This window comes from Saccharospirillum sp. (assembly GCF_040881935.1).
Taxonomy (GTDB): domain Bacteria; phylum Pseudomonadota; class Gammaproteobacteria; order Pseudomonadales; family Natronospirillaceae; genus Saccharospirillum.
On the sequence record NZ_JBBECH010000017.1, the window covers coordinates 1 to 57671 of the forward strand.

At 57.5% G+C, this 57671-nt stretch carries 47 protein-coding genes; 21 read left to right on the plus strand and 26 right to left on the minus strand.

Annotation, left to right across the window (positions count from 1 at the left end; all coding sequences use genetic code 11):
* Positions 1-254 precede the first annotated feature (254 nt).
* The 3 genes from mutM to WEB54_RS01440 all read left to right on the plus strand — a co-directional run bounded on the left by mutM (position 255) and on the right by WEB54_RS01440 (position 2871).
* Positions 255-1073, plus strand: a complete 819-nt coding sequence (gene mutM, locus WEB54_RS01430) for a bifunctional DNA-formamidopyrimidine glycosylase/DNA-(apurinic or apyrimidinic site) lyase (RefSeq protein ID WP_368052868.1) — start codon at positions 255-257, stop codon at positions 1071-1073.
* A 49-nt stretch (positions 1074-1122) separates the two neighbouring features.
* On the plus strand, positions 1123-1761 hold the full coding sequence (pdxH, locus tag WEB54_RS01435) for a pyridoxamine 5'-phosphate oxidase (protein WP_368052869.1): 639 nt from the start codon (positions 1123-1125) through the stop codon (positions 1759-1761).
* A gap of 318 nt (positions 1762-2079) precedes the next feature.
* Entirely contained in the window at positions 2080-2871 is a 792-nt protein-coding gene (locus WEB54_RS01440) for a tryptophan 2,3-dioxygenase (RefSeq protein ID WP_368052870.1), read from the plus strand.
* Positions 2872-2880: 9 nt separating this feature from the next.
* Here WEB54_RS01440 and WEB54_RS01445 read toward each other — a convergent pair whose 3' ends face one another.
* The 5 genes from WEB54_RS01445 to WEB54_RS01465 all read right to left on the minus strand — a co-directional run bounded on the left by WEB54_RS01445 (position 2881) and on the right by WEB54_RS01465 (position 6457).
* On the minus strand, positions 2881-3306 hold the full coding sequence (locus tag WEB54_RS01445; RefSeq protein ID WP_368052871.1) for a DUF1294 domain-containing protein: 426 nt from the start codon (positions 3304-3306) through the stop codon (positions 2881-2883).
* Positions 3307-3384: 78 nt separating this feature from the next.
* Positions 3385-3738, minus strand: coding sequence for a DUF1428 domain-containing protein (locus WEB54_RS01450; RefSeq protein ID WP_368052872.1), 354 nt, complete (start codon positions 3736-3738; stop codon positions 3385-3387).
* Positions 3739-3751: 13 nt separating this feature from the next.
* Positions 3752-4111 (minus strand): YciI family protein, encoded by a 360-nt coding sequence (locus WEB54_RS01455; protein ID WP_213678969.1) that lies wholly within the window; start codon positions 4109-4111, stop codon positions 3752-3754.
* A gap of 23 nt (positions 4112-4134) precedes the next feature.
* Complete coding sequence (locus tag WEB54_RS01460; RefSeq protein ID WP_368052873.1) at positions 4135-4965, minus strand: YciI family protein; 831 nt, start codon at positions 4963-4965, stop codon at positions 4135-4137.
* 262 nt (positions 4966-5227) lie between these two features.
* Positions 5228-6457, minus strand: a complete 1230-nt coding sequence (locus WEB54_RS01465; RefSeq protein ID WP_368052874.1) for an RNA polymerase sigma factor — start codon at positions 6455-6457, stop codon at positions 5228-5230.
* Between the two features lie 118 nt (positions 6458-6575).
* Here WEB54_RS01465 and WEB54_RS01470 point away from each other — a divergent pair, with 118 nt between their 5' ends.
* Both WEB54_RS01470 and pbpC read left to right on the plus strand, forming a co-directional pair.
* Positions 6576-11447 carry an alpha-2-macroglobulin gene (locus tag WEB54_RS01470; protein ID WP_368052875.1) on the plus strand — a complete coding sequence of 1624 codons (4872 nt, stop codon included), beginning with the start codon at positions 6576-6578 and terminating at the stop codon, positions 11445-11447.
* Positions 11447-13774 (plus strand): penicillin-binding protein 1C, encoded by a 2328-nt coding sequence (gene pbpC / locus WEB54_RS01475; protein ID WP_368052876.1) that lies wholly within the window; start codon positions 11447-11449, stop codon positions 13772-13774. The genes WEB54_RS01470 and pbpC overlap by 1 nt, the downstream gene beginning before the upstream one ends.
* Before the next feature lie 115 nt (positions 13775-13889).
* On the opposite strand, the gene selD is transcribed toward pbpC, so the two are convergent.
* Together selD and mnmH are read right to left on the minus strand one after the other, a co-directional pair.
* A complete protein-coding gene (selD, locus tag WEB54_RS01480) occupies positions 13890-16052 on the minus strand; it encodes a selenide, water dikinase SelD (protein ID WP_368052877.1) in 2163 nt (720 codons plus the stop codon).
* Positions 16045-17154, minus strand: coding sequence for a tRNA 2-selenouridine(34) synthase MnmH (mnmH, locus tag WEB54_RS01485; protein ID WP_368052878.1), 1110 nt, complete (start codon positions 17152-17154; stop codon positions 16045-16047). The genes selD and mnmH overlap by 8 nt, the downstream gene beginning before the upstream one ends.
* 281 nt (positions 17155-17435) lie before the next feature.
* Here mnmH and WEB54_RS01490 point away from each other — a divergent pair, with 281 nt between their 5' ends.
* The 6 genes from WEB54_RS01490 to WEB54_RS01515 all read left to right on the plus strand — a co-directional run bounded on the left by WEB54_RS01490 (position 17436) and on the right by WEB54_RS01515 (position 25449).
* Complete coding sequence (locus WEB54_RS01490) at positions 17436-19760, plus strand: Tex family protein (RefSeq protein WP_368052879.1); 2325 nt, start codon at positions 17436-17438, stop codon at positions 19758-19760.
* A 214-nt stretch (positions 19761-19974) separates the two neighbouring features.
* Entirely contained in the window at positions 19975-21525 is a 1551-nt protein-coding gene (gene gshA / locus WEB54_RS01495) for a glutamate--cysteine ligase (RefSeq protein ID WP_368052880.1), read from the plus strand.
* A gap of 154 nt (positions 21526-21679) precedes the next feature.
* On the plus strand, positions 21680-21886 hold the full coding sequence (locus WEB54_RS01500) for a hypothetical protein (protein WP_368052991.1): 207 nt from the start codon (positions 21680-21682) through the stop codon (positions 21884-21886).
* A 419-nt stretch (positions 21887-22305) separates the two neighbouring features.
* Positions 22306-22770, plus strand: coding sequence for a sigma D regulator (rsd, locus tag WEB54_RS01505; RefSeq protein WP_368052881.1), 465 nt, complete (start codon positions 22306-22308; stop codon positions 22768-22770).
* Between the two features lie 446 nt (positions 22771-23216).
* Entirely contained in the window at positions 23217-23924 is a 708-nt protein-coding gene (locus WEB54_RS01510) for an AAA family ATPase (protein WP_368052882.1), read from the plus strand.
* Between the two features lie 343 nt (positions 23925-24267).
* Positions 24268-25449 carry a histone H1-like repetitive region-containing protein gene (locus WEB54_RS01515; protein ID WP_368052883.1) on the plus strand — a complete coding sequence of 394 codons (1182 nt, stop codon included), beginning with the start codon at positions 24268-24270 and terminating at the stop codon, positions 25447-25449.
* A gap of 105 nt (positions 25450-25554) precedes the next feature.
* On the opposite strand, the gene WEB54_RS01520 is transcribed toward WEB54_RS01515, so the two are convergent.
* Positions 25555-26037 carry a DUF2390 domain-containing protein gene (locus tag WEB54_RS01520; RefSeq protein WP_368052884.1) on the minus strand — a complete coding sequence of 161 codons (483 nt, stop codon included), beginning with the start codon at positions 26035-26037 and terminating at the stop codon, positions 25555-25557.
* A gap of 69 nt (positions 26038-26106) precedes the next feature.
* On the opposite strand from WEB54_RS01520, the gene WEB54_RS01525 reads away from it, so the two are divergent.
* Together WEB54_RS01525 and WEB54_RS01530 are read left to right on the plus strand one after the other, a co-directional pair.
* Positions 26107-28005: an ABC-F family ATP-binding cassette domain-containing protein gene (locus tag WEB54_RS01525; protein WP_368052885.1), complete on the plus strand. Its 1899-nt coding sequence runs from the start codon at positions 26107-26109 to the stop codon at positions 28003-28005.
* 64 nt (positions 28006-28069) lie between these two features.
* A complete protein-coding gene (locus tag WEB54_RS01530; RefSeq protein ID WP_368052886.1) occupies positions 28070-28639 on the plus strand; it encodes an ATP-dependent Clp protease proteolytic subunit in 570 nt (189 codons plus the stop codon).
* 67 nt (positions 28640-28706) lie between these two features.
* Here the strand turns inward: WEB54_RS01530 and rpmG are convergent, their stop codons facing one another.
* The 3 genes from rpmG to radC form a co-directional block, all read right to left on the minus strand.
* The gene (gene rpmG, locus WEB54_RS01535; RefSeq protein ID WP_368052887.1) at positions 28707-28862 is read right to left on the minus strand and encodes a 50S ribosomal protein L33; all 156 of its coding nucleotides are present in this window, start codon (positions 28860-28862) and stop codon (positions 28707-28709) included.
* A gap of 11 nt (positions 28863-28873) precedes the next feature.
* Positions 28874-29110: a 50S ribosomal protein L28 gene (rpmB, locus tag WEB54_RS01540; RefSeq protein WP_028670254.1), complete on the minus strand. Its 237-nt coding sequence runs from the start codon at positions 29108-29110 to the stop codon at positions 28874-28876.
* 465 nt (positions 29111-29575) lie between these two features.
* The gene (radC, locus tag WEB54_RS01545) at positions 29576-30250 is read right to left on the minus strand and encodes a DNA repair protein RadC (protein WP_368052888.1); all 675 of its coding nucleotides are present in this window, start codon (positions 30248-30250) and stop codon (positions 29576-29578) included.
* A gap of 142 nt (positions 30251-30392) precedes the next feature.
* On the opposite strand from radC, the gene coaBC reads away from it, so the two are divergent.
* From coaBC to slmA, 5 genes are all read left to right on the plus strand, one after another.
* Positions 30393-31607 carry a bifunctional phosphopantothenoylcysteine decarboxylase/phosphopantothenate--cysteine ligase CoaBC gene (coaBC, locus tag WEB54_RS01550; protein WP_368052889.1) on the plus strand — a complete coding sequence of 405 codons (1215 nt, stop codon included), beginning with the start codon at positions 30393-30395 and terminating at the stop codon, positions 31605-31607.
* A gap of 41 nt (positions 31608-31648) precedes the next feature.
* Positions 31649-32107, plus strand: a complete 459-nt coding sequence (gene dut / locus WEB54_RS01555; RefSeq protein ID WP_368052890.1) for a dUTP diphosphatase — start codon at positions 31649-31651, stop codon at positions 32105-32107.
* A gap of 202 nt (positions 32108-32309) precedes the next feature.
* Positions 32310-34886 carry a phosphomannomutase/phosphoglucomutase gene (locus WEB54_RS01560; RefSeq protein ID WP_368052891.1) on the plus strand — a complete coding sequence of 859 codons (2577 nt, stop codon included), beginning with the start codon at positions 32310-32312 and terminating at the stop codon, positions 34884-34886.
* A 159-nt stretch (positions 34887-35045) separates the two neighbouring features.
* The gene (gene argB, locus WEB54_RS01565) at positions 35046-35978 is read left to right on the plus strand and encodes an acetylglutamate kinase (protein ID WP_368052892.1); all 933 of its coding nucleotides are present in this window, start codon (positions 35046-35048) and stop codon (positions 35976-35978) included.
* Positions 35975-36574: a nucleoid occlusion factor SlmA gene (slmA, locus tag WEB54_RS01570; RefSeq protein ID WP_368052893.1), complete on the plus strand. Its 600-nt coding sequence runs from the start codon at positions 35975-35977 to the stop codon at positions 36572-36574. The genes argB and slmA overlap by 4 nt, the downstream gene beginning before the upstream one ends.
* Before the next feature lie 95 nt (positions 36575-36669).
* Here slmA and WEB54_RS01575 read toward each other — a convergent pair whose 3' ends face one another.
* Positions 36670-37680 carry a hypothetical protein gene (locus WEB54_RS01575; RefSeq protein WP_368052894.1) on the minus strand — a complete coding sequence of 337 codons (1011 nt, stop codon included), beginning with the start codon at positions 37678-37680 and terminating at the stop codon, positions 36670-36672.
* Positions 37681-37937: 257 nt separating this feature from the next.
* On the opposite strand from WEB54_RS01575, the gene WEB54_RS01580 reads away from it, so the two are divergent.
* Positions 37938-38894, plus strand: a complete 957-nt coding sequence (locus WEB54_RS01580; RefSeq protein ID WP_368052895.1) for a GGDEF domain-containing protein — start codon at positions 37938-37940, stop codon at positions 38892-38894.
* Here WEB54_RS01580 and WEB54_RS01585 read toward each other — a convergent pair.
* From WEB54_RS01585 to ectA, 5 genes are all read right to left on the minus strand, one after another.
* Positions 38891-39799 (minus strand): tetratricopeptide repeat protein, encoded by a 909-nt coding sequence (locus tag WEB54_RS01585; protein ID WP_368052896.1) that lies wholly within the window; start codon positions 39797-39799, stop codon positions 38891-38893. The genes WEB54_RS01580 and WEB54_RS01585 overlap by 4 nt on opposite strands.
* On the minus strand, positions 39787-41223 hold the full coding sequence (locus tag WEB54_RS01590; protein ID WP_368052897.1) for an aspartate kinase: 1437 nt from the start codon (positions 41221-41223) through the stop codon (positions 39787-39789). The genes WEB54_RS01585 and WEB54_RS01590 overlap by 13 nt, the downstream gene beginning before the upstream one ends.
* 240 nt (positions 41224-41463) lie before the next feature.
* Positions 41464-41862, minus strand: a complete 399-nt coding sequence (locus WEB54_RS01595) for an ectoine synthase (protein ID WP_368052898.1) — start codon at positions 41860-41862, stop codon at positions 41464-41466.
* Positions 41863-41961: 99 nt separating this feature from the next.
* Positions 41962-43239 (minus strand): diaminobutyrate--2-oxoglutarate transaminase, encoded by a 1278-nt coding sequence (gene ectB / locus WEB54_RS01600; protein WP_368052899.1) that lies wholly within the window; start codon positions 43237-43239, stop codon positions 41962-41964.
* An 86-nt stretch (positions 43240-43325) separates the two neighbouring features.
* Positions 43326-43811, minus strand: coding sequence for a diaminobutyrate acetyltransferase (gene ectA / locus WEB54_RS01605; protein WP_368052900.1), 486 nt, complete (start codon positions 43809-43811; stop codon positions 43326-43328).
* 239 nt (positions 43812-44050) lie between these two features.
* On the opposite strand from ectA, the gene WEB54_RS01610 reads away from it, so the two are divergent.
* Positions 44051-44602: a MarR family winged helix-turn-helix transcriptional regulator gene (locus tag WEB54_RS01610; RefSeq protein ID WP_368052901.1), complete on the plus strand. Its 552-nt coding sequence runs from the start codon at positions 44051-44053 to the stop codon at positions 44600-44602.
* 409 nt (positions 44603-45011) lie between these two features.
* On the opposite strand, the gene WEB54_RS01615 is transcribed toward WEB54_RS01610, so the two are convergent.
* From WEB54_RS01615 to gmk, 9 genes are all read right to left on the minus strand, one after another.
* Positions 45012-46253: a hypothetical protein gene (locus WEB54_RS01615; protein ID WP_368052902.1), complete on the minus strand. Its 1242-nt coding sequence runs from the start codon at positions 46251-46253 to the stop codon at positions 45012-45014.
* A gap of 152 nt (positions 46254-46405) precedes the next feature.
* Positions 46406-47281 (minus strand): pirin family protein, encoded by an 876-nt coding sequence (locus WEB54_RS01620; protein ID WP_368052903.1) that lies wholly within the window; start codon positions 47279-47281, stop codon positions 46406-46408.
* A complete protein-coding gene (locus WEB54_RS01625) occupies positions 47265-47933 on the minus strand; it encodes a flagellar brake protein (RefSeq protein WP_368052904.1) in 669 nt (222 codons plus the stop codon). Before WEB54_RS01625 ends, WEB54_RS01620 begins: the two co-directional genes overlap by 17 nt.
* Before the next feature lie 133 nt (positions 47934-48066).
* On the minus strand, positions 48067-48576 hold the full coding sequence (locus WEB54_RS01630; RefSeq protein ID WP_368052905.1) for a disulfide bond formation protein B: 510 nt from the start codon (positions 48574-48576) through the stop codon (positions 48067-48069).
* Between the two features lie 94 nt (positions 48577-48670).
* Complete coding sequence (locus WEB54_RS01635) at positions 48671-49492, minus strand: endonuclease/exonuclease/phosphatase family protein (RefSeq protein ID WP_368052906.1); 822 nt, start codon at positions 49490-49492, stop codon at positions 48671-48673.
* Between the two features lie 82 nt (positions 49493-49574).
* Positions 49575-50438 (minus strand): polyamine aminopropyltransferase, encoded by an 864-nt coding sequence (speE, locus tag WEB54_RS01640; RefSeq protein ID WP_368052907.1) that lies wholly within the window; start codon positions 50436-50438, stop codon positions 49575-49577.
* A 51-nt stretch (positions 50439-50489) separates the two neighbouring features.
* Positions 50490-52604, minus strand: coding sequence for a bifunctional GTP diphosphokinase/guanosine-3',5'-bis pyrophosphate 3'-pyrophosphohydrolase (spoT, locus tag WEB54_RS01645; protein ID WP_368052908.1), 2115 nt, complete (start codon positions 52602-52604; stop codon positions 50490-50492).
* Between the two features lie 156 nt (positions 52605-52760).
* Entirely contained in the window at positions 52761-52970 is a 210-nt protein-coding gene (rpoZ, locus tag WEB54_RS01650; RefSeq protein WP_368052909.1) for a DNA-directed RNA polymerase subunit omega, read from the minus strand.
* A gap of 64 nt (positions 52971-53034) precedes the next feature.
* Complete coding sequence (gene gmk, locus WEB54_RS01655) at positions 53035-53715, minus strand: guanylate kinase (protein WP_368052910.1); 681 nt, start codon at positions 53713-53715, stop codon at positions 53035-53037.
* Positions 53716-53940: 225 nt separating this feature from the next.
* Here gmk and hsdR point away from each other — a divergent pair, with 225 nt between their 5' ends.
* Positions 53941-57471, plus strand: a complete 3531-nt coding sequence (hsdR, locus tag WEB54_RS01660) for a type I restriction-modification system endonuclease (RefSeq protein WP_368052911.1) — start codon at positions 53941-53943, stop codon at positions 57469-57471.
* Positions 57472-57671 lie beyond the last annotated feature (200 nt).

Genomic DNA, 57671 nt, shown 5'->3' on the forward strand with positions numbered 1-57671 from the left:
AAGCAGACCAAGACCAACGACGAGTTCTTCAAATCCATGAAGGGCTGATCGACTGAGTCTAAAAAAGCCGGAGCCGAAATCGCCTCCGGCTTTTTTGTGCCTATTGCTTGCCGGACCGGCCGGCCGAACGGTGTATAATCACTCAAGTTTCGGAGTTCGGGTCATCTCAAAGGTATTGGCCCGCACCCGGTGCTAGTCTCCTGAGCGAACTCCGAAACTTGAGTGATAGCCTTTTTCAATCGATAGGATCCCCCATGCCTGAATTACCTGAGGTCGAAACCACCCGGCGCGGCATTGAACCGCACATTCTGAACCGACGCATCAGTCGGGTTACAGTGCGTGACGCCCGGCTGCGTTGGCCGGTGCCGCCGGAATTGCCGCAACAGGTTCAGGACCAGCGCGTCCTCGCTACTCATCGGCGCTCTAAATACCTGTTGATCGAGCTGGAGCGCGGCATGCTGATTGTGCATCTGGGTATGTCGGGCAGTGTGCGGGTGTTGCTCGATGACCCGACGCCCGGCAAGCACGATCACATCGACGTTGAGCTCGATAATGGTGTGCGCCTACGCTACAACGACCCGCGTCGTTTTGGCGCCTGGCTCTACACCGAGGCCCCGATCGCCGAGCATGAGCTGATAGCGCACCTTGGCCCCGAGCCACTCACCGATGAGTTCACGGCCGACTATTTATTCAAAAAAAGTCGCAAACGCACGACCCGGATCAAAACCTTTATCATGGATGCGCATATTGTGGTGGGCGTTGGGAACATTTACGCCAATGAGGCGCTGTTTCTCAGCGGCATCTACCCGCACAAGGCAACCGGTCGCATTACCCGTAAAGAGTGCGAATGCTTGGTCAGCAACATTAAGCAAGTGTTGGCGCTGGCGATCAGCCAGGGCGGCACAACGCTGCGCGACTTTGTCGGCGGGGATGGTAAGCCGGGCTATTTTACCCAGTCGCTCAACGTGTATGGGCGCACCGGATTACCCTGTCTGCGGTGCCAAACGCTGGTACGCGAACTGCGCATCAGCAACCGCGGCACTTTTTACTGCCCGCAGTGCCAGACCCGCTGAAGCGGATTCTCTAGTGCACTAGTCACCAGACCTTTTTCAGGAGAGAACGATGAAACTTGAGGACATTCGACGCGATTATCTGCAAGGCGGCCTGAACCGGGAAGATCTCGACGCCAACCCTCTGGCGCAGTTCGAGCACTGGATGAGCCAGACCGTGGATGCAGGTCTGAATTCGGACCCAACAGCCATGGTACTGGCCACCGTAGATGCCAGCGGCCAGCCAAGCCAGCGTGTCGTTCTGTTGAAGGGCCTCACCAAAGAAGGGTTTGTGTTCTACACCAATTACGACAGCCAAAAAGGCCGCGACCTGGCCACCAACCCCAAAGCCAGCCTGCATTTTCCCTGGCTGCCACTGGAACGTCAGGTGATCGTGTACGGAGAGGCTACAAAACTCAGCGAAGCGGAGTCGGAAGCCTATTTTCACTCCCGCCCCCGGGCCAGCCAAATCGGTGCCTGGACCAGCCATCAAAGCCAGGGCATTTCATCCCGCGACGCCCTGGATGAGGCTTATCAGGAAATGACGGATCGCTTTGGCCATGAAGAAATCCCGCGACCCGCTTTCTGGGGTGGCTACCGTGTCGTGCCCCAGCGCATCGAATTCTGGCAGGGCCGCAGCGGCCGGTTGCACGACCGCTTTATGTATCAGCGTGAGGGCAATGTATGGACAATCCAGCGGTTACAGCCCTGAAAAATCGAGCGCTACGCAGGCCTGGGTTGTTTTAGTAGGAGGCTAGTCCTCTGGGCGACGGGGAGGATCGGGGCCGGTGAATGACGCGCTTGGCTGTGGTTGGTGACGGTGGTTTGTTGTTCTATCGGTCGCCCAGGGGATTACCCCTCCTACGGAATACGGAATACGATGGTTACCTTGAGCCACTTGCCACCCTGGTAACACTTTCGTACAACCTGCCTTCCACCGGGTAACACTCTGTTCAACCAGTCCTCGTCGTGCGCCAGGGTATGAATCCGGTTAGGATCCCGTGACTAACCATCAACATAAAGAGCCCCTATGCTGACCTACGCCGCCTACCTGGAAGTCGATGACCTCATCGACCTGCAACACCCCAAATCTGACCCTGCAGAACACGACGAGATGCTGTTCATCATCATTCACCAGACCTACGAGCTCTGGTTTAAACAGGTACGTCATGAACTTGGGTTTTTGACGGAGTTGCTGGATGAGGATGCGCTGCCCCGGGCCAGCCATACGCTGAAGCGTATTCTGAAGATCTTCAAAACGCTGGTCTCTCAGATCGATATTCTGGAAACCATGACGCCGCTTGAGTTCGAAAGCTTTCGTAGCCGGCTCGATACCGCCAGCGGCTTCCAGAGTTATCAGTTCCGGGCGATTGAGTTTGCACTGGGGCACAAACGGCCACAGCCACTGACGTTTCAGCCGGAAGGCAGTGTCGGCCGGAAGATGCTGGAAACCGCCTACCATAACCGCTCGCTATGGCAGGTGTTTATGCAATTGTTGTCGCGCCGGGGTTATTCGATTCCGGACGCTGTGAACCAACCGGAACCCACCGCCGCTACAGAAGCCAACGCCCAGGCACAGGAAGCCTTGTTGACGATTTACCAGACCGATCACGAGCTGGCATCGCTGTGCGAACTGCTGGTCGATCTGGATGAAGGATTGCAGGAGTGGCGCTACCGGCACGTCAAAATGGTGCAGCGAACCATCGGCACCCGAATGGGCAGCGGTGGTTCAAGCGGTGCCGAGTATCTAATGAACACGCTTTTCAAACCGGTCTTCCCCGATCTCTGGGAAATTCGTGCCCGCATTGGAGCGCCCGCTTAACCAACGATGTCAGGGCAAGTTCCGATAAAGCTCGGTCAACAAGCCGTTCAGCGCCGCTGATCCGTCCGGGGTCATCAACCAGACAAATCCGGCTATGTTCAGACCCACCGTTATCCAGAAGACCCGCCGAAACGCCGCTTTTTGCGTTTTGTGCCGGAACCTGTGCTGGGCAATCCGGGCGCCCGGCCAGCCTCCAAACAAGGCCAGCAGATGCAGGCTGTTTTCGGCGATGCGCCAGCGACCATTTTGAGCGGCATCTTTGTCCAGTGCGTAGGCGGCGTAACACAGCAGGCTCATGACCAGGTAGAACGTCACCAATGTCCGGGGAATCTGTTCGTTCAGATAAGTCCCGGCGACAAAAATCAGGAATGCGGTCGCCAGATGAACAGTAAGTGGCGTTTTACGACGAAGAGGTGGTGTGTCGGTAGCAGGCATAGCGATCTCTGTTGGGTTAATCAGGCTGGACATTATGCCCATTTTCAACGCGGGCGCCCAAAATAACCGCCAGCGCGCCTACTGATCAACCACTCGCTCGAAGCCGCCATAAATCAACCGTTTGCCATCAAATGGCATCGGGTTCACATCGGGACCAAGGCGAGGGTCGGCCATCACCTTGGCCATTCTAACATTTCGAACCGACTTGGAAGGCCAAACAATCCAGGAAAACACCACGGTCTCATCCGGCTTGCACTGCACCGCCATCGGAAAGGATGTAACGTCGCCATCTGGTACATCATCGCCCCAGCACTCGATGACATTAAGGGCACCATGCTCCTTGAACACCTCCGCCGCCTCGGTGGCGTGTTTAATATACCGCTCTTTATTAGCCGTGGGCACGGCCGCTACGAATCCATCGATATAACTCATGATGCTTCTCCTCTCAGTCTTTGGGTGGTAACTCACGTACCGGCCGTACTTCAATGCTACCAAGTTTCGCTGGCGGAATGCGGCTGGCCAGTTGCAGGGCTTCGTTCAGATCGACCGCATCCAGCAGATAAAAACCTGCGAGCTGCTCCTTGGTTTCCGCAAAGGGGCCATCCGACATCAGTACCTCGCCATCCCGCACCCGCACCGTCGTAGCGGTTTCAACCGGGTGCAGCGCCTGCCCGGCCAGAAACTTACCCTGGCTGCTGAGCCGTTCCACGCAACCGATGCATTCCTGATTCAGGTCATGCCATTCCTGTTCGGTCATGGCGTTGATGGTACTTTCCGGGTAATACACCAAAGCGACGTATTTCATCTGAGGCTCCTTGAGCGAGGTTTTTATTCGGGTTTATTAGTACAGTTGATCATCCAGCCAATACCGAACCGGTCGGTCACCATGCCAAAACGATAAGCCCAGAAGGTTTGATCGAACGGCATAATCACATTGCCACCCTCGGCCAGGCCTGCAAAGATGTCGCCCGCCCGCGTTGGATCCAGATAATCCAGCTGCACCATGGCGCCTTGCGGGCGGCTGTAGTCGCCTTCGGGCATATCAGCGCCCATCAACCGGCGGCCACCAAGGTTTACCGAACCATGCAAAATCTTGTCGCTCCAGCTGGCCGGAAACGGACTTTTATCCGGGCTTTCGCCGTGAGTAAAAAAGGGTTCCAGGTCACCGCCAAGCACCTCAGCGTAAAAGGTCAGGGCCTCACGGCAATTGCCCTGGAACGACAGGTGAATGTTAAGCCCGCTGGGCAGCCGGGCCATTTTCTCCGTTAGCTTCAAGTGGGTATCAAGCCCTGCCCCGGGTTCGAAATCGGCCATTTCATAAACACGACGCAATTCCAGGCAAAGCCCGTTATCGGCATCTTCAGGCGGCCATTGTCTGGCCCATTCAATGGCTTCTTCTTTCGAGCGAACGTTCAGCATGGTATAGCCCGCGATCAGTTCTTTGCTTTCTGCAAAGGGGCCATCGGTGACCATCGCCTCATCGTCTTTAAATTCGACACGACACCCTTCCCGACTCGGTGTCAGCCCTTGCCCGGTTTCAAGCACACCAGCCTGTTGCAACCGTTCGTTATATTCACCCATGGCCTGCAACAACGACTGGGATGGCATAACACCGTTTTCAGTGTCGGCATCGGCTTTGCGAATTAGCATGTATTTCATGGTGGCAGCTCCCTTTGTGGTTAGTTCATTTCCAAGTCGTGCAAGCAAAGAACAAATCGACAGGGTCGCCAATTATTTTCGTCAATTCAGGATTCTGGTTAGCCACAGACCAAGTGCAGGCTGCCGGGTACGTCTGTCCGGGGTAGTCCGCAGCATGGATGCTGCGGTCTAGGCTCCATGGATGGATCTACGCCGACCCCGGATAGGCGTACCCGGTGGCGTGCACGATCCAATGACAACCAACCCAAACTCCGAACCGCTTTTACTCGGGGCGGATAAGCTGACTCAGGCGCCGGTTCAAAAAACGCTGCTCGGGACCCTGCTGTGTTAACGCCAATGCGCGTTGATAGGCATCGATTGCCTCTTTGTGATTACCCAGGCGCCGATGCAGATCCGCACGGGCAGCGTGATAGAGGTAATAGGCCTGAATAGCTTTCTGGCTTTCCAATTGATCGAGCAATGCCAGGCCGGTTGCCGGACCATCGAGCATCGCCACTGCGACAGCCCGGTTCAGGGCGATAACCGGTGACGGAATCTGTTGGTAGAGCGCCTCGTATAACGCGACGATCCGGTGCCAGTCGGTGTGGTCGGCATCGCCCGACTCGGCATGGGCTGCGGCGATGGCGGCTTGCAATGTATAGGGGCCAGCCGGTGAGGCCGCTGCAGCCCGGTTTAACCATTGGCGACCGATGGCAATCTGGTCGGCATCCCAGAGTGAACGGTCCTGGTCTTCCAGGGTGATCAGATCACCATTGTCGTCCTGCCGCGCGGCTTTCCGTGCGTCGTGGAACACCATTAGCGCGAGCAGGCCGCAGACTTCTGCGTCGGGTAACAACTCTGCCAGTTGGCGGGCCAGGCGAATGGCTTCTTCGGCGAGATCGACCTTAACCACCTGCTCACCATCGCTGCCGGAATACCCTTCGTTGAACATCAGATAGACCACTTTCAACACGCTGCTGAGTCGCTCGGGCAGTGCTTTGCGTTCCGGCACTTCATAAGGAATGCCCGCCGTGCGGATCTTGTTTTTAGCGCGAACGATGCGCTGCGCCACGGTCGTGGGTTTTTGCAGCAGGGCACTGGCAACCTGCTCGGTGGTCAGGCTGCACATTTCCCTGAGCGTCAGCGCCAGTTGCGCATCCGGGGTCAGGCTTGGGTGGCAACAGGTGAAGATCAGCCGCAGCATATCGTCGCTGATCGCATCGTTGTCGGTTTCCGGGTCGAAAGCTTCTTCAGTGTCAGCCAATTGCTGGTATTTTCGGGCGGTCTGGCGCTTTCGAATCTGGTCTATGCCACGGCGCTGACCGGTTCGAATCAGCCAGGCGGTAGGGTTGTCCGGCAGGCCCTCCTTCGGCCATTGATGCAGTGCGGCGAAAAAGGCTTCCTGCATTGCTTCCTCGGCCAGCTCGAAATCACCGAGCAAACGAATCAGGGTGGCCTGAACCCGGCGGGATTCAGCTTGATACAGATCGTCGAGCTGTTGTTGTAGCGTCATGGGTATTATCGGTTCCCTGGCCCGGTGTCGTGTCAATCTGGAGTTTGTTGGTACGGCGTTTTTTCTTCAACACTTTGGGTATACTCCAAAGTCCGACTTAAATTCAAGGATTGTTGAGATGAAAGGATCTGTTGTGTCGCGCTGGTCCGGTGCGGCGTTGTTGTGGTTGCTGGCGCTGGCGTTTTCCCAGCCTGCACTGGCGGAGTTTTACGTCTCGACGGTGTTTGAATCCCAATATGAGGGTGCGCCGGCGCTAACGCTTAGGTTCACCGATGCACTGGATCCGCAGTCGGAACTGGAGGCTTATGTCAGTGTGCAGCCAGCACCGGCCGACGGCAGTTACTGGATCAGCAATGACGGCGGCGTCAGTTGGACGCTGCCTTTTGTTGAACCCAGCACCAGCTATCAGATTCGCATCACCGGCACGCCCCGTTCGCTCAGCGACGAACGCCTGACCACCGAACCGGTGATCGCCGATGCGGCCGTCAACGGCCGGTCAGACCAGTGGCGGATCACCACCCGGCCCATGGTCGCCTCGGCCAGCTTTGCCAGCCAGGGCGAGTTTCTGGTCGGGGATATTCAAAATGGGTTGCCGGTTACGGTAGTGAACCAGAGCGAAGTCGAACTGGATGTGTTCCGCGTTCGCGACGACCGCCTTGAAGCCTTTCTGGCCTATACGTTTTATTCCGGTCGCACCTATTACTCGACGCTCAATGAACTCAATGCCTACGCCGACCTGGAACATACCGCCCGCTACCCTGTGGACCCGCGTCGCAACACCCGCACCAGCGTTAACCTGAACCTGGACCCGGTGCTCAATGACCATGACAGCGGTTTTTTTGTGGCGGTGTTGCGCCAGCCCGGAGACTACGATTACCAGTTTGATACCCGCTTTTTTACCCTGTCGGACATCGGTCTCCATGCCCGCCTCTATGGCAGTGAAATTCTGGTGCAACTGAACGCCATAGGCAGCGGAGAGCCGTTGGAAGACGTGGAACTCACCTATTACTGGCACGAGCAAAACCGATCCGGCTACACCCAAGTGGCCCGCACCGATGAACAGGGCCAGCACCGGCTGAAAACCAATGACCGGCCCCGGCTCATTGTCGCCCGCCAGGGCAACCAGACCAGCTATGTTCGCCTCGACCGGGCGGCGCTGGATCTATCAGCCTACAGCAACGTCACCAAACGCCACCGCGACCAGCAAAGCTTTCTCTACGGCCCGCGAGATCTTTACCGGCCCGGTGAAGAGGTGCACATCAATATGCTGCGCCGCGACTACGACGGCCAGCCCATCGCCAACCCGTCACTCGAAGCGCATCTCTACGACGCCCGCGGCCGCAAAATGGAAGAGACGGTTTGGCGCGCAGGCCCCTCTGGTCTTTACCAGCACAGCCTGACCCTGCCGGACGATGCCGCCACCGGTACCTGGCAATGGATCGTAGAGCCTGACCGGGCGGTACAGCGCGAAATATACAGCTTTCAGGTCGAGACCTTCCTTCCTGAACGAATGACATTGTCGTTCTTCCCGGGCAGCACCAACCGCATGCCGCGCCTGACGGAACTACCGGCAGGCATTCCCGTTCAGGGCGACTATCTCTACGGCGCTCCGGCCGCGGGCAATGAAGTAGACGCCCTGGCTACGGTGCGACCGACCACCCGGGTGTTTGAAAACTGGCCCGACCTCACCGTTGGCGATGCCCGCCAGGCGCTGGACAACGATACCCTGAGCCTGACGGCTACAACCCTGGACGACACCGGTGCCGGTCTACTGACCCTGCCCGATGCCTGGAGCAACGTCGATGTACCTCTGGCCTTTAATATCGCCGGTAGCCTCTACGAAACCGGCGGCCGACCAGTTACCCGCAACCAGCAACTGGTGCTGATGCCGCCGTTCGAGACCCTGGTCGGTATCGAACCGCTGTTTCAGGGCCGCCCCGCAGCCAACGCCGATGTCGGCTTTAAAGTCTTTGCGCTGGCAAAAGACGGCGAGGCCATCGATGGTGAAGTGAAAGTCCAGCTGTTCCGGGACCATCGCGAATATTACTGGTGGTTCGACGACGATAGCGGCTGGAGCTGGCAGTATGACGCCAATCGTTATGTCACCGAATCGCGTACCATAACCGTGACCGAAGACGGCGCCGAGATACAGATGCCGGTGCAGTGGGGCGACTATGAACTGCACGTCACCCATGCCGATGGCGCCCGGTCGGTGCATTATTTCCGCACCCAGTACAGTGGCTACAGCGACGCCGCCTCCTCCGTGGTAAGACCCGATCAGATTCCACTGACACTGGATCAGGATGCTTATCAGCCGGGCGAAATGGCCACCCTACGCCTGGTTGCCCCGGCTAAAGGCCGCGCCCTGATCAACGTGGAAAGCCAGGCTGGCGTGCTGTACTCGACTCATCAGGACATCGACGCCGGTGAATCGGAAATCACACTGCCCACCGACACCCACTGGAACCGGCATGACCTGTATGTTTCGGTGATGATTTTGACCCCGGCCGACCAGGTGACAGAAGTCGCCCCGAAGCGCACCCTGGGGCTGGTTCACCTGCCCATGCAGCGGCCGGATCGTGAATTTGAGGTAACGGTCGGCGCACCGGACCGAATTGAGCCCAACCGGCCGATTACCGCTCAGTTAAGCGTTGAAAATGCCGAAGACTTTGCCGACCAGCGGCTCTACGCCACCGTCGCCCTGGTCGATATGGGCGTGCTCAACATCACCCGTTACCAGCGACCACAACCCGAGCAGTTTTTCTTCTCGCCACGACGATTCGAAGCCCAGTATCAGGATGTGTACCACCGCATCATCAATAATTTAGGGCTCGACATGGTGCGCCAGCGCTTCGGCGGTGGCTTTGCCGAGAGTGACGATGCCCTGTCGCGCGGCGGCGAAGAGCCGAAAAGCGATGTGCGCATCCTGTCTTACCTGTCGGAACCCGTCGAATTCGTCGACGGCAAAGCCGAGGTCAGTTTCGACCTACCCGACTTCAATGGCCGGCTGAAATGGATGGTCGTCGCCTGGGGCAACCGCAGTTTTGGTAGCACCGAGACCGAGACACAGGTCGCCGACCGACTGGTGGTTGAAGCAGCATTGCCACGCTTTATGGCCTTTGGCGACCAGAGCACACTCGCGCTCGATGTTCACAATCTTTCCGGTACTGACCAGACATTGACGCTGGACGTGGCCATCGGCGGTGCCATAAGTGCCACAGAACCCGGTAACAGCCTGACGCTGAAAGACGGTGAAAAAACCACGCTGCGCATTCCGCTGGCTGCCGGATACGAGACCGGCACCGGCGACATTGCGGTACGCCTGAGCAATGGCGACGACCTAGACATTAACCGCAACTGGTCGCTCGGCGTACGCAGCGCCCACCCCTGGCAGACCCGTTACGAGCGTACCCGCATCGAACCCAACACTCTGTGGCAGCCAGAACCGCGCACGGATGACCTGATCGCCTCGACCGTTCAGGCCCAGTTGACGCTGTCGAACCGGCCCGCCATCGACTTCGCCGAACACTTGCGCTCGCTGCTTCATTATCCCTATGGCTGTCTGGAACAAACCATCAGCTCGACCTACCCCTGGCTGCTGATCGACCCGCAACTAGCGCAAGACCTGGGGCTGGTGCAGGCCCTGGAAAGCCGGTTCGATGAGCCCTATACCGAAGCCTTCCGTCGTACCCAAATTGAAACCGGCCTGGCCCGTGTTCTGGCCAAGCAGAAGGAGTCCGGGTTCTTTGGCTATTGGGATTCGGGGTCTGTGGAGTCGCACTGGGGCACCGTTTATGCGGCCGATCTGCTGGTCGATGCGCGCCAGCAAGGCATACCGGTCGACAATAACCGGCTGGACCGGGCGTTGATCGTTCTGCAAGGTCAGTTACGCGGCTCGCTAGGGGTTGTCGGCTGGAGTGACGACCCGGCTTACCAGCAATTTGCCGTGCGTGCCTATGCCGCCCTGGTGCTGTCAAAAGCGGGCATCGGCTCGCTGAGCGACCTGCGCCGTCTCCATGACCAGGCATTGGAGCGCGACTATGACCAGTCCGGCTTGGGCTGGATGCAACTGGCCGTCGCCCTGCAAGCCGAGGGGGATACCCAACGCGCGGCCGTCGCCGCCGAGAAAGGCATTACCGTTGAACGCGGCCGTCATCGCTATTACAGCGACTACGGCAGCCCGCTGCGCGACGCCGCCCTGTCGCTCGCGCTCGCCCTTGAGCACGACTTCGACGCCGGTGATTTGTGGCAACGGGTACCCGACCTGCTGCGAGAAAAGCAGTGGTTCAGCACCCAGGAACGCATTGCCCTGGCCGGGCTGGCCCTGCAATTCTCGGCCAGCCCGGAACCCTGGCAGGCCACCCTGAAGCTCGATGCACTGGATCAGCATCTCGACCGGAAAGGCGCCTTCAATACCCTGATTGATGGCGAACAGTTAGCCAGCCTGCGCGGCATTGAAGCCGGTAACGAAGCGATTTTCGCCAGTCTGGTCTACAGCGGTGCGCCGCTCGAAGCGCCCGAGCCCTATGCGCAGACATTGCGAATAGAGCGCGACACCTTCGGTATTCAGGGTGAACCGCTCGACATTACCGAGCCGCTGACCACCGGCGATCTGGTGATCGTACGGCTGTCGGTCACCAGCGAGGCCCGGGTACCGGAGGCCTTACTGGTTGACCTGCTGCCAGCAGGGCTGGAGATTGAAAACCAGAACCTGGCCAATGCCAGCGTCAATCTCGACGACGTTCGCATCGAGGGTGATTCCGTCGGTGAGTATTTCCGCAACCGCATTGCCTACGAAGAGGTCCGCGATGACCGTTATGTCGCCGCGCTCGACGTGAACGAATGGCAGGGCCAGGTGCTGTATTACCTGGCGCGCGCGGTTACGCCGGGTGACTACGCCATTCCCGGTGCCTATGTGGAAGACATGTACCGGCCGGATATCCAGAGCCTGGGTCGCTCACCCGGACGCCTGGTAGTTCTGCCACGCTGATGAACTGGCTGGCCCGGCTCCGGCAGCGCCGATGGCTCGTCGTACTGGCGAGCCCTGTCGTGCTGCTGGGGCTGCTCTTTGGGTTGCTGGTGGTGATTGATCGCCTGGCCCCGGTGGATCTGACAACCCGGCCCGGCAGTCAGGTCGTCACCACCGCCGATGACCAACTACTGCGAGCCTTTGCCGATGCCCAGGGCGTCTGGCGTTACCCGATCACACTGGCGGAGGTGTCGCCCTACTATCTGGAAGCCCTGATGGGCTACGAGGACCGGTTCTTCTACCGTCACCCTGGCGTTAACCCGTTTGCGCTGATCCGCGCTGCCGGTCAGGCGGTTTGGTATGGCGAGGTGGTCTCCGGCGGTTCAACGCTGACCATGCAGGTCGCCCGACTACGCTACGCGGAACCCAGAACGCTAACCGGCAAGCTGAAAGAGATGATCCGCGCCCTGCAGCTCGACTGGCATTACAGCAAGGCCGAAATTCTTACCTATTACCTGAATCACGCGCCGTTCGGCGGCACCCTGGAAGGCGTCCAGGCGGCATCGCTGTCGTATCTCGGGTATCCCGCCCGGGATCTGACCCGGGCTCAGGCGGCTTTGCTTGCGGTATTGCCCCAGGCACCCAGCCGATACCGGCCAGACCGCCACCCGGAGCGCGCCGAAGCGGCCCGCAACAAACTGATGCAACGCCTGGCAGACCAGGGAGTCTGGTCAGCCGAGATGGTGGCCGATGCCCGGGAAGAGCGCGTTATCGCTGTGCCGATTCAGCGTTACCAGACCGCCCCCTTGCTGGCGCGCCGTCTGGTCGACGCCGCCGCAGCGGACGCCACGCCGGAACGAACCCATCGCACCGCCCTGAACCTCGACTGGCAACGCCAGGTCGAAGCGCTGGTGCCGGCTTATGTTCAAGCTATTGATCGTCAGGTTTCGGCGGCCGTAATGATCATGGACAACCGCACCGGCCTGGTTCGCACCTACGTAGGTTCGGCTGATTTCAACGATCCGGAGCGGGCCGCCCATGTCGATATGATCACCGCGATTCGCTCTCCCGGTTCGACGCTGAAGCCCTTTATTTACGGCCAGGCGCTGGACCTGGGGCTGGTGCACAGCGCCAGCTTATTGCTCGATGTGCCATTGCGGTTTGGCGATTACCGGCCGGTGAACTTTACCGGCGGTTTCAGCGGCCCGGTCAGCCTGGCCAGTGCCCTGCAACAGAGCCTGAACCTGCCGGCGGTGCAGGTGCTGGAGCAGATTGGCCCGGCGCGTTTTTACCTGGCCCTGCAACAGGCCGGTGGCGAACTCCAGCTGCCTGCCAACACACGCCCGAGTCTGGCGGTAGCGCTGGGGGGCGTAGGCACTTCTCTGGAAAGTCTGGTGCGGTTGTATTCGGCCCTTGGGCGCGATGGCCAGACCATCAAACCGCGCCTGACACCCGATGAACCCCGTATTCAAAGCCCACTGATGTCAGCCGGTGCTGCCTGGATCATCCGCCGCACTCTGTTGGATGCCGACAACGCCTTGCCCGGGCTGGCGGTTAAAACAGGCACCAGCTATGGCAATCGTGACAGCTGGGCGCTGGCAGTCAGCCAGCATCACACGATGGGGGTCTGGGTGGGGCAGCCGGACGGCTCGGCACTGCCCAGTCACTTCGGCCGTCAGACCGCCGTGCCGTTACTGGTGCAAATCGCCGCCATGGGGGGCGACAACCCGGCGCTGCCCGCCCAACCCAACAGTGTGACCCGCGAAACAATCTGCTGGCCCAGCGGTCGACCTGAAACCGGGGCCTTGTGTGATGAGCCCCGAGAAGCCTGGGTGTTGGACGGCACCTTTCCCGCCACCTGGATGCAGAGCCGCGATGCCAGTCTGAGCTTCAATCGGCCGATCACACCCCTGAACCTCAACCCTGAATCGGGTCTGCAAGTGCCACTCGGCTGCGACTTGCCTGCCACCCGGACTCAGATCGCCCTCTGGCCCGCGCCAGTGCAAGGCTGGCTAAAGGCCGACTGGCGCAGCCGCGAACGACTGCCCGGTATCGACCCACGCTGCCCGCCCCAACTGGTCCCGGCCGCCCGGCAACCCCTGGCTTTAAAAGGCGCTTCAGACGGCACCCGCCTGCTGGTCGACCCGGGCCAGGCCATCGCACTCGAACTCTGGGCCGAGGGCGGCCAACCTCCGTTTCACTGGTACTTGAACGGCGAACAACTAACAACTCAGGAACCCGAGTTGGACCTGGCCCTTGAACCGCTGCACCGCTATCAGATCGTTCTGGTTGACCAAAGCGGCCAGAGCGACCGGATTCAGATACAGGTGCGGGTGCGGGTGCGGTAATAGTGGTGCTACACAATCCAGTTCTCTCTCTACCCTTGGGGGGAGAGAGCTAGAGATAGGGGGACGGCGTAGCCGTGACGGCTGTGGTTTTCGATTGAAGCATAGAGCTCATAGGCTAGCCTACAACCACTTTCTTATCCGAGCGCCGGGCAATGTGCCCAACAGCCCGGGCATCCGGTAACTGGCTCAGGAGGCTATCGGCCTGATTCGGAGGCAGGGCGACCAGCAGCCCACCTGAGGTTTGGGGGTCAATTAGCAGGGCGATATCAGTCTCGCTGACGGATTCCAGGCCGCTGCATTCCAGGGTGTAGGGCAGTAACTGGGGGTGCAGACTGGAGCGATAGCCGCGCTCAAGCAAGTCCCGGGCGCCGGTCAAGGCGGGGATGGCGTTGAGGGTGAGGTAGGCTGATAGATCCTCAGTGCCGACCATCTCCAGCAGGTGGCCGAGCAGGCCGAAGCCGGTCACGTCGGTGACGGCGTGGGGATTCAGGTTGCGCAGTGCCTCCCAGGCTGTTTTCTGGCTGATCAGCATGCTGTTCCAGGCGGCGGTAATGGCCTCGGCCGGTGCCCGGGCCTCGGCATCGGCGGCCCAGATCACACCGGTTCCGAGTGCCTTGGTGAGGATCAGCACATCACCGGGTTGGGCACCGGCTTTGCGCCAGGCCCGAGCCGGGTCGACTTCGCCATTGGCGACCACGGCGACGTGGGTTTCCGCACCTTCGGTGCTGTGACCACCGGCGAGCGCTACTTGCTGGTCGCTCAGGGCTCGGTGGATGCCCTGCATCAGCCGCCGGAAATCTGCCTTGTGCAGGCGCGGGTGGGCGTGCGCCAGATTGATCCAGACCTGGGCCGAGACCGGCTGCGCACCCATGGCATAGAGGTCACTCAGGGCGTGATTGACGCAGACCTGGCCGAAGCGATACAGGTCGTCACTGAAGCTGCGAAAACCATCGAGACTCTGTACCTGAGCCAGGCCCGGTGTGGGTTGCCAGAGGCTGGCGTCTTCGGCGGTGTCGAGTGCCGGGGTCAGGCCCGGCCGGTCGCTGCGGGGCAGGGTGCTGAGCGTATCATGCAGTATGGCCGGGCCGAGCTTGCTGCCACAGCCGGCGCAGTGCATATCGGCGGCCTCGCCGGGCATGGCCGCCATCATGACCGGGGCACCGAGGGTCTGGAACTTGTCCATGAAGGCTCGGTCGATGCGGTCTTTCCAGCGCCAGACCCACTGGCCACTGGCGACAAAGAGGCCCCGGTGACCCACGGCCCGTCGATCACCCAGTGACAAAAGCGACAAAAACCGCCGTTGCAGCCGAACCGGCTTCATAGGCTGACTGGCAAAGGCACGCCTGAGGTTTTCGTACAGAAACGGTGCCTGCCTGACGGCGTAAACACCGGCTTTAGGGCGTGGGTCGAACACCATGCTGGCAACGTCACCGGCGGCGAAAACATCCGGTTGAGAGGTGCTTTGCAAAAACCGGTTCACCGCGATAAACCCGCCCGGAGTGATGTCCAGCCCGCTCCTGGCCAGAAAGTCCGGCCCGGCAGCCCCGGTGCACCAGACGGTCTGGTCGAGCGACAGGGCGTTGCCGTTGACCGCTACCAGCCCGTCTTTTTTGACAGCGCTGACCAGGAAATTGGAATGACAATGCACGCTATGGCGTTGCAACGCCTGTTCTGCGGCCCGGATAGAACGCCAGGGGTAACCGCTGAGAATGGTGTCGCCGGGGTAAATCAGGTGCAGTTGAATGTCACTGTCCGGCCCGAGCCGGTGTGCCATAGCCAACACCAGTTCCACACCGCCAGCACCGGCACCGACCACGCCCCAGTGCTGGGTGTCGTCAGTGCGTTGCGGGTCACAGGTGTCTGACAAGTGCTGCCATTTGGCGTAAAACCGACTCACCGGCTTGACCCCAACCGCAAAGCTGCGCGCGCCGGGCAGACTCAGGTCGGGGGTGGACCCGGTGTCAAAGCAAACCTTATCGTAGGATAGCTCTGGCTGGTCTTGCACGAAGAGCGTTTTGGCCGCGGCATTCAGCCCGGTGACCCGGCCCTGAATAAACCGAATACCGGCCCAGCGGCACAGGCGGTTCAAATCGATGTGTACTTCATCAACCTGATAATGCCCGGCGACCAGGCCCGGCAGCATGCCGGAATAGGGCGTCAGGGTCGATTCCGAGACCAGGGTGACCCGCACCCCGGGAATGGGCTTCATCGCCAGTTGGCGAATCAGCAATGCATGCGCATGACCACCGCCGACCAGAACCAGGTCGCGGTCAAACATACTGGTGCTGGCCCAGCCAGTCGAGCACGGCAGCCCGGTCACCACGAAACAGGGGCTGGGCATCGCGGCTGTTCAATTGATAGCGGTACATCGGGTCGTAATAATCCGTCAACAGGGTTTCTATGATGCGGTGAAAACCGCCCGGGTCGTCGTTGCCAGCCAACGCTTCAACAGCCTCCGGCACGGCCTGTTGCAACTGGTCGTGACGAAGGCCACCCAGACGTCTGCGGATGCGCTGCAAATTCTGGCTCACATAGTCGCCGAGCAAAGGCCAGGGACTCTCCGGATGCTGCTGTCGAAAATGCGCCAGCGCATGGTTCACGTAGTCATCCAGTAACCGTTCGACCCGCTCCTGCATTGGCGCCTCCAGCACGATAACGGACGCCGACTGCATCCGTTCATGCAGCTCGGGCACGACATGAATGCGACCAATCAAATGCGCCTCGTCTTCGACCAGAACCGGTGTGTCACCATGAATATCGAGGCGCGCCCAGTCGAGCGAGATCCGATTCTCCCAGTCAATCTGCGCCGGTTGCGGTGTAAAGGTGGCACCAAAGGCACTGCCCCGGTGGTTGGCCCGGCCCTCAAGGTCCAGACTGACGGGCCAGGCCTGTATCACCTCGGTCTTGCCACTGCCAGTCGGCCCTGCCAGCACCTGCAACTTGCAAGTCGCTAGGCGCTGATCGAACGCATCAATCAAAACCCGGCGCAGGGCCTTATAGCCACCACGCACTAGCGGGTAATGAATACCCGCTTCACGCATCCAGGCCTGAGTCGTATTGGAGCGCAACCCGCCCCGAAAACAGTAGAGATATCCATTGGGGTTCTGCCGGGCAAAACGAGACCAAGCCTCCATACGCGCGTCACGGATAGCCGGGGTGGCCAATTCCAGTCCAAGTTCAATCGCCGCCTCCTGACCCGCTTCCTTGTACCTGGTACCTATGGCTGCCCGCTGGCCATCATCCAGAATGGACACATTAACCGCGCCAGGAATAGCGCCCTGTTCAAATTCAACGGGCGCACGAACGTCCATCAATGGGGTCTGGTCAAGCAACAGATCAAGGCTGGCGTCAATATCGTCGCGGTGGGGGTGGTCGCGCACGGCGGACCTCATGGCAAAAATGGCACGGGCGATTATGCGGTTCGGTATCGCCTCAGGCAACCTGTGGTTCTGTGGCTCGGTTGACTTTCGTAGCTTGGTCTTCTTTTGTGGCACGAGCCCGTGCAGGCCACCGGGTGTAACCGTCAACCACCGGGTGGGCCATCCCCATCGTTGTTTTATTTATAAATCAAGGCTTTAGCCTGATTACACTGGCCTTGAAATGGGCGCGGCTTTGGCTAATGATGCGTGCTTCCCGTTACGCTTCACCGAGTCATCGTCTTATGATCAGCATCGAACATCGTATTGCCCAGGAACTTCAGGTCGCCGACGCCCAGGTTAAAGCGGCCGTGGCCCTTTTGGATGAAGGCGCTACCGTGCCTTTTATCAGCCGGTACCGTAAAGAAGTCACCGGTGGGTTGGACGACACCCAACTGCGTAATCTTGAAGAGCGGTTGCGCTACCTGCGCGAGCTGGAAGACCGGCGTGCTGCGATTCTGTCGAGCATTGAAGAGCAGGGCAAGCTGACCGATAGCCTAAGCCGCGACATCAAAGCCGCCGCGACCAAGACCGAACTTGAAGACCTGTACTTGCCCTACAAACAGAAGCGCCGCACCAAGGGCCAGATCGCTATCGAAGCCGGGCTGGAGCCGTTGGCCAATGCCCTGTTCCATGACCCGACGCTCGACCCGGTGGGTGAAGCCGAATCTTATCTGAACGCAGACGCTGGGTTTGCCGACACTAAGGCCGTACTCGATGGCGCGCGCTACATTTTGATGGAGCACTTCGCCGAAGACGCCAGCCTGATCGGCAAGTTGCGCGAATACCTGTGGCACCACGGTGAGATGCAGGCGCGTGTGATCGACGGCAAACAAAACGAAGCCGCCAAGTTTCAGGATTACTTCGAGCATAACGAAGCCATCAAAAAGGCACCCAGCCACCGCGCACTGGCCATGTTCCGGGGTCGCAACGAAGGTTTCTTGCAGCTGTCGCTGGTATTGCCTGGCGAAGAACCGCGTGGTGCCAGTCAAGGTGAAGTCATCGTCGCCGAGCACTTCGACATCAAAAACAACGGCCGTGCCGCCGACGCCTGGCTTGGCGAGGTGGTGCGCTGGACCTGGCGGGTAAAACTGCTGACCCACATCGAAACCGACCTGTTTAACCGGGTGCGCGAGTCGGCGGAAAAAGCCGCCATCGATGTGTTTGCCAAGAACCTGAAAGACCTGCTGCTCGCAGCACCGGCTGGCCCCAAGGCCACCATCGGGTTAGACCCGGGCCTGCGCACCGGCGTTAAAGTCGCGGTGGTTGATGCCACCGGCAAGGTGCTCGATCATGGCGCCATGTTCCCGACACCGCCGCAGAATAAAATACGTGAATCGGAGCAGATGCTGGTGTCGTTGTGCAAAAAACATAACGTCGAGCTGATCGCCATTGGTAATGGCACCGCCAGCCGGGAGACCGAACGCTTTGTCAAAGCCGTACTCAAATCCCACCCTGAACTCAACGCCCAGGCGCTGTTGGTCAACGAATCCGGTGCGTCCATTTATTCAGCCTCCGAGTTTGCAGCACGCGAGTTTCCGGATCTGGACGTGACCATTCGCGGTGCCATTTCCATTGCCCGTCGTCTGCAGGACCCACTGGCGGAACTGGTGAAAATCGAACCCAAGTCGATCGGTGTCGGCCAGTACCAGCACGATGTCTCGCAACTGGCGCTCGCGCGTCAGCTCGATGCCGTGGTGGAAGACTGTGTGAACGGTGTCGGTGTCGACCTCAATACGGCGTCAGCACCCTTGCTGAGCCGGGTATCGGGGCTGAACAGTACTATCGCCAATAACATCGTCGCGCATCGGGACGCTGCGGGTGCCTTTAAGAATCGCAAGCAGTTGAAAGACGTTAGTCGTCTGGGCCCGAAGGCCTTTGAACAGGCGGCTGGCTTCCTGAAAGTCATGAACGGCGATAACCCGCTCGACGGCTCGGCCGTGCATCCGGAATCCTATTCGGTAGTCGAGCGCATTGTTGCCGATACCGGCCGGGCGGTATCGGCCCTGATCGGTGACAGCCGGTTCATCCGCTCGATCAAAGCCGAGCAATATGTGGATGGCATCTTTGGCTTGCCCACAGTGACCGACATTCTTCAAGAGCTTGAAAAACCAGGTCGAGACCCACGCCCTGAATTCAAGACCGCCGAATTCCAGGACGGCGTCGAAACCATTAAAGACCTGCGCCAGAACATGGTGCTGGAAGGCGTAGTCACCAACGTGACGCACTTCGGTGCCTTCGTTGACGTTGGCGTGCATCAGGATGGCCTGGTCCACATCTCGGCGATGAGCCATCAGTTTATCGATGACCCGTCCAAGCTGGTCAAGGCGGGTGACATTGTCAAAGTCAAAGTCATGGATGTCGACGTGGCGCGCAATCGGATCGCCATGTCCATGCGACTGGACGATGAAGCCCAACCCGCAGACCGCGACCAGAACACCGGCAGCAACAACCGCCGCAACTCAGCCCCGCGCCGGGATAAAACCCAAAGTTCAGCAGCGCCTGGCGGGCAAACCGCCATGGCGTCGTTGCTGCAGGAAGCCATGAAGAAAAAAGGCGGTCGATTGTAATCGACGGCTCGGTATGGCCTGCTACAGTCATTTGGTGTCATGAATTTGAACTTACGCTGAAGTCGCCTCAGGTTATCCAAGGATTGTCAGGTGCGCCTGACGATCCGCCTGGCAGAAATGCAGCGCCAACCGCTGCTTGAACTTTTTTGGCTTGCCCCAATTCTGGGAGCCTTGGGTGGTTGCGCCACCGTGACTGTTTTTTGAGGATATTTCTTTGCCAACGCTGACTCGCCTGGGCCATCTGGCCGATCTAAACCCCGACTGGTTGCACTTTAATCGCGGTATCGAACGGGAAACCCTGCGCGTCGATGGTGAAGGGCACCTGGCGCAGACCCCACACCCCAGGGCTCTGGGGTCCGCATTGACGCATCCGTCGATCACCACTGATTATTCCGAATCATTGCTCGAGTTCATTACCTCGGTTCATAACCGGCCCGAGGCGGCTCTGGATGAACTGGCCCAATTGCACCGGTTTACCTACACCCAATTGCCCAACGAGCAACTCTGGCCCTCGAGCATGCCATCGGTATTGCCAGCTGAAACCGATATTCCCATCGCCCAGTATGGCAGCAGCCACGTCGGTCGGTTGAAAACGATCTATCGCCATGGCCTCTGGCACCGGTACGGCCGGGTCATGCAGACCATCGCCGGGGTGCACTATAACTGGTCGATGCCAACCGAATTTTGGCAGGACTGGGCTCAGCGGTCTGGCTGGGAAGGGAACCTGCAGCGTTTTATCAATGATGAGTATTTTGCGCTGATCCGCGGGTTTCGCCGCCATTCCTGGCTATTGCTGTACCTCTTTGGCGCGTCACCGGCCATTGACCGCAGCTTTGGTCACAAAGGGCACAATGAACTGATCGCCCTGGGCGACGATACACTGTACTCGCCCTACGCGACCACACTGCGCATGAGCGATATGGGCTACTCCAATAACGCCCAAAGCAGCCTCTATGTGTGCTTTAACAGTCTGCAAACCTATTCAGAAACCCTGACCGACGCCATTCACACGCCTTATCCGGCGTACCAGGCATTGGGCACCAAAGTTGGAGATGATTATCGTCAGATCAGCGCCAACGTACTGCAAATTGAGAACGAGTATTACAGCGACCTGCGCCCCAAACGGGTAGCACATAGTGGTGAAAAACCCATACACGCTTTGAATGAACGGGGTGTCGAGTACATCGAGGTGCGTTGCCTCGACATCGACCCCTTTACCCCCTTGGGTGTAGACACTGAACGCATGGTGTTCGTCGACCTGTTCCTGTTCTGGTGCCTGGTACAGGACAACAGCCTGGTGCCCAAGGAAGAGTGCTTTAAACTGCGCCAGAACAACCTGAATGTTGCTGCTTTCGGGCGCGACCCTGAGCTAACGCTGAGTATTCAGGGGGAATCGGTCAGGCTGCGTGATCAGGGCCACAAGGTGTTGAAATCCATGCTGGAACTCGCTGTGGAAATGGATGCCCTGCTCGGCGGTGAAGGTTATCAACAGGCTGTGGCGAAGCAACTGGCGAAAATCGATGACGTCTCGCTGACGCCTTCAGCCCGGTTTATGGAACTGATTAAAGATCGCGGATCCTTTCGCCAGGCCGCACAGGAACTGGCCGAACAGCATCGCCAGAGCCTGGCTGCCCAGGCTCTGAATTCGGATGAACAGTCCCTCCGGGCCACCGAAGCTCAACGCAGCCTGGACGAGCAAGCGCGGATGGAAGCCACCAACAAAGGCCATTTCGACGAGTTTTTGGCATCGTATTTACGGCAGTAGTTCAAACCATTACTGTTAACCAATCGACCTAAATATTGTGACGTGGTTCACATTTTTTCCTTTATTGCTGAAAATGTGAACCAATTCCCGGTTAAGATACGGATCATCGTATGATGTTCGGATCGATCACAGGGAGACAGGGTCTTTGGAAACCATGCACTGGACGCTAGAAACGCTCAACAAAGCCTATCAGCAAGGCTATATGACTGGCCTGATGGGCCAGGAAGCTGACTCACCCCCCTACGAAAACGACGTTCTGATCGCCGCCTGGGAAGCTGGCTGGGATGATGGATTTCAACGCCACAACGGCGTGAAACCCAATATTGAGGCCGGCTTCCTGACCAATAATAAACGGGCCTGATTCATCGCCAGCGACTGACATTCCGCCTACTTGCCACCTCCATTGCTGTAAACCTTCCACTTCCCCGAACCAGGGTGTCGTTCCAACACTGTGACCGACGCGCCACAGCCTTGACCATCGGCGAGACAAATAATGCCATGTACCGAGTTCTCACGATCACTGACGTCACTATCGACCGCAAAGCTGGAACATTAAGGAGCCCGGAACAAATAGTACGGAGCAGGCGCCTGGATTGTTTCTGTGTCGCTCTCGTATAGATGAGCTTTACTCAGGCTGTTGTTGTTCCGAATGCAGCGCTGGCCTATAGTTTGTTACATGACATTAGTGGCCTGATATCGGGAGACCCTGCACCCGATATCCGTTTCTCAGTAACAGGAGCAGTTGCCGCTGCAACGACTAACGGTTGAATGGAGTTACACATGCTCGAGAATTGCAAAACAGCCCAGGAGCGGTGGGGTGGCACACACCAGATTATCGACCGTTGGCTCAGCCAGCGTCAGGAAACACTGGTACGCTACTTCGATATTTCCTCGGACACCGCTGCCGATCAACAAAGCACCCTGTTACAGGCCTTTTGCGAAGCGCTGATGGACTATGTCTCGGCGGGTCACTTCGAGGTGTACGAACAACTGGTGCGCGAAGCCAAAGAATTCGATGATGGCGGACTTGAGCTGGCGCGCAAACTGTACCCCAGAGTAGAAACCACCACTCAGGTCATCGTCGATTTCAACGACAAATACGACACTCATGATCACACCAACAAGCATGTCAGCGACTTACCCACCGATCTGTCCAGTTTGGGTGAAGCCATGACCGAACGCTTTGAAATGGAAGATCAGATGATCGAGCGGCTGCACAACATTCACAAAGAGCAGGTTGCCTGAGTGCCCGCCATACCCGCATACCATCAATAGGGCAGTCAATCGCCATAGCTGAGCCTGCACTGCAACAGATGTACCGGCACTGCCTCAGGCGATGCACGCTGCACGCACCGTCGCATACTGCAGTTCAACATCGCTTCCGGCAAGCGGACGGGACTGTGGCAAATCGGTGGTTTCTGGCGCAACACCTACCAAAGTGCAACGATACTTGATATGAGATAGCGTAATGAACGACTATGGGCGTTGGGATCTGACGGATATTTGTACACGTTCTGAACCAAAGCAAATATTGAGAAGATTGCTTTATTACCGAAATCAATGACTTAAACGTCATTGGTATGGCCCTGGTGGTCTATTCGTGAAGTCTGTCACTGTTTACAGCACGCATAGACCTCTCGCCACTCATACACCAGAGAATGGTTTAATCAGCAGTAGGGTAGCGTAACAGGATGTCGTTTTATCCCTCGGATGAAAACAAGAATACAGCGCGGGTCATTTCAGCCCCACAACCCACCCGCATGCTGATCGCCAATGCCAAAGGTGGCAGTGGCAAGACCACTATTGCGACCAATCTGTCGAGTCTGTTCGCTAACCGCAATGAAACCGCCGTTTTAATCGACTACGACCCTCAAGGTTCCGCAACGCAATGGTTGCAGTCGCGACAGCCCGACCGAGCGCGCATTCACGGTGTCGCCGCTTATCGCAATGCCAACGCACAGGTCACCCGCTCCTTTCATTTGCGTAATATCCCGCCGGATACCTCTAAAGTCATTATCGACACACCGTCGGGTCTGACCGGCTCTCTGCTCAATGAACTGGTGCGTGAATGCGATATCATCATCATTCCGGTAACACCGTCACCCATCGACATCCGTGCCACAACCCTGTTTATTAAAGATTTGTTGCTGTGCCCGGTCTTCCGGACCGCGCCCAAGCGGGTCGCCGTTGTTGCTAACCGGGCGCGAAAAAATACCCTGGTCTATTCAAAGCTGGAGTTGTTTCTACGCAGTTTAAAAATCCCTTTCATCACCACCTTCCGTGACACCCAGTTTTATGTGCGTGCATCCGAATACGGCCTGGGGTTGTTCGATCTGGATAACGCCCAGAATAATGATCTGCTCGACTGGCAGGCATTGATCGACTGGATCGACAGCTGAAGCCGGATTTACCACACAGAACCGCTTGCGGTGCACCGGTAATCAGCAAATCCTTTGCTTTAATCACTTTTATCGCGTTTTTTTCGCGAAAAACCGATAATTAACGTCTTCAGTGCTTGAATTTTCAATCGTGGCTGACAATAGTACAGTGCAGAAATTAGTGACGGATACGCGCCTGCTTCAGGTGTTCGTTTCCAGTCAACATGGAAGCGGCTCGTCGGGCTTGAACGATCAAAAACGGATTCCACGACAAACCCTGTCCGGAGTCCGTCATCGAGCGTAGAGTCCGGTGCCGCTTCTGCCAGAAATCGGGAACACATAGAACAACTGAGGGGATAGACTCATGGCCGCCGCCAAAAAGAAAGCGACACCGAAGACACGCACTGCCAAGAAAGCAGCCACTCGCAAAACGCCAGCGCGCAAAATGGCGGCCACGCGTAAAACCGTCACCAAGCGCACGACGTCTGCAGCAATGACCTCACCGGTTGATGTACTGAAGACTGAAATCGGCAAACTGCAAAAAGAACTTGAGAAGATGCGGGACAAAGCCGTCAACGACAGCGCCAAAACCCGCGATCAGCTCAACAGGAAATTCGATGCCGCCCGCAAGAAACTGGCGGCGGCACAAGCAAAGCGTCAGGCCGCTGCGCTGCGCGCCAGAACCAGTGCCACCCAGACTGCAAAGCAACAGCTGGCAAAGGCCAAAGCCACCTACGAGGCCGCCAAGGCCGCAACCGATGAGCTGAAACTGCAGCTGGACGCCGCCAAAGACACCTACCAGGCAGCAGCCAATGAAAAGAAAGCAGCCGACGCCCTGAATAAAGCGCTGGATAAAGTACACAAAGCCGAAGCAAAGAAAGCCGCAGCCATCGCTAAAAAAGCCGCAGCAAAAGCGGCGAAAGCAGCCAAAGCCAAGGCAAAGAAGGCTAAAGCCAAGCCCAGGAAAGCCGCCGCAAAAAAAGTAACCGCTAAAAAAGTTGCTGCCAAGAAAGCACCGGCCGCGAAGAGCACGGCGAAGAAAGCCGTTGCCAAAAAAGCACCAGCCAGAAAAACCGCCGCCAAAAAGGCTCCGACCAAAAAAACCGCTGCTAAAAAGACCGCGCCTAAAAAAGTGACTGCCAAGAAAACGGTCGCGAAAAAAGCCGCACCTAAGAAAGCGGCTGCCAAGAAAGCACCGTCCAAGGCAACCACTGCCAAGGCAACGACAGCGAAAAGTACAGTGAAGAAGGCGCCAGCCAAGAAAACGGCCGCCAAAAAATCCGCACCTCGTGAAACGGCTGCACCAAAAGCGGCAGCTTCGCCAAGCCCCGCCGCTGCTGCACCGCAGCCAGCGCCAAAACCGGCACCCGCTCCAACCGCCACCCCCGCGACACCGAGCGCCCCACCGGTAACGAGCCCGGCCAATAGCAACAGTTCCAGCACGCCCGCGGCCGACAAGCCCGCCTCGGCCCCCAAGCAGCCGCTGGTCAACACCGTACCTTCTGATGAAGGTCGCAGCCTGTTCGATCCGAAAAAGGACGCCTGATTTGCTTCCTGGTAACAGAACGGACACGTCGCACCGTCCATTCTGTTACCCGTCGTCCTTAACCTGTCGAACAGCCCTGAAGAGCCAAACCAATCACCAGTGTGGTTAGTTTGGCTCCCGTTGCGCGCTGCGCAGCAATCTATCCAGCAAGCCATCTACCTCATCAGCCGACAGATCACATTGTTCACTCAGCACCGCGGCCATGCGGGCGTTATTACCGCCATCTCCATCGAACCCAACAAGGCAGCTGGCCAGACGCGCCAGATCCCAGCGCTCCAGATCCAACTCCCATTCCAGAACTCTGCTTCGGGTCGGGTCAGACCGTTGTAAACGCTGTCGAATCCGGCGCACGCGGAGCAACAACCGTCGTGGGCGATCCGTCCTGACTTGCTGCCAGCGCCCGGCATCCACAGAGACTCGGTGGGCCCGGGCATAAGCGGCAAACAACGCATCGTTAATGTGCAATCGTGCCGACGCTTGCAAGCCCAACAGGGTCGTCTGCTCAACGGAATAACAGCGCAGCGCAAACGACCAGAGATCCGTTGTCCGGTCCTTTTCTGTCGGTGTGTGAACAGGTGTCTCAGGCATGGCCATGAATCGTCGGTTCGGAGTCAGTAATCAGAGACAGTATCACAGCGCATTGGTAAACTCCGCGCCATGATTACTTTATCCAATATTCAATTGCAGCGCGGTGGCAAACCGTTGCTGGAAGACGCGTCAGCAACCCTGTACCCGGGCGAGCGCATTGCCGTTATTGGCGCCAATGGCAGCGGCAAATCGACTCTGTTCCAGGTGCTTCAGGGCGACCAAAGCCTCGATGGTGGCATCGCCCGGGTGCCCGCCAACTGGCGCGTTGCCCATATGGCTCAGGAAGTCGATGCTGTCGCGCGTCAGGCACTCGATTTCGTACTCGACGGTGATGGCCACCTGCGCGAACTGGAAGCCGAACTCGCCGCCGCTCAAACCGCCGACAATGACGACAGAGTCGCCCATGCACTGGGCGCGCTCGATACCTACAAGGCGTTTGAAAAACAGTCTGAAGCCGAACAGTTGCTGATGGGGCTGGGCTTTGTGGTCACCGACTTCACCCGGCCGGTTTCGGACTTCTCGGGTGGCTGGCGGGTTCGGCTTAATCTGGCCCGGGCGCTGATGTCACCGGCCGATCTGTTGTTGCTCGACGAACCGACCAACCACCTCGACCTACACACCTGCTATTGGCTGGAACGCTGGCTGCAGCGCTACCCGGGCACCCTGCTGTTCATTTCACACGACCGGGACTTCATGGACGGGGTGGCGACTCAGGTGCTCAGCCTGGAGCAACAACAACTGACCCTGTATCGCGGCAACTACAGTCAGTTTGAACGACAGCGCAGTGAACGGCTGCGGCTGCAACAGGCTCAATACGAGAAACAGCAGGCGCGAGTCGCTGAAATACAATCCTTTGTCGACCGGTTCAGAGCCCAGGCTACCAAAGCCAAGCAAGCACAGAGCCGGGTCAAAATGCTGGAGAAGATGACCTTATCGGCCCCGGCCCATATCGACAACGGCTATGACCTGACCATCCCCTGCTACGACAAGGTATCCGACCCGTTACTCAGCCTCAGTGAAGTCAGCCTCGGCTACGGCGACCACACGGTCATCAGCAACGTTGAACTGACCCTGCACCCTGGTATGCGGGTCGGCCTACTCGGGTTAAACGGGGCTGGCAAGTCAACGCTGGTCAAGGCGCTGGCGGGCACCTTACAGCCACAGAGCGGCGAGATGGTGCGCGGCCAGCATTTGCGCATCGGCTACTTTGCGCAGCACCAGTTGGAATCGCTCGACAGCCTGGCCAGCCCGATGGAACATTTGCGCCGGCTCGATCCAACCGTGCGTGAACAAGCATTCCGCAATTTCATTGGCCGCTTTGGCTTCGCTGGCGAACGTGCGGATGAACCGGTCGGGCAGTTTTCCGGGGGCGAGAAAGCGCGCGTGGCTCTGGCGCTGATCGCCTGGCAAAAACCCAACGTACTGTTGCTCGATGAGCCAACCAACCACCTGGATCTCGAAGTGCGGGACTCGCTGAACTTTGCCTTGCAGCAATATGACGGTGCCGTAGTTCTGGTGTCGCACGACCGCTACCTGCTGAACAACACGGCCGACACCTTCTGGTGGGTTAATGGCGGTGGCGTCACCGAATACAGTGGCGATCTTGAGGACTACTTCCAGACCCTGTTGAAACAACCCGATAAACTCCAGGGACATTCGACAGCGAACACAAAAGCGGCAACGGGTGCAGACAAGAAAGCCCAGCGCCAACAAAAAGCGGCGGAGCGGGAGCGCCTGAAACCTCTGCTGCGTCAGCTAAAAAAGGTGGAAACCGAGCTCGAAACCGCACAAACCAAACTGACCGAGCTTGAAGCCTTGCTCGCCGACACCACCTTGTATCAGGAAGACCAGAAGGCTGCTTTACAGAAAGCCTTGCAAGCTCAGGTAGACGGTCGCCAGAAAGTCGACGATCTGGAGCATCAGTGGCTCAGCCTGACTGAACAAGTTGAAGCGGCTGAACACAGGTAACCCGGCGCTTTATTACCAACCGGATAATCCACACTATCCGGACGTCCATTTTTAGGAGATCACCATGAAAAAAGAAGAAGAAGACCGCAGTTTCGATCCGGTCGCCGATCGTCTGATCAAATCCCGCAAGCTGGTCATCTGTGAAGAAATCAACCAGGCCATGGCGAAACGGGTAATTGGTCAGTTGCTGGCCATGGCCGATGAGTCCAATGAAGACATTCATTTGTTCATCAACAGCCAGGGTGGCCATGTCGAAGCCGGCGACAGCATTCACGACATGATTCAATACGTGGATGCCCGGGTAAAAGTGATTGGCACAGGTTATGTCGCCAGCGCCGGCACCCACATTTTCCTCGCCGCCGACAAGGAAGACCGCTACTGCCTGCCCAACACCCGCTTCCTGATTCACCAGCCATCGGGTGGTGTCGGTGGCCAGGCCAGCGATATCGCGATTCAGGCCGAGCAGATCATCCGTATGCGCGAACGCCTGGCACAGATCATCGCCAATGCCACCGGCCAGCCGATTGAGCGCGTACGCACCGACATCGAACGTGACCGCTGGCTGACCACCGGTGAAGCCATCGACTATGGCATCGTCAGCCAGGTCGTGCGATCGTCAAAAGAGATCAGCTAACACTTGTTTACAGCCACAAAAAAGCCCGGGTCAGTGCCCGGGCTTTTTTCGTTCAGTGTCGCCAAACTTACTTGATTTTGGCTTCTTTGAACATGACGTGCTTGCGAACGACCGGGTCAAACTTTTTGAATTCCAGTTTGTCGGGGGTTGTACGCTTGTTCTTGTCTGTGGTGTAGAAGTAGCCAGTGCCAGCGCTGGATACCAACTTGATCTTGTCACGCATGGTTCGGCTCCTTAAATCTTGTCGCCACGGGCACGTACGTCAGCCAATACGGCCTCGATGCCCTTCTTGTCGATGATGCGCATGCCCTTTGAAGAGACACGCAGTTTTACAAAACGCTTCTCACCCTCAACCCAAAAACGGTGAGTGTGCAGGTTCGGCAGGAACCGACGCTTGGTTTTGACATGTGAGTGGGAAACATTGTTCCCGGTTACAGGACGCTTTCCTGTAACTTGGCAAACTCTGGACATTATTAATCGCCTCCGATTCTTCGGTGCCACCGAGGTTTAACATAAACCGATCGACCCCCCGACATGGTTTGGTTCGGTCGCTTCTAACCCCCGATCCACACTGTTAATCCGGGGCCCGGATAAAATGAGGCGCGATTTATACCAGAACACGCCTCCAAGCTCAAGAGAAAGCGGCGAATAAATGATCGAAACAGGTATTGGCCGCCTCCCAGGCCCCGGAGTTTACATTGGCTGCAACGCCCTGAACCCGCGACGGGCAGCAGGGCTACTTCTGCGGGGGCGCCGTAAATACTTCCATGTAGGCTTAACTTCGGGATATGAATCCCATCCATGGGATTCACCCTTCGGGCTCGCTGCGCTCGTGCTAAAACGCTCCTGGCGTTTTAGTCCATGCCTCAGATACCCCCGCAGAAGCAGCCCTACTACCCGTCGCTAGACGGTTGCGAATCCAAGAACATGACCCCTTTAGATCCAGCCACGCTCGGCAAAGCTGACCACAACACCCGCGCCAACGACCATATGATCCAGTACCCGTACATCAATGGCCCGCAACGATTCGACCAGGCGATCGGTGATTTGCCGATCAGCCTGGCTGGGTTCGGCGACACCGCTGGGGTGGTTGTGCGCCAGAATCACCGCCGCTGCATTGTGCTTCAGCGCGGTACGCACCACTTCGCGCGGGTATACCGCTGCGCCGTCTATGGTACCGCTGAACAACGGCTCGTATTGCAGCACCCGATGCTGATTATCGAGCCAGATGCAGGCGAATACCTCGTGGGGCAAACCTCGCATCTGCGCCAGCAAGTATTGGCGGGTATCGCCCGGAGAGGTGAGCGACGGCGAGGCTTTCAGGTCATCCAGCAAATAGCGCCGGCTCATTTCCAGCACGGCCTGCAATTGCACAAACTTGGCCGCCCCCAGCCCCTTGCCCTGGCAGAAACGAGCCTGATCGGCCGCCAACAAAGTGCCCAGACTGCCGTAATCGGTCAGCAGCTGGCGCGCCAGATCAACGGCACTGACGCCGGGTAGACCCGTGCGCAGGAAGATGGCCAGCAATTCAGCATCGGTCAGGGCGCTGGCCCCGCGTTGTAGCAGTTTTTCTCGCGGCCGGTCTGAAGCCGGCCAGTCCTTTATTGACATGGTTACATCCTTTTTCAGGCAGACACCCTTGTCTGCCGGGGTACGAAACAGGGCATCAAACGAACTGTCACCCGCTTCGCTGTGATGAACACCAATCCCTTATGGTATTCTTGCGCTCTATTTTGAGTGGCAGAGCGCAGTCATGCAAACCCCAAATCTGGATACCCTGGCCGGTAAGCGAGTCATAGTCGGTATTACTGGCGGTATCGCGGCCTACAAGGCCGCAGAGCTGGTGCGCGAGCTGGTTCGGGCCAATGCCGAAGTGCGCGTGGTGATGACCGACGCCGCCCGCGAATTCATCACCCCGCTGACGTTGCAGGCGCTCAGTGGCCATCCGGTGCATCACTCGCTGCTCGATGAGGCCGCCGAGATGGGCATGGGCCACATCGAGCTGGCGCGCTGGGCCGATCTGTTACTGGTCGCTCCGGCCACCGCCGATTTTATCGCCCACCTGGCCGCAGGCTCTGGCCACGACCTGCTGACAACACTGTGCCTGGCCACTACGGCGCAACGGGCACTGGCGCCGGCGATGAACGAGAAAATGTGGTTGAACGCCGCCACTCAGGCCAATGTCGCCACACTGCAACAGCTGTATCCGTCGCTCGCCTGGTTCGGGCCTGACGCCGGTCAGCAGGCCTGTGGCGATGTCGGTCCGGGTCGCATGTTGGAGCCGCGCAACCTGGCCGAACTCGCCGGTGGTTTGTTTCACAGCGGCAGCCTGACGGGCAAGCGGGTGGTGATCACCGCCGGTCCGACCCGCGAGGCGCTGGACCCGGTACGCTACCTGAGTAATCACAGCAGTGGCAAAATGGGTTTTGCATTGGCGCAAGCCGCAGCCGAGGCGGGCGCCCGGGTGACTTTGATCGCCGGACCGGTAAACCTGCCGACACCAGACCGGGTCAGCCGAATCGATGTGATCAGCGCCCAACAGATGTATGAGGCCGCTCTCGGTGAGCTGGGAGATGTTGATGTGTTTATCGGCACGGCCGCCGTGGCGGACTACCGGCCGGTTGAGGCCGCGACCCAGAAACTGAAGAAGGTTCCCGGCTCGGAACAGCTGACCCTGCACCTGGTGCAGAACCCGGACATCATCGCCAGCGTTGCCCAACACCCGCAGCGGCCTGCCTGCGTTATCGCCTTTGCCGCCGAGACCCAGGATGTTGAACACTATGCCCGGACCAAGCTGACCCACAAACAGGTCGACTGGGTCGTGGCTAACGACGTGTCACGCACTGACATTGCCTTCGGCAGCGACCAGAATGAAATTCTGCTGGTTGGACCAGGCCAGCCGGAAGCTTTTGGACCTGCCTCGAAAAGCGCCGTCGCGCGTTTTATTATCGCGGCCATTGCGCCCTGACACTCCTCTTTACAACCCAATACGTGGAATCCCGAACACCGATGAAAAAACCGCTAAAAATCAAAAAACTCGATGCCCGCCTGGGCGATACCCTGCCATTGCCGCATTACGGTACCGAAGGTTCAGCGGGGCTTGATTTGAGAGCCTGCCTGGATGAAGCCCTGACGCTGCAACCGGGTCAAACCGAACTGATCGGCACGGGCCTGGCCATTTACGTCGAAGACCCGGCTTACGCGGCCATGATCCTGCCGCGTTCGGGCCTTGGCCACAAACACGGGATTGTGCTGGGCAACTTGGTGGGGTTGATCGACAGCGACTATCAGGGTGAATTGATGGTCTCTTGCTGGAACCGCGGCTCAGCCTCGTTCACCGTGGAACCGGGAGAGCGCATTGCCCAGTTGGTGTTGGTACCGGTGGTGCAGGCCGATTTCCAGTGGGTAGACAGCTTTGAGGAGACCGATCGTGGGGCGGGTGGTTTCGGTCACACCGGTCGACATTAGTCTGAATTGTGCGACAAGGCTTAACCTGTCACTGAGCTTGGGCTAAAGTAGCTGAATGAAGTGAGCGGTCACTGCCCCGGTATGATCATTGTACTCGGTACTACCACTGAACTCGTTACCATCACTGTACCCGACAGCGGGCCAGGGCGGTGTGCGGCTCAAAAGCACGATGTATTCAACAATCCTCTTTAAGGAATTGTCTGTGGCGTTACTCGGCAAGAAGAACAAACCCAAAACCAGTGAGAAGTCGACCCCGAGCACCTCAGGCAATGCGGCCAATCGCAGCGTATTCACCTATTTTATGGTGCCCATGGTGGCCATCGCCCTGTCAATCGGGGCGGCGGCCTGGTGGGCCATCAACCAGGCCATTGACCCGGTGAACGAAACCCATCAGCAGCAACTGATCAGTCAGGTCGGTGAGCAATACGAAGCCTACTTCAATAATGCATTGAACCAGCACCGAACGTTAATGCAGCGGCTCGCCAGCGGTGACCAGTTAACCGATCTGTTGCAAGACGCCAGCCGGGCAGAGCTGGACAACGCCGAAGCACGTCTGGTCAATAACTTGCCTCACGGCCTTGCAGTGCATCTGTTCCCACCGGGAGAGGCCTCACAGCAGCCCAACGCCTCACCGCCGCTGGCCTTCGCAGGCTTGGACATGATTCGGCGTACAGAACAAGGGCAAAACTTGCCCTGGGAAGCCCACCAGCTGGACGGAGAGCCCTACTTGCATTCGGTCATCGCGGTGCGTGATGGCAATGGTAATCTGATCGGCACGCTGAGTGTCAGCCAGGACATGAATTACCTCGAAGAGTCGCTGAATGGCATCGACAGTACCCAGGGCAATGTGGTGGTCGTGCAACAATTTCAGGGCGGTGGACAACAAACGTTACTGACCTACGGCGTGAAAACCTCGAACCGGGTAAGCACCCTGCGTTCAGATCACCCGAACTGGTCGCTAACCTTCCAGCCTTCCGACGAGCTTGCGCAATCGACCGTCTTTGCCGCCACCAACCTGTGGGCAACCTTCGGCCTGATTTTCGTGATCGCACTCGCCTCGCAGCTGGTCGCTGCCAGTCTCCTGCAGGCCGCCATGCGTCACGACGTAAATCTGTTTGTACGTTTTATTCAGCGTGTGCTGAGCAATCAGTCAGTCGACCATCAGCCTTATCGCCTGGGGCTGTTTAACACCCTGGCCAAAAGCGTTAACCGGCTGCGCATGGGCAAGGGCAACCGGCCCGCCTCACCTGCCGCACCGGTCCAGGGCGGGCCGGCCTCAGGTTTTACAGCACCAGCGCCGCCACCGGCCAAAGAAGCCGACGACGATTTCGAGGTCAACATGCTTGAAGGCGACGACGATATCCTTGGGATGGATTCTCCAGCACCGACACCTATGGCTCATAGCTCTCCAGTGTCCGCCGACCTATTCCGCGCTGACGACATTCGCGGCATTATGGGTGAAACCCTCGACAGCGAGATCGCCCGAAAAATCGGCCTGGCCATTGGCAGCGAAGCGCTCGATCGGGGCGAACAAACAGTAGTAGTAGCCCGCGACGGTCGACTGTCGAGTCCGGAGCTGAGCCAGGCCCTGATCGGCGGTCTGGTTGCCAGCGGGCGCGATGTCATCGACATCGGCGTGGTGCCAACGCCATTGGCCTACTTCGCCACTCATACTCTGGGCACTACGTCCTGTGTCATGGTGACCGGCAGCCACAACCCGAGCAATTACAACGGTTTTAAAATTGTGCTGGCTGGCAACACCCTAGCGACCGACGAGATTCTGGGATTACACCGGCGCATCGAAGAAGAACGTTTCCACAGTGGCAACGGCAGCACCGACAACAACGAGATCTCGGCGAATTACATCAACCGGATCACCGAAGACGTTAAAGTCTCTCGCCCGCTCAAGGTCGTGATCGACGGTGGCAACGGCGTTGCAGGCAACATTGCACCCAAACTGATCAAGTCGCTGGGGTGCCACGTATTGCCGCTGTATTGTGACGTTGATGGCAACTTCCCGAACCACCAACCGGACCCGAGCGATCCCAAAAATCTGCAGGACCTCTCTCGCACGGTTATTGAAACCCGAGCCGACATTGGCTTCGCCTTTGATGGCGGCGGCGATCGCATCGGACTGGTCACCAACTCGGGCAAGATCATTCCGGCCGACCGCTTGCTGATGCTGCTGGCCAAAGACCTCATCACCCGCAACCCGGGCGCGACCGTTATTTACGATGTCAAATGCAGCCGTCGTCTACAGGAGCTGATAGCCGGTTACGGCGGCAAGCCGTTGATGTGGAAGACCGGTCACACCCACATCAAGCGCAAAATGAAAGAAACCAATGCGCTGCTGGCCGGCGAGATGAGCGGGCATATCTTCTACAAGGAACGCTGGTACGGTTTTGACGATGCGCTTTACACGGCCTGTCGCCTGCTGGAGATCATATCTGCCCGCGGTGATAGCCTGGATGCACTCTTTGACAGCTTCCCGGAAGACATCAACACCCCGGAAATGGCTATTTCAGCGCCCGATGATCGCAAGCTCCACATCGTCGAGCAGTTGCAACGCAATGCCGCCTTTTCCGGTGGCCAAATTACCGACATCGATGGTTTGCGGGTCGATTTCCCGGATGGCTGGGGCCTGGTACGCGCTTCGAACACCACGTCAACACTGGTGTGCCGGTTCGGAGCCGATACCGGTCAGGCTCTGTCTCGCATTCAGGATGCCTTCCGCTCGCAACTACAAGCCGTTGACAGCCAGTTACAGATTCCTTTTTAATGCCGCGTTTGCTGGAAAGAGCCGGGCACCCAGAGTTACCCGGCGGGTAGCCTAAAGGACCCTGGCTGGCACGCCATGCCGGTATTGGGGTGCAGTCAGCCAGACAGACTCATTTTTTTCCTGTCATCACCGTGCAGACAGTCATCAGTAGGTCTTATCATGCCGCTCGATCGTAAAACCGCTTTGAATTTTGTAAACGTCCTGCACGAAGCCCTGCCCTATTTGCAGAAGTTCCAGGGCGCCACTGTGATCATCAAGTACGGCGGCAATGCCATGGTCGACGAAGTGCTCAAAGCCAGCTTCGCCCGTGACATCGTGCTGCTCAAAACCGTGGGCATTAACCCGGTGGTCGTACACGGTGGTGGCCCCCAAATCGGCGAGTTGCTGACCAAGCTGAATATCGAAAGCAAATTCGTCAATGGCATGCGCGTCACCACCAGTGAAACCATGGACGTGGTAGAAATGGTACTCGGCGGCCTGGTCAATAAAGACATTGTGAACCTGATCAACCAGGCCGGCGGCAAGGCCTTCGGCATTACCGGCAAGGATGGCCATACCATTCAGGCGCGCAAACTCAAGGTCACCCGCAAAACACCGGATCTGGATACCTCAGAAATCATCGACATCGGCCATGTCGGCGAAGTCGACAAGGTTGATACCCGACTGATAGAACTGATGACCGAAGGCGGCTACATTCCTGTCGTGGCGCCCATTGGTGTCGGCAAAGACGGTGCCTCCTACAACATCAATGCCGACCTTGTTGCGGGCAAACTGGCCGAAGTGATGGGCGCCGAAAAACTGATTCTGCTAACCAACATCAGCGGACTGCAGAACAAGGAAGGCCAGGTGCTCACTGGCCTGAGCACCGAACAGGTGGATGCATTGATCGCCGATGGCACCATCTACGGTGGCATGCTGCCGAAAATCCAGTGCGCTCTGGAGGCGATTCACAACGGCGTCACCAGCGCCCACATCATCGACGGCCGGGTAGCGCACGCAACGCTGCTGGAAATCTTTTCGAATGAGGGCGTCGGCACGCTGATTACCAACAACGCCGAAATCCTCGAGCAGACGCAGATGGAACCCTCATGACCGAAAGTACCACTCAGGAAGGGTTGTCGCGTCGCGATCAGATCCTGCAAGCACTGGCTCACATGCTGGAAACCAGCCCGGGCAAAACCATCACCACGGCACGCCTGGCCAAGGCCGTCGGCGTTTCGGAAGCGGCCTTGTACCGACACTTCCCGAGCAAGGCGAAGATGTTTGAAGGGCTGATCGAGTTTATTGAGGAGACGCTGTTTTCACGCGTCAGTCGTATCCTGCAGGAAGAAAGCCGGGCCGTGGCCCAGTGCGAAGCGGTGTTAACCCTGTTGTTGCACTTCGCCGAACGCAACCCGGGCATGTGCCGCATTTTGATCGGCGATGCTCTGGCCGGTGAGGTGGAACGACTGCGCTCCCGGGTGGCCCAGGTGTTCGACCGCCTGGAAACCCAGATCAAACAGATTCTGCGCGAAGCCGAATTACGCGAAGGCCTGCGCACCGAAATGACCGCCACCCAGACCGCCAACCTGCTGCTCAGCGTCGCGGAAGGGCGCATCAATCAATTCGTACGCAGCGAGTTCAAACGCCAACCCACCCAGGACTGGGAAGCCCAGTGGCGGGTGTTGACGGTGGCTGTGTTCAAGTAACCCAGGGTTCGCTGCCAGAAACCGTGTCAGCCACCGGATGTGGATGTGCCCCCCGAGCCTGTCGAAAAGGCTAGAGGGCACAGCACCTGCCTCAATTAAAACCCGATTTTCAAACCGGTTCCAAAGCGGCTGGTATTACCAGCGCTCTCTTCCGGTAAAAACATCTCGGCGAAATTATAGGCACTGACCGTATTGCTGAAACGAATTTCATGCATGGCGGCCAACATGACCTGCGACTCTTCAATCGTCTCGGCATCGTCCTCCTGGGCTGCATATCCCCCGGTTAACCGCAGACGGCTCTGCCAAGGCGTTATGTCCAGCGGCAGTTCGGCAAAACCGAGAAAGCTGGTGCCATTGAGATCCGCGTCTGCATTACCCGCAAACTGCAACAAACCGCCAACGATGATGTCGTTCAAATAATACTCGCCCACCAGGCGGAACAGCTGGGAGTTGGAGTTGGATCCGTTCACTTCAAAGGCCCCAGACACACTGAAGGCCTGCTGAGCCATGGTCGCCGCCAGTGAAATACCTGTCTCACCGTTGGGGTCATTCTCCTGTGCTGGCAATACGGCACCATCGAAACTCAGGCCATTGCCCAGGTCGTTGCTGGTAAAGTTAATACCGGTGTTATAACCCTTGAACTTGGCACCGGTTGGCAAATCAGCGGGCGTTGCCAAGATGCCATCGCCTAGTATCAACCCAAAATTGATGGGGTCTTCGTCCATCAGGTTCAGATAAGACTGGGTCTTGGTCATGGGCGTTGGCCCGCCAAAAATACGCACGGTGCCGAAATCACCTTCGAGGCCAACATGGCCCCTCAATACTTGAGGGTACCCTTGTGCAAACTGATTAGAGTCATCGGCCTGTAATGCTTCAACAAAATCGGAATAAAATCGAGCATCAAATATGGCAGTCAATGAGGGAGATATTGCGCTATCGCCACGAAACCCAAAATGGGACAAGCTGCCATCAATGCCCAGGCTGGTACCGCCATCGTCGTTATACACATAGGTATTGGCATTCGCTGAACCGTAAATCGTGGTTGCGGCCTGGGTAGCGGAAGCCACACCCATTACCAAAACCGGAATTGTCCACAACGTTTTCATAGAGACTCCTTATCTCTTGATTACTACGAACTCAAGTACGTTATTCAAGGTTGCCGAACCCGTCAGTGACGGATGTCGGGGGTGGCCCCCGCAGCATGGACTTAAACGCCAGGAGCGTTTTAGCATGAGCGAAGCGAGCCCGAAGGCCCCATATAGCATACCCCCATAGAGTGTCTGATTTTGAGAGGCAGGTCAAAGCAGCGAAATCTTTCGTTTTAGCTATACTGTAATAACACGTCCGACCTTGAACGGCTGCTATGGATAACTGGATCACTCACTATCAACAACTGCCCCATGCCGACCAGCGCACGCAGTTCCTGAGTACTCTGGTGCATCACTATACCGAAGTGTTCGACGCCACTCTGAGCGGCTTCCTGCTGCTGGATAGGCAATTGAACATTCTGTCTCACAATAAACTGGCCGAGACCCTGTTCGGCTTCGCCCCTCAGCCCGGCCAACCCATGCCTCAACCGGGAGACCTGTTTGAGCCAGACGAATCCGATGCCGGTGTGCAACACGAATGCATACTGCAGCAGGCTCTGCAGGAAGACCGGCCGCTGTCTCACGTACAGACTTTGCGTCGCAATGGCGAACGGCACTGGCTGCGCCTGACGGCCATACCGGTCACGCTGATGGCTGAATCCCAGGTGCTTGTCGTTGTTCAGGACATCAGCGCTGAACAGCGGTTACAGCAGAATGTCAGGAACCATCAACAAGCGCTGGAGCAGGCTCGCACCCGGGATGGACTGACCGGGTTGTTTAACCGGCGCTATATTCTTGATGAACTGGGCCAGTTAAATGCACTGGCCAAACGCTACCGGTCACGATTCTGCATTGCCCTGATCGATCTCGATCACTTCAAAAGCGTTAACGACACCTATGGCCACAGCCTCGCTGACAGCGTGCTGAGTACCCTGAGCGACCTGATTCAGGAAGAGCTGCGCGACGCCGACATCAGCGCCCGTTACGGTGAGGAAGAATTTATGGTGCTGATGCCTGAAACCGGCATCGACGCTGGCATCAGCACACTCGACCGGTTGCGCCAGCGCTTCAGTGAAACCCGGGTACCGGGCATCAAGCGTACGCTGACACTGAGTGCCGGGGTGATTGAATGGCAACCGGGCCTGTCGCTCGAGCAACTGGTGTTCAAGACCGACCAGCGCCTGGCCATGGCCAAATACGCAGGTCGTAACCAGGTGTGTGGCGATCTTTAAATCGCAGAATCAGTCGTTAGCGCCTTAAACTCGGCATTACGACGCAGATCCTTAAATGAATCATCTGTTTTCGCCTCATCGCGATACGACGGGGTCAGGTTGATCGCTTTCTCCAGGAACTCCATGGCCACCGTTGGTTCATCACTCTGGGCGTACGCGCAGGCCATTTGGTAGTAGGCGTGGGCGTGATCCGGATCGATATCGAGGGCTTGCTGGCTCAGATTGATCGCCCATTTGGTTTCATCGATTTCCAGCGCCGCATCGGCTTTGTAGGTCAACGCCTCAGTGTCGAACGGACGCAGGATGAGAATCTGATCGTACATCTGGATCTTGCTGTGCGGGTTGGTTTCCTGGCTGGCGCGCAGCCACAACGAATGAATTTCGTTGGTCTTCTCAATCTCTTCCCGGTTTTCTTCAATCACCTGAGACTTCTGCTTCAGGTTACGCTCCAGTGCTTTCAGTCGCTTCTCATAGGAGGCCACCAGCTTGGACACTTCGCGGTCCGCATAGGTGTGGGCTTTTTCCTTGATGTCACGAATATTGGCGTAGCCAACGACCACTAACAGTGAGGTCACACCGGCGATCAGGTAGAAGAAATAGGTAACGGTATCGATGGAGTAGGTGACCGACTGGGTCGCCAGCTCCAGTTGTTTGGCATTGAGCTTGTCGGAGTATTCAACCCGGAAGTTGGCCATATCGAGCCGCAGCTGGCGTACTTCGTCCAGCAGGTAGCGTTCAATAAAGGGGCTGTACATGGCCCCGTCGAGTTCTTCGATGGCTTCAACGACGTCGTCTTCAGAGTAGGTGTCGGCTGCCGAAGGCAGCCGGTCAGCGGGTTCACCCCAGGCTGGCAGGGCCAGCACCGAGATGATGAGCAGGGAGATTAGCCCAGTCAGGCTACGCATTGGCTTTTGTCCTGTTTGTTCGGTTCGATCAGCGTTTCATGCAGCAGTTTCAGTGCCGCCTCATACTGATCGTCCTCGACAACAAGACGAATGTCTACCTGTCGCATGCCCTGATGGATCGCCAGCACGCTGATGTTGTTGTCGGCCAGCGACTGACTGATGCGCGCCAGAATGCCCGGCACGTTCATATCACTGCCAATAACCGAGACCATGGAGATCTTGCGGCTGGAAATATCCGCCCCCGGGTAGTAACGCTCCAAGCGGGATTTAATGCGCTTGATCACCTTAAGGCCGGTATCGAGATACATGGTGACGGTGTTGGCATTGTGCTCTTTGGCCAGCATCGGCACTTCGAAGTCCTGCACCAGCTTCTGGATCTCGAGGAACTGGTTCGGCTCGCCGACCATGTCCTGATCGAACACATCCAGTGCAAAAATATGCGGCTTGCCGGCCACAATTTCGACGCACGGTTTTTCACTGCGGTAGTCGTTGGTGATCAGCGTACCGTCGTGGTCTGGCTCGAAGGTGTTCTTGACCCGCAACGCAATGCCTTTCTGGCGTAGGCCCTTGGCTGCTTTGGGGTGAATGGCTTCCATCCCGATCAGCGATAGCTGGTCTGCCACATCGTAGTTGGTGCGTCCAATGGGCATGACCTTATCGGCGCCGACCACTTTCGGGTCAGCCGTCGACAGGTGGTATTCCTTGTGGATAACCGCCTCGCGGGCGTCTGTCAGCTCGGCGACCTTGCTGAAGGTGATCTCGCTGTAACCCCGGTCGAAGGTCTTCATCAGACCTTCCTTGCACTGGGTATAGCCGGTCACAATCGGCATTTCCTGGGTGAGGTCAAACCGGCTGAACGTTTTATGGATTTTTTCGTCCATCATCAGGTTATCCGGCTCGCGCCAGCCGGTCAGGTCGACAAAGCGGGCATTGATGCCTTCGGCCTGCAGCAACAGGGCGGTGTTAAAGGCACTATGAGCTTCACCGACACCGGCCAGCATTTCACGCACGGTGGCCAGGTGCTCTTCAATCTGGAAATGACCAAAAGAACAGACCCGTTGCAAGTCGAGCAGACAGCTGCGAATGCCTTCCATGCGTTCGGTGATGAACTGGTCGGCCTGCTTGCGTGAGTGCGGCATTTCGAACATGCGGGCATTCACTTCACGCATCGCCTTGGCCGCGTCGGTGAGGCGTTCGCTCCATTCCCAGTCGGAATCGTCGTTGGCGAACAGGGCGTAGACGCCGGGTTCCTTGCTCTTCTTATGCTCCAGCAGCAGATTGGTGATGCCGCCGTAAGCCGAAACCACAAAGATGCGCTGGTAGAGCGTTTCCGGGTCGCGGTGAATTTGTACAATATTATCGCGCACTGCGACGTAGTCGTTCATCGATGTCCCACCGATTTTCTCGACAGTATGCTGTGCCATTAACCTAGAACCTCCTGAGATCTAACCGGACCGATTAACCTGCGGTGTCTTCATACCGCGCTCGGTCTGGCTGACCCTGATTACACTGTATTGATTGCCCGCCGACGGCGGTGCCCTATTTCAACTTAATCTGATATGGGTCGAACGTAAAACCGACTTCGGGCGCTGATTGCTGACACCCAGCGCTCGAAATCGGTCTTGGAAGCCTGCTCGTTGGCAGGCTTCTCTAATTATGGGACGTCAGTCGGTCACTGCATCCGCTTCAAGCGGGTAGGCACCATCCGGTCCGTGAGTTTCCTTGCCGTTCAACGGCGGGTTGAAGGCGCAGGCCAGCTGCAGTTCTTTCCTGGCCTTCAGAATGTGGTCGTCATGCTTGTCGAGAATGTAGATGGTGCCCGGCTTGATGTCATGTTCAATGCCAGTGGCCTTATCCAGAATAGAGCCTTCACCGGAAATGCAGTACACCGACTCCAGGTGATTCTTGTAGTGAATCGGAGTTTCGGTGTCGGCATAGATGGTGGTGATGTGAAATGAAAAGCCCATACCATCGTCTTTCAGCGACATGCGCACGCTTTCCCAGGTATCACTGGCTACACGGCGATCGGATTTACGGCATTCGTCCAGAGTACGTACAATCATATAAAATTCTCCTTTAGGCCTGCCAGACGGCAAGCGAGTGTTTTCGCAAACGCCCCGCCCGAAGGCAGACGCTTGCGCAACAAAATGCTTAGTATCACATTAGCTGGCTTTTGCGCTGGCCTCAGGCAATACCTTGGCGAAGGCCGACTCAAGAATATCGATACCCTTGTTCAGATCGTCCAGCGGAATGGTCAGCGGGCACAGGCATTTAACCACTTCACCCCAGGGGCCACTGGTTTCCACAATCAGGCCATTGGCAAAGGCTTCTTTGCAGATCGCATCGGCAATGTCTCCATCGGCGACGGCGATGCCGCGCATCATGCCACGGCCTTTCAGATGCATGTCAGTTTCACCGAACCGCTTGATGATGTCGGTGAAGCGTGTCTCAAGTATGTCAGCGCGCTTGGCAATCTCACCTTCAAAGGCGTTGTCTTTCCAGTATTCTTCCAGCGCAACCCGGGCGGTTACGAAGGCCAGGTTGTTACCGCGGAAAGTGCCGTTGTGCTCACCGGGTTCCCACTGGTCCAGCTCGGGGCGCATCAGGGTCACCGCAAACGGCAAGCCATAACCAGAGAGTGATTTCGACAGCGTTACGATGTCTGGCTTCACACCGGCCGGTTCAAAGCTAAAGAAGGTACCAGTACGGCCACAGCCAGCCTGAATATCATCGATGATGAACAGCATGTCGTGCTTGCGGCACAGGCTTTCCAGCTCTTGCAACCAATCCATGCGGGCGGCATTCAGACCGCCTTCACCCTGAACGGTTTCGACGATAACGGCGGCCGGTACTTCAATACCACTGCCGGGGTCGGTCAGCATTTGGTCGAGCAGTTTCAGGCCCATGAAGTCATCGCCTTCATGACCGTAATTGTCGTAAGGGATACGTGTTACATCGCCCAGTGATACACCGGCACCACCACGCTGGCCTTTGTTACCCGTCACGGCCTGGGCACCCAGGGTACAACCATGATAACCGTTGGTGAACGATACGATACCGGCACGGCCCTTGGCCTTACGGGCAATTTTCAATGCCACTTCCACAGCGTTGGTACCGGTCGGGCCGGTGAACTGAACTTTATAGCTCATGCCGCGCGGCGCCATGATGATGTCCTGAAACGCTTGCAGGAAGCGCTCTTTGGCATCGGTGTACATATCCAGGCCGTGCGTTACGCCATCGCTGGCGATGTAGTCGATCAGCGGCTTTTTCAGCAGATCGTTGTTGTGGCCATAATTCAACGTACCGGCGCCAGCCAGAAAATCGATGTAGGACTGGCCTTCGCGGTTGGTCAGGCGCGCATTCTTGGCCGTGGTGAACACGGTCGGGAATGAACGGCAGTACGAACGAACTTGTGATTCAACCTGGTTAAAAATATCCATGTTGTGTCTCCAATTCTGTGAATTCAAAAAGGGTTAGATAAACAATCTAGCTAAAAAGGTGTTGGAACTGAATCGGGCCGCGTGCCTCAACGACGGATGGGCCCAATGCGGTACAGCTCCTCGGATGTGTGCTTGCCGCCAAAATGCTGCTCTTTATCGAACAAAACGCTGACCTCGAGCTCGGCTTCCCACTCCCGGGCCAGGGACTTGAACAACCGCTGGGATGGCTCGTTATCCGGTGTAATGGTGGTTTCAAGCCAACTGACGGCCGCCATAGAGTCACGCGACATCAGACTCTGGATCATTTTTTTAGCCAGACCCTTGCCCCGCGCGGCTTCACCAACGACCACCTGCCACAAAAAGTAGGTATCCGGGCTGCCCGGCTTTATATAACCGGATACAAACCCTACCAGCTCCCCGTCCAACTCCGCTGCCACGGCGGTGTCGCCGAAATGCGTGGTCTGCAACAAGTTGCAGTACAGCGAATTGGTGTCCAGTGGCGGGCTTTGCTCTACCAGCCTGTGAACGGCCAGACCTTCGTCGGACCGGGGCGTTCTCAATGTGATGCTCATCGTCAGTTGTTCACCTCGTTTGGCGACCCTGCGGCGGGCCGGGCTGAACGTTCATTATGTATCTAATATTTAGTATGCGAATCATTTTAACACAGGTATGCCCCTATAAATCAAGCAAGATGGCCGTATGGAATTAAGAAACCTTTCGCTTTCTAAAATTTAACTTGTGATGTAATGGGTAAAGAGGCTAATCTATATAGCGTCTCAAAATTGTTTCATTAGAGGACGAACCTTTTATCATGCGATATAATCTGGCCCTGATGGGCGACCAAACACCGTGGGTAAAGGACCAGACAATGAAACGAGTGGATGAAGTACTGGTGTCACTGCGACGGATAATCCGCGCCACAGACATTCATTCGAAGCAATTAAGCAAACACAGCGGGCTGACGTCGCCACAGCTGTTGATCCTGATGGCGATCAGCAAGCTGGGCGACGTGACCATTGGCACCGTCGCCAAAGACGTCAACCTGAGCCAGGCCACTGTGACGACCATTCTGGATCGGCTGGAAAAGCGGGATCTGGTGCGGCGAGTGCGCAGCGAGGTAGATCGTCGCCGGGTGCATGCGCAGTTGACCGAGGAAGGCAAAAAAGTGGTAGAGGATGCACCCAGCCCGTTGCAGGAGAGTTTCGTCGAGAAATTCGATCAGCTACCGGAGTGGGAGCAGACCATGCTGCTGTCGAGCGTACAGAAGCTGGCTGAGCTAATGCAAGCGTCAGACATTGATGCATCGCCGGTGCTGTATGTTGGCGACGTCACTCATCATTTAACGGGCACTCAGGGACGCTGAGCCCTGGTCCGACACTGCCCGGGTTGACTATGCCGGGTCAGTGTCAGTGCCGTAGTACTCTTTCCGATGCAGCCCATAGAGCACCCCACCTTCACCGTAATTCCGATCCGTTTCCAGTTTCATCGCCCGGGTCTCTCCTGTATTTGATACAGCACCATCGTACCAATGGCGTGACGCTGCGTTCCATCCTGTGCATTTTTGTAAGGTGGGCTATCAATTGGGCGGCACTGAACTACTTTCAAGAATGAAGCATCGGAGTGAACCGGGCTTCACCTGTGATGGGGGATTACCCCTGTATGAGGGCGGTTGGGCTGGCTACTGCCTGGCTCCAAGCCGGTGGTACCCACCGCCCCGCTTTTCAGCTAACGCTCTGTGTTACCTCAGCCTCTTTCTGCATCACCGAATACAGCTACAGCGGACGTACCGTCAATTGATTGCTGCCCAACCTGACCTGCAGTCGCACGCTGCTGTTGGCGGGTACTGGCAGACTGATGCCCGCCTGGTCATTGCGATCCTGATCCCAGTGGGAAAGATCCAGGACGGCTTCAACCTCAAAGCTGTTGCGGTTGGTGACAATGAGCTCCCATTGCTGTCCGCCCAGCGACTCCGTTCCCAGCGTCACCATATCGGACGAGCCCAGCGACAGGGTGGTCTGGGTTTCCTGCTCGGGCTGATAGTGAGTTTCCAGCAGCGCTACCTGCTGATCCCAGACGGCGACCTGCAGCGGCCCGGCAATGCCCGGCAGGGCCTCGTCGGCACTGAGTGTCATATGCCACTGTCCGGGCAGGCTGTCTTGCTGGCGCGTTGACCAGTTGAAGCGATACTGGTGATCAATACGGTTCAGGGCCACCTGGTCGACTGGTATCCAGGCATGGCTGTTGGCTGGCATCCTGATCGTTTGATCTGAACTCAGTGTCGCCTGGCCACTGCTGTCTCCTGCCTGCGGGCGTCCGATATCAGCACGTTCGGCGGTCGAGGCGGCCATGGCGTCGCGGGCCATCATCATGACCGGTTGCTCGCGACTCTGGGCATAGCTGTAACCGGGTGCAACCAGGTCGTAAACAGCGTCATTGTGGACCACCAGTTGTTGCATCAATACCGGCGTCTCGGCCCGGTAATCAAGGCTGTAACGGATTTCCGCAGAGACCAGGTCATCAAACCAGGCATAAGCCAGGTCATTGGTGCGATCATCGGGCTGATGTACGTGCAACGACAGGCTTTCTTCCTGGTTCTGGCCAACAACCCAGCTGAGCCTGTCCCAGGCCGATTTTGGTAATGATCGACGAACACCAGCCTGTGACAGAATCAGTACATCATCGCTGAGGCTGACCACCGTCCAGGAGCCAGGCCAGCCAGTGACCTGCACCAGCGACCCTTCACTAACCCAGGACACGGTATCGGCCGATCGCCAGGACACCCGCAAATCGGGGTCCGCCGCCGACCACCAGAAGGTTCCTGATGACAGCTGATCTATCGGCAACGGCAGTGGTGTTTCGTCCTGGCGCAGGGTTACAGAGCGGGCTACCCAACTCCCATTGCCGGTCAGGTAAAGCCAGTCGGCAGTGACGGGCTCGAGGGCAACGGCCCAGGGGGTGGCACTGAGCAAGGCTACACTGAGCAGCCCTGTTCGACATACGCTTAACGGCTTCATGATGAATCTCCCTGCAGTCCGGCATGGGCGGTGATGGGTATCACTGAATTGAAACCCAGCGCCCCTTTGTTCTCAGTGTAAAGCGCACAACCGGGATTGTCTTCTCCCTTACAGTGATCACACGCCGGGTTCGACAGCCTGCCTGAACACCCTTACTTCCTGGTCGGATAGGGCACGTACCCATCGTCGCCGGGAACCGGGTCGAACTGATAATTTTGCCAGCGCTGTCGGGCATCGTCGATCAAGGCGGGGGCTGATGCTACAAAATTCCAGTCCATCCGACGCGGACCCAGGGGTTCGCCGCCGAACACAACAAAGTGAGCGCCAGCCTTCCAGTCAATCGCCAGAGTGTCACCGGTTACCAGCAAATGATGCCGCTCTAGGGGTTGTTGCTGAACGCGGAGATCACCCTTCAGCAGATACAGACCCCACTGCCAGGTTGTCGTTGGTTTTTTTATCATGATCTGGCCAGCCTGTTGGCTGCGACTGTCGAGCAATACAAGGGGTGAATCCACCTTGGCTGGCGCCCGGTGTATTTGCCATTCACCCGCCACTAATGTCCAGTCGGCACCGGCTTCGTGCCAGTGGGGTAAGTCTTTGTCCGCTACGTGTTCAAAGCGGGGCGCCCCGGTTTCGGTGGTTTCGGGCTGGGCAACCCAAAACTGCAAACCCTCGATCGGGCTGTCGGTCTGGCGCTCGGCATCCGGGCTGCGCTCCGAATGAGCGATACCACGGCCAGCCGTCATCCAGTTCAAATCCCCCGGCGCTATTATCTGGTCGCTGCCGAGTGAATCCTTGTGCACCAGCTTTCCTGAAAACAGCCAGGTAACCGTAGCCAGACCGATGTGCGGGTGGGGTGGGACGTCAACGCCCTGGCCTTCGGGCAATGTATGGGGGCCCATATGGTCGAGAAACACAAAGGGGCCGCACTGGCGTGCTGCCGCCTGAGGCAGAACCCGGCGAATTGGCAAGCCCATAAGATCCTGTGCACGTGGGCGCAGGATGACCGGATCAGTGGGGGTTGTCATGTAGCCTCATCAATACGTAAGCCTGCAACGCTATGGCGTCATTTTCCTCGAGCTTTTGCCACTGCAGGCCGATGGTGCTGGTGCCTTTTTCGCTATCGAGGACGAATGAACGAACAACGCCCTGCAACCGCACTACCTTTTCGACTGTGCCCAGATCGAGTTTGGTGATCAGGGTAATGATTTCACCGGCATCAATGGCCTGAACTCGCGCGCGCAATCGACCGCCACCGGTACTGAGGTCGATGATTTCCGCGCTATTGCGCTCGCCCTGGTACACCAGAGTCGCATGTACACTGACCTTGGCACGCACCGCCTTGCGCACCTCGCCGAGGAACAGTTGGTTGGGCATCGCCAGATGCAAATGCGGAAAGGGTGCCACCGACACGTGAATAACGTGTGTGCGAAAGGCGCAGGCGCCGTTGATTTTATTGGCGAACAACCGGACGTTCAGGTTGGTATCGAGTTTGACGGAAATCGGGTGACCATGCGCCAGCGGCGTGGTCACGATCACGGATTTACCGGGCCGGTAACCGACCAGTAGGCTGCCGTCACGCTCGGAGGTGTAGTCGTCGATCTCCAGTTGCAACGGTTGTCCGGGCAACAGTTGCAGGGATTCGAAAGTCGCGGTCTTGTTTTCGAGTTTGTCTGTCATGAGGGCTCAAAGTCCATATGCCTTACCACAGAATAGACACTATTTGCGCCAACCTCTACATCAGTTACATCAGTCCGATGCAAGAGTCGCATTCGCGCCCCTTTTTTGGTTCCTGCGCTCCTGACCCGGGTTGCTATCGACGCCGACGCATTAAAACAACCAGGGCCACTAATGCTATTGCCAGCAGGACGCCACTTCCGTAAGTCAGGCCTTCGACCATGGTCAGTCCGAGAATAAAGTTCGGCGAGTAGCCACACATTGTCCAGACTTCGAACACGTTGGGGAACCAGACATCGAGTGGCATCCAGCTCGGAAAACCCGGGTCGAAGCCACACACGCCCTCGTAGGTGCCACGCTCCACCTGCATGGCGCGATAACTGCGCTCCATTAAGCCTGCAATGCTGATCACAACACCCAGTTGTGCTACCAGGCGTGCCCAATGCAGGCGGTGTAGAATGAGGCCGACGCTGCCAGCAATGATGCCTCCCAGCGTCCATACCCGGGCATGAATGCACAATACGCAGGGTGGCTCGCCGAGCACATGCTGATAAAACAGGGCAACGCCTTCCAGGCCCAGGCCCACCAGCACAATGGCCAGCCAGTACCAGGGGGAGAGCACCAGGCGGTGCAGTTGATTCAACATCTCAGATCCTTAATCATCCAAAGCGGGTGTTCTAATGCGTTCCAAAGCGGCTTCATTCTAACGGTATTTCAGACGAAACCGGGAGTTTGTCGGGTTACGGTTTACCGGTCCATGACAGTTCCACCAGAACAGGGTAATGATCGCTGGGGTAAATACCTTGATAGGCGTCATCAAAACGCTGCAGCCGGCCAACCGGGGTTAACGCCGGGGTGACCAGAATGTGGTCGATCGCCGGAATCAGGTTCCAGCCCCGGTTAAAGTGAAAGGTGCTTCCCGCCGGGCGCACCAGGTCGAGCCCCTGCTTTTTCAGAAACCCCATGGGCGACCAGAACGAGGGCGCGTTGAAATCACCAAGCACAACGGTGGGCACGCCAGCTTCCAGCCAGGGCGCAATCCGATCTGCCACCAGTGCAGCCGACAGCCTTCGGTTGCGACCACTGCCAAAATCGAAATGGTTGTTGACCACGACCAGGCGTTCACCACTGTCGCGATGTTCCAGATCAACCCAGGTGGTGAACGCCGGGTAGGAATCGTTGAAGGTTCGGCTGTAGATTTCATTCGGTGTTTCGGAGTAAAAAAACCAGCCCTGATCACGCAATATAAAACGCTCGGTTCGGAAGATGATGGGCTGGGTGATCGGGAATTCGGAGGGGTCGCCGTAGGCGCCGACGCTGTATTCCGGGTAATGCTCCAACACCCAGTCGAGCTGAATATTGTCAGTATTGAAGTGCCCGCCGACAAAGGTCTCCATTTCCTGAAAAGCGATAATGTCAGCCTGCATCTCACCGAGGACCTGAGCTACGGCGTCGCGCCGCTCATCCCAGACGATGTCATCCTGATTCGGCGTGGTGTAGTGAATGTTGAAAGACGCCACCCGCACCGTTTCGGCCTGCGCAGCCAGGGCCCATACCAGCAAGACCCCCGTCCAACTGGCAGGCTTCAATAAAAAAGCTAGCCACCGGGCGCCTGTTACCTGACCGATACCAATCATGAATGCGCTACCGGTACAATGTTTTCATGAATTCTGGCACCGCCAGCGCTCCACGGTGAATATCAGCATTGTAATAGCGGGTGGCGAACGCTTTGTCGCGGGCGTCCTGTTCGCGGAAGTTCGTCACGGTTAGCCCTTTACTCGCCAGCGTACAGCTCCACCAGCCAGAAGGGTAAATCGGTTGGGGGAATGGCAGCGTGTGGTGCGATTCAAACCCGGCGGCACGCATTTCACCGATCATCTCCGCGATCAGGTTGTCGGTATGAAACAGCGGGCTTTCGCTTTGCTGCACCAGCAAACCATCGTCACCCAAGGCGCGCAGACAATGGCCGAAAAATTCACGATTAAACAAGCCAGCAGCCGGACCGACCGGGTCGGTCGAGTCGACGATGATCAGATCCAGATCACCCGGCTTGCAGTTTTTGATCCAGGCGATGCCGTCCTCAAACAGCAGGCTGGCTCTTGGGTCACCATTGGCGTCGCACAACTCCGGAAAATGAATTTCCGAAAGCCGGGTCACCCGTTCATCAATTTCTACCTGCCAGACTTGCTCAAGCCCCGGGTGGCGCAAGACTTCGCGCAACGTACCGCAATCTCCACCGCCGATGACCAGGACTTTTTTCGGATCCGGATGGGTAAACAGCGCCGGGTGCGTCATCATCTCGTGATACAGGAAGTTGTCTTTATCGGTCACCATATAACAACCGTCGAGCACCATCAGCTTGCCCCAGTGCCGGGTCTGATAGATTTCAATGTGCTGAAAAGCGCTTTGCTCTTCATGCAATTTGGCAGTCACTTCCAGCGAGAAGGCCGAGCCTTCCGGTGACCAGACTTCGGTGAACCAGCTTTCGTTTTCGGGCATTACTGACATGAGTGTTCCTGATAATTATGAGCAACCCTAGGGTTGGTGAGGATTGACCAATTAGCTTTGTACGCGCTCGATACGACCCACCGGTTTGAGACTGTGCAGGCGGCGAATTACCCTCGCCAGATGCTGCCGGCTAGCCACCGATATGGTGAGATTCAACCGGCTAATGGTAGCATCGCGTTCCTGCATTTCGATGCTCTCGATATTGGCGTCGGCCTGTGAGACTGCGTTGGCAACGCTGGCCAGCACGCCCCGGGCGTTGCGCATCTCGACCCGCAGGTCGACCACGAACTCGCCCTCCATCGACTTTTCCCAGCGCAGGTGCACACAGCGATCCGGGTCTTTGCGCATCTCGAGAATGTTACGGCAGTTGTCGAGGTGAATCACCATGCCCTTGCCTTTGCTGATGACACCGACGATGGGGTCGCCGGGAATCGGCCGGCAACACTTGCCGTAACTGATCAGCAAGCCTTCGGTACCCTTGACGGTCATCGCCTTGTCGTGACTTTCGCTGCCCTCCAGCGGCGCTTCACGGCTCAGCATGCGCCGTGCCACCACGTAGGCCACCCGGTTACCCAGGCCGATGTCTTCGAGCAGGCTATCTATTTTTTCGAGGCCGTATTCATGCAGCAAGGTGGCCTGGGTCTCTGCGGACAGCGCATCAAGTTCGGTATCGAAATTCTTCAGAGAATTGTTCAGCAGTTTACGACCCAGAGCGATGGAGTCGGCTTGCTTCAGATTCTTCAGGAAATGGCGGATATTCGAGCGCGCCTTGGCCGTGATCACGAAATTGACCCAGGCCGGGTTGGGCCGGGCACCGGGGGCGGTGATCACCTTGATGGTATCGCCGCTTTCCAGCGGCTGGCTCAACGGCGCAATTTGACGGTTGATCAGGCAGCCGACACAGCTGTTACCAATGTCGGTATGCACGGCGTAGGCGAAGTCCACCGCCGTAGCACCCTTGGGCATTTCCAGGATTTTACCCTTGGGGGTAAAGACGTAAATTTCGTCTGGGAACAGATCGATTTTCACGTTCTCGATAAACTCGACCGGGTTGCCGGCCCGCTCCTGCATTTCCAGCAACCCCTTAACCCAGCGACGGGCGCGGGCATGGGTCGGGCTCGACTCGGAGGAGTCGTCGTTCTTGTACAGCCAGTGTGCGGCGATGCCGTGATTGGCCATATCTTCCATTTCCTGGGTGCGGATCTGGATCTCGATCGGCACCCCGTTCATGCCGATCAGGGTGGTGTGCAGACTCTGATAGCCATTGGCCTTGGGAATGGCAATGTAGTCCTTGAAACGATTCGGCACCGGCTTGTAGAAGTTATGCACAATGCCCAGTACCCGGTAACAGGCGTCAACCGAGTCGGTAATAATGCGGAATCCATAGACATCGAGGATTTCCTGCAACGTCTTTCTCTGGTCACGCATTTTGCTGTAGATCGAAAACAAGTGCTTTTCCCGACCGACGACCTGCACCGACAGCGCTTCGTGCTGAATCCGCTCCTGCAATGCCTGGCGGATCTGCACCAGTAATTCCTTGCGGTGACCGCGACTTTGGCGAATCGCCTTGGCGATACGCTTCGAGCGCAGCGGATACAGCGATTCAAACGCCAGGTTTTCCAGCTCGATGCGCAAATCATTGATGCCCAGGCGCAGCGCAATGGGTGCGTAAATATCGAGCGTTTCGCGCGCCTTGCGCCGTTTTTTCTCCGGTGGCATGGCCCCCAGAGTGCGCATGTTATGTAACCGGTCGGCCAGCTTGACCAGAATCACGCGAATGTCCTTGGACATCGCCAGCACCATTTTCTGGAAGTTCTCCGCCTGCTCTTCTTTCTTGGTCTCGAATTCCAGGTGGGTCAGCTTGGAAACCCCATCAACCAGTTCAGCCACGCCCGGGCCGAATTGCTCGCTCAGCGCTTCCTTGGTGACGGCGGTATCTTCGATAACGTCGTGAAGCATGGCGGCCATCAGGCTTTGATGATCCATGTGCATTTCAGAGAGGATGTTCGCCACCGCCAGCGGGTGGGTAATGTAGCGTTCACCACTGCGCCGCATCTGCCCTTCGTGGGCTTGCTCGGCGTAATAATAAGCGCGTTTCACCCGGCGCACCTTTTCCGGTGCCAGGTAAGATTCGAGCCGCTTGGTCAGCGCGTCGACGGTGGGCAAGGCTGGATCGTCCGATAACAGTGGTAGAGGCGCAGTTTTAGAGGCCCCGGCTACATTGAGTGTAATGAAAGCCCGGAACACAGCAATAAAAAAACCGGGTCAGAGCCCGGTTTTTTTATTATCGACAGAGTAGATCAACTGTATTACGACTTCAGATCACTCTTCGAGCTCTTCAAGAATCGACGGTGTAATCTTTTTCCCGGCGATTTCACGCAGCGCAATAACCGTCGGTTTGTCGTTCTCGATCGGTACCAGAGGCTCAGCGCCGTCGTTGGCAATCTGGCGGGCACGCTTGCTGGCGACCATGATCAGTTCAAAACGATTTGCCACATTTTCCAGGCAATCTTCAACAGTGACTCGAGCCATCAAGGTCTCCTACGGGTGTTATAGCCATTACGGACGCGGGATTGTACGCGGATTGAGCAAAAGCTCAAGGGTTCAGCAGCTCTATAAACAACTCACCATGGGTTTGCTGCTGTTTCGACAGCGTCATCCGGTTAGCGATGAAGATGGCGCAGAGCTCGTCGAGGGACTTGTAGAAGTCGTCATTAACCACGACAAAGTCGTACTCGTGGAAATGCGACATCTCGCTGGTGGCGTCTTTCATGCGCCGGGCGATCACGTCTGCGCTGTCCTGGGCGCGCTTTTCCAGCCGTTCCTGCAATGCTTCGCGCGACGGCGGCAATATGAAAATCCCTTTGGTATCCGGCATTTGCCGGCGTATCTGCTGGGCACCCTGCCAGTCGATTTCCAGAATCACATCGTGACCCTGATCCAGCTGGCTCTGCACCCAGACCTGGCTGGTGCCGTAATAGTTGTCGAACACCTGGGCGTGTTCCAGAAACTCACCCCGCTCCACACTCGCCAGAAAGGTCTCTGCCGTCACAAAATGGTAGTGCTGGCCATCTTCCTCACCAGGGCGCATCGGCCGGGTGGTGTGTGAGATCGACAGATACACAAAGGGCAACCGCTTGATCAGCGCATTTACCAGGCTGCTCTTACCCGCTCCCGAGGGCGCCGAAATCATATAGAGCGTGCCGGGGGCGACGGTGCGCTTGCCGGAAGTCGGTGCGTTGGTTGCTGGAGTCTGGGAAGAGGAGGGTGCGCTCATCAATTACATGCCTTGTCGGGTGGGGGCTTACGTCAGGCCGGGCATTATAGGCTGTTTTTAAGGGTGGGGCGAACCCTGGGAGTCTGCCGGACTTAGGGGGATTGAAGCGAGGGAGTCTGGCTTCCGGGACAGACCGTGGTAGGCTGTTAAACAGTCGGATGGAGCCGGGTATTCATCAATTGGATGATGCCATCACCCGGGACAGGTCGTTTCACGGAGGTCAGTTTGAACGCAGTAACGTCGCCCGAATCACCCAATTTTGGTTTCCTGGCAGAGCATGACCCCCTGTTCGCTGAACTGGGGCAGGCCGCCGAACGTGCGTTCTCAAGTGACCCCAACACCTCCCTGATCAAGTTACGACAGCTCGGCGAAGCAATGGCCCAGCATCTGGCGGCGCAAGCTGGCCTCGAATTTGACGACCAGACCTCCCAATCCGACCTGCTCTACCGCCTGAACCGTGAGCTGCGGCTGGAACCGCAGGTCAAAGAGCTGTTCCACACCCTGCGCATTGAAGGCAACAAAGCGACCCATCAGTTTCGCACCCGCCACAAAGAAGCGATGGACGGGCTAAAGCTCGCGCGCGAGCTGGCCATCTGGTTTCATCGCTCTTTTGGCAAAGCAGGCACTCACTTCAAGCCCGGGCCTTTTGTCTCACCGGCCGACCCCAGCGCCGAGTTGCGGCAACTGCATAACGACATCGAAAAGCTGCGCCACGAACTGCAACAGGCCAACACAGAACTGGACAGCAGCCAGCAGCTAAGCGAACTGGTCGCACGGGAAAAAGACGAATTCGAAGCCCTGGCCCACGCCATGGATCAGGAATCCCGCGCGCTGGCGGAACAGGCCCGCAACCATGAGCAAGCCCTGACACAGCAGCAAAGCCAGTATGAGCAAACGATTAAGGCGCTCCAAACGCAACTGAATAGCCAGAGTGAAGCGACGGTCAAAAAACACCGTCAACAGGTCGCGCAACAGACCCAAGCGGCCAGCGATACGCTGGTGCTGAATGAAGAACTCACCCGGTTACTGATCGACCAGCAACTCGTCGAAGCAGGCTGGGAGGCCGACAGCCAGGAACTCACTTACCGGAGGGGCGGACGCCCTGAAAAAGGCACCTACCGGGCCATCGCCGAATGGCCCACCGGGAGTCAGGGCAACAAAGGCCGGGCAGACTACCTGCTCTTTGCCGGGCTGGTGCCCATCGCCGTGGTTGAAGCCAAGAAGGAAAACGCCAACGTCGCCGGGAAAATCGACCAGGCGGAACGGTACAGCAAGGGCCTGAAAGTGGCACCGCCGCTGCTCGGTGCCTGGGAACTGACCGGTCGAACCATCGCCTGGCCTGCCGAAGAAGAGGGCCACTTCTTAGTCCCGTTCGTGTATTCCTGCAACGGTCGACCTTATGTGCCGCAGCTTGCCGAACAATCCGGCACCTGGTTTCGGGATGTTCGGGAGCCCAGCAACACCCGAAGAGCACTGCCTCAATTCCATACGCCGGGTGGGTTGCTCGATTTGCTGGAACGCGACAAGGAAAACGCCGAAAAACTCCTCAAACAGGAGCCCTTTGGCTACCTGAAACTGCGCGATTATCAACAAAATGCCATTATCGCCACCGAAAATGCTCTGTCTCACGGCATTCGATCCGCCTTGCTGGCCATGGCGACCGGCACGGGGAAAACCCGCACCATCATCGGTTTAATGTACCGCTTCCTGAAAGCCGAGCGCTTTCGGCGCATTCTGTTTCTGGTCGACCGCACGGCCCTGGGCCAGCAAGCCATCGATGCGTTTAACGAAGCACCGCTTGAGCAAAGCCACACCCTGAGCACCATTTACAACGTCGCCGAACTGGGCGACATGGCCGCAGAAGCCGAAACCCGGGTGCAGGTCGCCACCGTTCAGGCCATGGTGAAGCGCATTTTCATGAGCGATGCACCACCGCCGATCGACCAGTTCGACTGCATCATCATCGACGAAGCCCACCGGGGGTATACCCTTGACCAGGACATGACCGAGGGCGAACTGGCCACGCGCGACACCAGCCAGTACATCTCCAGCTACCGGCGCGTGCTGGACTATTTCGATGCGGTCAAAATTGGCCTCACCGCCACCCCGGCCAAACACACCAGCGATATCTTCGGTAAACCGGTGTACACCTACTCCTACCGGGAGGCCGTGGCCGACGACTGGCTGATCGATCACGAACCGCCGATCCGCTATGAAACCCTGCTCACTCAAAACGGCATTCAGTTCGAGAAAGGCAAGCCCGTCGAGGTGATCAACACCAAAACCGGCGAAATTGATACCACCGAGCTCGAAGACGAACTGACCTTCGAGGTCGATACCTTCAATCGCAAAGTCATCAACGAGAACTTCAACCGGGTAATTTGCGAACAACTGGTGCAGGAACTGGACCCCTTCGGCGACGAGAAGACCCTGATCTTCTGCGCCACCGACCTGCACGCCGACATGGTCAAACGCCTGCTCGACAACGCTTTCAAAGCCCTCTACAACGGCAGCTACAACGAAGCGGCCGTCGCCAAGATCACCGGCCAGAGCGACAAGGTGAACCAGCTGATTCGCCGCTACAAGAACGAGCGCTACCCCAGCATCGCCATCACCGTTGATCTGCTCACCACCGGCATCGACGTACCACCCATCTGCCACCTGGTGTTCATGCGCCGCATCCGCTCGCGCATTCTGTATGAGCAAATGATCGGCCGTGCCACCCGCCGTTGCGATGAGATAGGCAAAACCGTCTTCCGCATTTACGACCCGGTCGACATCTACGCCGCCCTGCAAGACGTGAACACCATGAAACCCCTGGTAAAAGACCCGAACATCACCCTGGAACAACTGGTGAACGAGCTCACCGACGACGAGCAACTGGAAAAGGCCCTTAACAGCCCCGGAGAAACACCAGACGAAAGCCAGGCCGAAGTCGTGCTCAGCCAGCTCAGCCAGAAACTCATGCGAGTGCTGCGCAAGGCCGAGAACAAAGCCGAGTCGAAACCCGCGCTCCGGCAAAAGCTCGACGACCTTCACGAGCTCTGGGGGGTCGAACCCAAATCCCTGCACCAGCACCTTCACCAACTCGGCCCGCGCCAGGCTTCGGAATTCATGCGCGAACACAGTGGCCTACTGAACCAGTTGGAAGATGTAAAAGCCCTGGCCGGCAGCGACTACATGCCACTGATCTCGCAGCACAAGGATGAAATTCGGGATCGAACCCAGAGTTACGGTGTTCATCAGCGCCCGGAAGACTACCTCGACAGCTTTAACCAGTTCATTCGGGACCAGCTCAACCAGTCCGCCGCGCTGTCGGTCGTCGTCAACAAACCCCGCGACCTCACCCGGGAGCAGCTCAAGGAAGTCAGGCTTCTGCTCGACAACCACGGCTACTCGGAAGCCAACCTGCAAAGCGCCGTGCGCAACCAGACCAACAAAGACATCGCCGCCAGCATCGTCGGCCACATTCGCCGCGCCGCCCTGGGTGAAGCCCTGAAACCCTTCGAGCAACGGGTCGCCGAGGCCATGGACCGCATTTACACCCAACACAGCTGGACCCCCAATCAACTCAAATGGCTGCAACGGCTGGCCCAGCAACTGGTGCACGAAGTCATCATCGACCGGGCTTTCGTTAACCACCGCTTCGCCGACGACGGCGGCGCGAAGCAAATGGACAAGGTGCTGGGCGAGCAGCTGGATACCGTGCTGGAGGAAGTGAATGAGGCACTGTGGCCAAATGCCGGGCAATCATGACATGTATAGAAAATGCGAAAATCTATACATGTTGATGTACACATACCTGAAAATCATCATTTTCTATACAGGTTTCCTTCGCGGCATTGGCTTGATTAACGCCCTTAGGGTCGCTATAGTTTCCGGTAACACACCCGCCAAGCCTATGGTTGCTTGCAACTACGCTCAAATCGCGCGGGTTTTTTATGCCTGCCATTCGC

What these genes read in the sequence shown, in the direction of transcription:
- mutM (WP_368052868.1), top strand. Translation starts at nt 255, where the DNA reads ATGCCTGAATTACCTGAGGTCGAAACCACCCGGCGCGGCATTGAACCG.
- pdxH (WP_368052869.1), top strand. Translation starts at nt 1,123, where the DNA reads ATGAAACTTGAGGACATTCGACGCGATTATCTGCAAGGCGGCCTGAAC.
- WEB54_RS01440 (WP_368052870.1), top strand. Translation starts at nt 2,080, where the DNA reads ATGCTGACCTACGCCGCCTACCTGGAAGTCGATGACCTCATCGACCTG.
- WEB54_RS01445 (WP_368052871.1), bottom strand. Translation starts at nt 3,306, where the DNA reads ATGCCTGCTACCGACACACCACCTCTTCGTCGTAAAACGCCACTTACT.
- WEB54_RS01450 (WP_368052872.1), bottom strand. Translation starts at nt 3,738, where the DNA reads ATGAGTTATATCGATGGATTCGTAGCGGCCGTGCCCACGGCTAATAAA.
- WEB54_RS01455 (WP_213678969.1), bottom strand. Translation starts at nt 4,111, where the DNA reads ATGAAATACGTCGCTTTGGTGTATTACCCGGAAAGTACCATCAACGCC.
- WEB54_RS01460 (WP_368052873.1), bottom strand. Translation starts at nt 4,965, where the DNA reads ATGAAATACATGCTAATTCGCAAAGCCGATGCCGACACTGAAAACGGT.
- WEB54_RS01465 (WP_368052874.1), bottom strand. Translation starts at nt 6,457, where the DNA reads ATGACGCTACAACAACAGCTCGACGATCTGTATCAAGCTGAATCCCGC.
- WEB54_RS01470 (WP_368052875.1), top strand. Translation starts at nt 6,576, where the DNA reads ATGAAAGGATCTGTTGTGTCGCGCTGGTCCGGTGCGGCGTTGTTGTGG.
- pbpC (WP_368052876.1), top strand. Translation starts at nt 11,447, where the DNA reads ATGAACTGGCTGGCCCGGCTCCGGCAGCGCCGATGGCTCGTCGTACTG.
- selD (WP_368052877.1), bottom strand. Translation starts at nt 16,052, where the DNA reads ATGTTTGACCGCGACCTGGTTCTGGTCGGCGGTGGTCATGCGCATGCA.
- WEB54_RS01490 (WP_368052879.1), top strand. Translation starts at nt 17,436, where the DNA reads ATGATCAGCATCGAACATCGTATTGCCCAGGAACTTCAGGTCGCCGAC.
- WEB54_RS01500 (WP_368052991.1), top strand. Translation starts at nt 21,680, where the DNA reads ATGCACTGGACGCTAGAAACGCTCAACAAAGCCTATCAGCAAGGCTAT.
- rsd (WP_368052881.1), top strand. Translation starts at nt 22,306, where the DNA reads ATGCTCGAGAATTGCAAAACAGCCCAGGAGCGGTGGGGTGGCACACAC.
- WEB54_RS01510 (WP_368052882.1), top strand. Translation starts at nt 23,217, where the DNA reads ATGTCGTTTTATCCCTCGGATGAAAACAAGAATACAGCGCGGGTCATT.
- WEB54_RS01515 (WP_368052883.1), top strand. Translation starts at nt 24,268, where the DNA reads ATGGCCGCCGCCAAAAAGAAAGCGACACCGAAGACACGCACTGCCAAG.
- WEB54_RS01520 (WP_368052884.1), bottom strand. Translation starts at nt 26,037, where the DNA reads ATGCCTGAGACACCTGTTCACACACCGACAGAAAAGGACCGGACAACG.
- WEB54_RS01525 (WP_368052885.1), top strand. Translation starts at nt 26,107, where the DNA reads ATGATTACTTTATCCAATATTCAATTGCAGCGCGGTGGCAAACCGTTG.
- WEB54_RS01530 (WP_368052886.1), top strand. Translation starts at nt 28,070, where the DNA reads ATGAAAAAAGAAGAAGAAGACCGCAGTTTCGATCCGGTCGCCGATCGT.
- rpmG (WP_368052887.1), bottom strand. Translation starts at nt 28,862, where the DNA reads ATGCGTGACAAGATCAAGTTGGTATCCAGCGCTGGCACTGGCTACTTC.
- rpmB (WP_028670254.1), bottom strand. Translation starts at nt 29,110, where the DNA reads ATGTCCAGAGTTTGCCAAGTTACAGGAAAGCGTCCTGTAACCGGGAAC.
- radC (WP_368052888.1), bottom strand. Translation starts at nt 30,250, where the DNA reads ATGTCAATAAAGGACTGGCCGGCTTCAGACCGGCCGCGAGAAAAACTG.
- coaBC (WP_368052889.1), top strand. Translation starts at nt 30,393, where the DNA reads ATGCAAACCCCAAATCTGGATACCCTGGCCGGTAAGCGAGTCATAGTC.
- dut (WP_368052890.1), top strand. Translation starts at nt 31,649, where the DNA reads ATGAAAAAACCGCTAAAAATCAAAAAACTCGATGCCCGCCTGGGCGAT.
- argB (WP_368052892.1), top strand. Translation starts at nt 35,046, where the DNA reads ATGCCGCTCGATCGTAAAACCGCTTTGAATTTTGTAAACGTCCTGCAC.
- slmA (WP_368052893.1), top strand. Translation starts at nt 35,975, where the DNA reads ATGACCGAAAGTACCACTCAGGAAGGGTTGTCGCGTCGCGATCAGATC.
- WEB54_RS01575 (WP_368052894.1), bottom strand. Translation starts at nt 37,680, where the DNA reads ATGAAAACGTTGTGGACAATTCCGGTTTTGGTAATGGGTGTGGCTTCC.
- WEB54_RS01580 (WP_368052895.1), top strand. Translation starts at nt 37,938, where the DNA reads ATGGATAACTGGATCACTCACTATCAACAACTGCCCCATGCCGACCAG.
- WEB54_RS01585 (WP_368052896.1), bottom strand. Translation starts at nt 39,799, where the DNA reads ATGCGTAGCCTGACTGGGCTAATCTCCCTGCTCATCATCTCGGTGCTG.
- WEB54_RS01590 (WP_368052897.1), bottom strand. Translation starts at nt 41,223, where the DNA reads ATGGCACAGCATACTGTCGAGAAAATCGGTGGGACATCGATGAACGAC.
- WEB54_RS01595 (WP_368052898.1), bottom strand. Translation starts at nt 41,862, where the DNA reads ATGATTGTACGTACTCTGGACGAATGCCGTAAATCCGATCGCCGTGTA.
- ectB (WP_368052899.1), bottom strand. Translation starts at nt 43,239, where the DNA reads ATGGATATTTTTAACCAGGTTGAATCACAAGTTCGTTCGTACTGCCGT.
- ectA (WP_368052900.1), bottom strand. Translation starts at nt 43,811, where the DNA reads ATGAGCATCACATTGAGAACGCCCCGGTCCGACGAAGGTCTGGCCGTT.
- WEB54_RS01610 (WP_368052901.1), top strand. Translation starts at nt 44,051, where the DNA reads ATGCGATATAATCTGGCCCTGATGGGCGACCAAACACCGTGGGTAAAG.
- WEB54_RS01615 (WP_368052902.1), bottom strand. Translation starts at nt 46,253, where the DNA reads ATGAAGCCGTTAAGCGTATGTCGAACAGGGCTGCTCAGTGTAGCCTTG.
- WEB54_RS01620 (WP_368052903.1), bottom strand. Translation starts at nt 47,281, where the DNA reads ATGACAACCCCCACTGATCCGGTCATCCTGCGCCCACGTGCACAGGAT.
- WEB54_RS01625 (WP_368052904.1), bottom strand. Translation starts at nt 47,933, where the DNA reads ATGACAGACAAACTCGAAAACAAGACCGCGACTTTCGAATCCCTGCAA.
- WEB54_RS01630 (WP_368052905.1), bottom strand. Translation starts at nt 48,576, where the DNA reads ATGTTGAATCAACTGCACCGCCTGGTGCTCTCCCCCTGGTACTGGCTG.
- speE (WP_368052907.1), bottom strand. Translation starts at nt 50,438, where the DNA reads ATGTCAGTAATGCCCGAAAACGAAAGCTGGTTCACCGAAGTCTGGTCA.
- rpoZ (WP_368052909.1), bottom strand. Translation starts at nt 52,970, where the DNA reads ATGGCTCGAGTCACTGTTGAAGATTGCCTGGAAAATGTGGCAAATCGT.
- gmk (WP_368052910.1), bottom strand. Translation starts at nt 53,715, where the DNA reads ATGAGCGCACCCTCCTCTTCCCAGACTCCAGCAACCAACGCACCGACT.